This window comes from Allobosea caraganae, assembly GCF_003351345.1.
In the GTDB taxonomy this organism is placed as follows: domain Bacteria; phylum Pseudomonadota; class Alphaproteobacteria; order Rhizobiales; family Beijerinckiaceae; genus Allobosea; species Allobosea caraganae.
In genome coordinates, this window is record NZ_QQTO01000010.1 from 1 (window position 1) to 54,672 (window position 54,672).

Here is a 54,672-nt window from a genome sequence, read left to right on the forward strand (position 1 = left end):
GCGCCGCGGCCGCCGGCCCCGGTTGCCGCCGCAGCGCCGCGCTCCGCGCCCGTCGTGCAGCCCGCCCCGGCGCCCGTCGCCCGTAGCGCCCCGCGCGATCCGATCGCCGATCTGATCAACGGCGACATGCGCCCGCCGGCCGATATCCGCGGTGTCGCCTCGGCAAGGCCGACAGTGCCGCGCCGCAGCGCTGAAAACTGAGAGGCGGCGCGATGGCGCGCCTGACCAGCGATTTCTGGGTCTCCGCCTATTTGCGCCAGGCGGCGCTCGACGGGCTCGTCGCCGTGCTGCGCCGGCGTGGCGCGCACGAGGCCGGCGCGATCTTCGTCAAGCTCGACCGGCTCGACGGCACCGCCGCGCTCTATGGCCCGGCGCCGCAAACGCTGGCCGACGAGAGCGGCGCCCGCCGCTTCCAGCTGATTCTCGATTCCGATCCGGGCAGTGTCGAGGAGCGTGTGGAGCGCGAGCGCCGCTTCGATCCCGACCTCTGGCTGGTCGAGATCGAGAACCGCAAGGCCGATCCGAAGCTCGACCTCGTCGAGCCCTGAATCTCGCTGGAACCACGGCCCTCACCTTGGGGCCTGGTCCGAAATGCCTTGCGCGATTTCAAGGATTTCTCCTCCAGCCCCAACGCGCCGTCATCCCGGGCAAGCGCAGCGCAGTCCCGGGATCCATCATAAGGCGCTGAGCCCTACGATGGATCCCGGAGCTCCGCTTCGCTGCGTCCGGGATGACGGCGTTTAGTTCGGGCAGATCACAGCAGGCTCTATTCAGCCCTGCTCGCGCTTGCCTCGGAGCGTGCGCCTGACCTCGTCGAGCACCGAGCGGCTGTCCGGCTTTGCCGCGCCCGGCCGGACCGGGGTGCCGCTCGGGTCCATCGTGCGCTGGAGCTGGCTGCGGCGCGTGGCGGGCTGCGCGCTCTCGCCCGCGACCTGCATGATCAGCCGATAGGCGACGGCGCGGTTGACCGAGCGCATCAGCGCCACCAGCGCGAAGATGCGCTCGACCGAATGCGCTGTTTCGTCGGCGAGCCGGATCAGCAGGCGCGTCGCATCCTCGATGCTGATGCCGGCCGCGATCATCGCCAGCGCGGTCAGGTCGCGCGAGCGGTCCTGCGCCATGGCCTCGGTGAGTGCCTGGCCGGCGCCGAGATGGTTGGCGATGACGCCGAAGATGCCGTCTGGGTCCTGCCCGGCCGTCAGCAGCCAGCCTTCGAAGGTCTCGCCATCCGGCGATGGTCGCCGCTCGGTCGGGCCGAGCGCCTCGATGGCCGCCAGCGAATCGAGCATGGCGAGGCGGCGCTCCGGCCCCGCCTGGAGGAAAAGCGGGATGAGGTCGGACTCGCTGAGGTCGCGCCGCGCCAGCAGGCCCGGCCCGTAGCCGGCATCCGAGCGGGCACGCGCCAGCAGCAGGTCGAGCGTCGCGCGGGGCAGAGGCGCCGGGTTGGCGATGAGCGCGAGGTCGAGCGCCCGCTCGTTTCGCCCGGCCAGCATCAGGCTGGCGGCGGCGGGAAGGTCGGCCCGCTCGGCGAGCGCGGCCACAGTCGGCCCCTCGCCATGCGCCGCGATCTCCTCCAGTTCCACCGGTGGCAGCGCTGCGCCATGGCGCAGCAGCGCCGCCAGGACCTCGCCACCACGCGCCCTCAGCGCCTGCAGCACGGCATCGGGGGCGTGGCGCCAGCCGGCGAGCTTGCGCGCAAGGATCGTCGCGGTCGTCTCGTCGATGCTGGGGATCAGCGCAGTCGCGAGTTCGCTGAAGGCAGCGATGTCCTCGGCCGGCGGCTGCGGCGTCGACAGCAGGAGGTCCGCCTTCACGCGTAGCGAGACCTGGCTGAGATCGAGCCCGCCATCGCGCGCCAGGCGGGCGAGTTGGGCGAGTTCGGCGGATATGCGGGACGGCATCGCGGCGACTCAAAGATGACGTTGGGGCAGGGAAATTACGGTTTCACCCAAGTTAGGCCCCAGGCGTTTACATGACGTTAACCATGTCGATGCCTGATGCGGGACAGGAAGGCCTTGGCTCTCGATGCGGGTTCGTTCCGAAAGCCAATGGCCTGCCGCGATCGCAACCGAGGTGCCAGCCGAGGAGGGGCATCATGGCCGTCATTCCTTTCGCGCCGCGCCGGCGGCTGGTCGACCGGGCCGCTCCCGACGGAGCGCAGCAGCAAGCCGAGATCCTGTTCTTCACCGGCGTGCGCTACGAGCGCGCTCCGGAAGCGCTGCCCGCGGCAAAGCCCGCGCGCCGCACCGCGCGCATCAGCCCCCGCAGCAAGCCGATCGCCAAGAGCGCCGGGCAGCCGGCGTGAAGCCTGGTTCGCCGTTGCGCCGGGCCGGGCAGATGCCGCGGCTCGCTGGCGCCCTGGCGCTCGCCCTCTCGGCCGCAGCCTGCACCGCCGGCGATTTCGGCCGGCCGCGCCCGGGCGTCTGGAACGACGTCATCGTGCCCAGCGCTGGTCTCTGGTCGGCAACCGCCCGCGGCGAGACGGTGTCGCCCTTCCGCATGACCGATGACGAGGAGCAGTTGCGCGACCGCGCCTGGCGCTTCGTCATGCCGGCGCATGAGCGCAGCTTTTTCGAGCGGCAGGTCTCCGACTTCGCCCATAGCCGCGTCCTGCCCGTCGAGGCGCAGTCGAGTACGGCCTCCGACTATTTTCACGCGCTGACCGGCGGCTCCTATCGCTCGCAGGCCTCGCGCTATAACCGCCTGGCCGAGGATGCCAATGCCGACCGGCTCCTGATCGGCCCGTTCCGCGCCAATGCCGGCCGGGTGGTTGCCGCCGACCGCGTCCGCATGCGCGCCGTGGATGCTTCGCCGCAGGTCCCGCCAGAGCAGCGCGACCCGGCCTTCGCCCGCGTCGTCGAGAACGAGGGCCTGATCCTCTGGGTTTGCGAACGGGTCAATTTCCGCATCGAGAGCTATCGCTATGCGCTCGCCAACCTCGTGGTCGAGATGCCCTCGCGCGAGGCGATCCGGGCCGAGCGCAGCATCATGGCGCTGGAGGCGGAGGCCGGCCCGCTCTGCAAGCTCGACCTGATCGGAGCCTTCCGCGGCGGCGCGAAGCCGGCGCCGGCCGACAAGCCGGTCGTCTACAAGGGCTGAGGCCTCAGTCGGCCAGTCCGCAGGCGACGCCGGTCGCCAGCGCCTCGGCCTCGGTTCGGTCGGAGGGCCGCTCCATCAGCACGCGCGCGACGATCAGTCCCTGTTCGGTGTCGGAGACCACGCGCAGCTCGCGATTGGTCTCGCCTTCGTCGTCCTGGGCGAGCCTGTCATCGTGCTGGGCCTCGGTCATCACCACGAATTCGAGCGTGCCGCGGATCGCGGCCCGCTCGGTGATCGCATAGACCACGCCGCCGCCGCGCCGGTGCAGCGAGAGCCCGAGCGGCAGCGAGCCGGTGCGCGCCACCACCCGCATCGGCCCGGCGCTGAGATCGTAGCTGCACACCGCCGTCACCGTGGCGGGGTCGGCGTCGCGCAGGTCGGGCTGGCCGGCCCCGGTCGGGAGCAACTCGGCCTTGCCGCCGGTTCCGAGCGTCGCATAGGCCGCAGCCGCGTCATGCTCCGAGACCTGCGGGATCAGCAGGACGGTCACGATATGGACGATGCCGGCCAGCACGAGCCCGGCGAGCGTCGCCAGGGCGAAGCGGCGCACCAGCCCGGCCAGGCGCGAGCGCCAGGGCAGTCTGGGCGCGGCGCGGGCGGGGAGGGAGGACGGGTCCATCTGGTCGACTGCGCTCATCGGCAGTCGGCCCGGCCGATGCGGGGCAGGGTCTCCGGCCGCATCTCGTTGGCATGGCTGGAGATCGGCGTGTCGTAGAGCCGGAGCCGGAGCTGGAAGCGCCCGTTTGTCGGCAGCGGCAGCCAGTTCCCGGCCTCGGGCCCGGCGGCGGCGGCGATGCGCAGGTCGCCGCGCTCGTCGCGCACGATCTCCGCATCGGAGAAGCCGCTGCGTTCGAGCGGCAGGCGGAAGGCGCGGCCGTCGAGATCGGTGACGCCAATCGTCCAGCCGCGCGTCGTCGGCGTCGTACCGGTGATCAGGTAGCGGCAGCGCCCATCCAGAAGCTGGCCGCTCGCGTCGCGGTCGGCGATCAGCTCCAGCCCCTCGCCGGCGCCGAGCGGCAGGTGCACGCCACGCACGAGATAGGCGCGCATATAGGGGTCGATGTCCTTGCTGCCGCTGCGCGGCCAGCTCGTCCAGGGGCCGATCTGCGCCATGCCGAAGAGCGGCCGTCCGGCAATGGCGTATTGCGCCGAGGCGAAGCCGAGCCCGGCACCGAGCGCGATGACATAGGCAAGGGTGACGACGCGCATGGCCTGCTCAGCGCAGCCGCGTCGCGGCGGGCGGCGTCTCGTCGCGGATGCCGACCTGCATCGGCGCGCGGGCGCTGCGCATCGGCTCGATCGTCTTGAACATCTGGCCGACCGAGCTGAGCACCTCGAAGGACTGGCGCGGCATGTGCCCGGCGCCCGGGCCGGCAGCCGCTGCCGTCGCCGCCGGCGAGCTCGCCTTGGCGACCGTCGCGGCCTTCGGATCGATGGTCGGCGTCACGCCGGGGATCGGCTTCAGGTCGAGCCCCTGATGGGCGAACTGCATGATCTCCTTCCAGGTCATGGCCGGCAGGGCGCCGCCGGTCATGTTGGCCGTGGAGGTCGAATCGTCGTTGCCGAACCAGACCGCGCCGACGAGGTTGCCGGAGAAGCCGACATACCAGGCGTCCTTGTAGCCGTTGGTCGTGCCGGTCTTGCCGGCCGTGACCACGCCCTCGAGCGCCGCGCGCCGGCCGGTGCCCTCGGTCGGCACCTTGGAGAGCATGAAGTTCATGTCCTGCACCACCTGTGTGCTCAGCACCTGCTTCGGTGCCGGCTCGTCGCGGTCGTGGCGGTAGATGTCCTCGCCGGCCGAGTTGCGGATCTCGACGGCGGCATAGGGCTGGGCCCGCTTGCCGCCATTGGCGAAGACCGCATAGCCCGCCGCCTGGTCCATCACCGTGACCTCGGCAGCGCCGATCGGCAGCGAGACCGTGTCGGTCAGCGGTGTGGTCAGGCCCATGGCGCGGGCGGTCTCGATGATCTTGGCGCGGCCGATCTTGGCGGCGCGCGCCTCGTGTGTCTCGCCGGTGGCGCGGCCGATCGCGATCGACATCTGCACCGGGATCGTGTTGATCGACTTCGCCAGCGCCACCGTCAGCGGTATCGAGCCGGCATAAGAGCGGCCATAATTGTTCGGGCACCAGTTGCCGATGCAGACCGGCCGGTCGACGACGATCGTGTTCGGCTTGTAGAGCCCGGCCGAGAGCGCCGCCGCATAGACATAGGGCTTGAACGAGGAGCCGGGCTGGCGCGGCGCGGTTGCCCGGTTGAACTGGCTCACGCCGTAGTCGCGCCCGCCGACGATGGCGCGCACCGCCCCGTCCGGGTCCATCACGACGGTCGCCGCCTGCTTCACGTGATAGGCCGGGCCGTGCTGGCGCAGGATCGACTCGACCGCCTCGTCGGCACGCTGCTGGATCGCCGGATCGTAGGGCGTCTTCACGGTCAGCACGCGGTCGGGGCCGATCTTGCCATCATCGGCCATGTGCTTGACCTCGTCGAAGGCCCAGTCGAGGTAGTAGTCCGGCGTGGTGTCGCGCTTGCGGTCGACCGGCGTCGCCGGGTTGCGCCGCGCGGAGTCGATCTGGCCCGCGGTCATGAAGCCGGCATCGACCATGGCGTTGAGCACGTCGTTGGCCCGCGCCCGCGCCGCCGGCAGGTTGACGTGCGGGGCGTATTTCGTCGGCGCCTTGAACAGGCCGGCGAGCATCGCGGCCTCAGCGACGGAGACGTCCTTCACCGACTTGCCGAAATAATACTCCGAGGCAGCGGCGACGCCGAAGGTGCCGCCGCCCATATAGGCGCGGTCGAGATAGAGCTTCAGGATCTCGTTCTTGCTCAGCCGGTATTCCAGCCAGAGCGCCAGGAAGGCTTCCTTGATCTTGCGGTCGAGCGAGCGCTCGTTGCTGAGGAAGAGGTTCTTGGCGAGCTGCTGCGTGATCGACGAGCCGCCCTGCACCACGCCGGAGGCGCGCGCATTGACCGTGACGGCCCGCAGGGTGCCGAAGATGTCGATGCCGAAATGATCGTAGAAGCGCCGGTCCTCGGTCGCCAGCACCGCCTTGATCAGGTGGTCCGGCAGTTCTTCCAGCTTGAGGGAATCGTCATGGCGCGCGCCGCGATGGCCGATCTCGGAGCCGTAGCGGTCGAGGAAGGTCACGGCGAAGACCTGGTTCTTCAGCGCTTCCTCGCGGCCCTCGCGGAAGGCCGGGATCGCCAGCATCAGCATGACTAGCGCGCCGACGATGCCGATGTTCAGGCCCTCGCTGGCGAACTCGGCCGCAAGGCGCCTGCCGCCGGTGACGGTGAAGCGGTCGGTGAAGCTGCGGATGCGCTCATAGGTCTCGCCGGCGCGACGTCCCGCGCCCCAGAGGGTGTCGTCGACCCATGAGTCGGCGGCGAGCGCGAAGCGCTTGAGACGGGTCGTCCAGCGTGCCTTCCTGAACTCCATCGCCGACCTGGCTATCCCGCTAAAAGCCGCTGAGGTCTTCCTGCCGCGCCCTGAACGCCTTGGCAACCCAATCCGTTCCAGCATCTCCAGATATGCTTTCTGGCGCGGCGCGGTAAGGGGTAGGTCGCAAAGCTTCCGGGGTATGTGATCTCAGTCACGCAAGGGGCGCGCTTGCCTCCGCTTCCCTCTCCGCGAAGGAGGGCGCATAAGCGCTCTATGGACGACAAGCCGACCCTGCCAGAGCCGTTCTGGCGCACGAAGACGCTCGAGGCGATGACCCGCGACGAATGGGAGTCGCTCTGCGACGGCTGCGGCCGCTGTTGCCTGGTCAAGCTCGAGGACGAGGATACCGGGCGCATCCACGCCACCGATATCGGCTGCCGCCTCTTCGATGCCGGCACCTGCCGCTGCAAGGACTATCCGAACCGTTCGACCATCGTGCCCGACTGCGTCACGCTGACGCCGAGGGACGTGCGCGAATTGCCCTGGCTGCCGCCGACCTGCGCCTACCGGCTGGTCGGGGAGGGGCGAGACCTGCCCTGGTGGCACCCGCTCGTGTCCGGGGACCCGGAGACGGTCGTCGCCGCCGGCATCTCGGTGCGCGATCGCGTCTACGCCAGCGAGGACGACGTCGCGGATGACGACGTGCCCGAGCGCATCGTCAACTGGCCTCTGCGCTGGCCGCGAGCGGCGAGGCATGCTAAGTGACGTGTAAATTGCGGGTCAGGCCTTTTTAAATCGATTTAGGTTGTCTGAAGTCAGTGCGAGAGACATTATTTCGCCTGCATGAGTGAAGTGGCGCATAGTCCCCAGCGTCCCCGGCGGTAACCTTGCTTGTTATTGGGTATCCGCGATTGTAGCCTCTTGGCTCATTGATTGTTCATCTGGCTTTCGGCATGACACGGCGCGCTCCCGCGATGCGGGTCCAATTGGACTTCGCGCACAGGAAACAATCCCGACGCCGTGGCGTTGCTACGCTCGGCTAACGTGAAGAGGCAGTGCTGATGGCTGGCGCGAAGTGGGTCTACACCTTTGGCGATGGTAAGGCCGAGGGCGAGGCGGGCATGAAGAACCTGCTCGGCGGCAAAGGTGCGAACCTGGCCGAGATGAGCAATCTGGGACTGCCGGTCCCACCGGGCTTCACCATCACCACCGAGGTCTGCACCTACTATTACGATAACGGCAAGAGCTTCCCGCCCGATCTCGACGCCGCGGTCAAGGCCGCGCTCGCCGGCATGGCCAAGCTGACCGGCAAGACCTTCGGCGACCCCGCCAACCCGCTGCTGGTCTCGGTCCGCTCCGGGGCGCGGGCCTCGATGCCCGGCATGATGGATACCGTCCTCAACCTCGGCCTGAACGACGTCACCGTCGAGGCCGTGTCCAAGGCCTCGGGCGACGCCCGCTTCGCCTGGGATAGCTATCGCCGCTTCATCACGATGTATTCCAACGTCGTGCTCGACGTCGACCACGGCCATTTCGAGGAGGCGCTCGAGGACTACAAGGAGCGCAAGGGCCTCAATCTCGACACCGACCTCTCGGCCGATGACTGGAAGGTGCTGGTCACCCGCTACAAGGAGATCGTCAAGAAAGAGCTCGGCCACGAGTTCCCGCAGGAGCCGGAGCAGCAGCTCTGGGGCGCGGTCGGCGCCGTGTTCTCCTCCTGGATGAACGCCCGCGCCATCAAGTACCGCGAGCTCAACAACATCCCCGCCGCCTGGGGCACCGCCGTCAACGTCCAGTCGATGGTCTTCGGCAACATGGGCGAGACCTCCGCCACCGGCGTCGCCTTCACCCGCAACCCCTCGACCGGCGAGAACGCGCTCTATGGCGAGTTCCTGATCAACGCCCAGGGCGAGGACGTCGTCGCCGGCATCCGCACGCCGCAGGACATCACCGAGGCCGCCAAGATCGAGGCCGGCTCCGACAAGCCTTCGATGGAGAAGGCGATGCCGGAGGCCTATGCCGAGCTCTGCCGCATCTACGGCATCCTGGAGCGGCATTACCGCGACATGCAGGACATGGAATTCACCATCCAGGAGGGCAAGCTCTGGATGCTGCAGACCCGCTCCGGCAAGCGCACCGCCAAGGCGGCGCTCAGGATTGCGGTCGAGCTGGCGCAGGAAGGGCTGATCACCGAGACGGAAGCCGTCGGCCGCGTCGACCCCGGCGCCCTCGACCAGCTCCTGCACCCGACCATCGATCCCAAGGCCGAGCGCCGCGTCCTCACCGTGGGCCTGCCGGCCTCGCCCGGCGCCGCCGCAGGCGAGATCGTCTTCAACTCGGACGAGGCCGAGGCCGCCAAGAAGGCCGGCCGCAAGGTCATTCTCGTCCGCGTCGAGACCTCGCCCGAGGACATCCACGGCATGCACGCGGCCGAGGGCATCCTGACCACGCGCGGCGGCATGACCTCGCATGCGGCGGTCGTGGCGCGCGGCATGGGCAAGCCCTGCGTCTCCGGCGCCGGCCAGATCCGCGTCGACTACGCCAAGGGCACGCTGTCGGTCGGCCCGACCACGCTGAAGGCAGGCGATTTCATCACCATCGACGGCTCCGCCGGCCAGGTTCTGCTCGGCGAGATCAAGATGCAGAAGCCGGAGCTCTCCGGCGAGTTCGGCACCTTGATGGGCTGGGCCGACAAGGTCCGCCGCCTCAAGGTCCGCGCCAATGCCGAGACGCCGGAGGACGCCCGCACCGCCCGCGAGTTCGGCGCCGAGGGCATCGGCCTCTGCCGCACCGAGCACATGTTCTTCGACGAGGACCGCATCCAGCCGATGCGCGAGATGATCCTAGCCGGCGACGACAAGGGCCGCCGCGCCGCGCTTGCCAAGCTGCTGCCGATGCAGCGCCAGGACTTCGCCGCGCTGTTCACGATCATGCAGGGCCTGCCGGTGACGATCCGCCTGCTCGACCCGCCGCTGCACGAGTTCCTGCCGCATACCGACGCCGAGATCGCCGTCGTGGCGCGCGCGCTCGGCGTCACCGCCGAGCAGCTCCGCCACCGCGCCGCCGAGCTGCACGAGTTCAACCCGATGCTCGGCTTCCGCGGGTGCCGCCTCGCCATCGCCTATCCCGAGATCGCCGAGATGCAGGCCCGCGCCATCTTCGAGGCGGCGGTGATCGCCGCCAAGGAGACCGGCAAGCCGGTGATGCCGGAGGTGATGGTGCCGCTCGTCATGGGGGTGGCCGAGTTCGACCTGGTCAAGGCGCGCATCGACGCCATGGCCAAGGCCGTGACCAGCGAGACCGGTGCCGAGCTGACCTATCAGGTCGGCACCATGATCGAGCTGCCGCGCGCCTGCCTGCGCGCCGAGGAGATCGCCCGCACCGCCGAGTTCTTCTCCTTCGGCACCAACGACCTGACCCAGACCGCGCTCGGCATCAGCCGCGACGATGCCAGCTCCTTCCTCGGCTCCTATACCGGCAAGGGTATCCTGAGCTCCGATCCGTTCGTGACGATCGATCAGGAGGGCGTTGGCGAGCTGGTGAAGATCGCGGTCGAGCGCGGCCGCAAGAGCCGGCCCGACATCAAGCTCGGCATTTGCGGCGAGCACGGCGGCGACCCCGATTCGGTCGGCTTCTGCGACGCGGTCGGGCTCGACTACGTCTCCTGCTCGCCCTTCCGCGTGCCGATCGCGCGGCTGGCGGCGGCGCAGGCGGCGCTCGGCGCGGTCAAGGCTAGGGAAGGCTGAAGCTCAAGCACGTGTCATTCTCGGGTCTGCGCTCCGCTCGGCCCGAGAATGACGGCGTTGCATTGGCTGTTCGATCGAGGCCGGTCTAACCTCGGCGCCATGCAGACTCGCGCCGGCCATCTCTCCCGCCCCTTCGGCAAGCTTTATTATGAGGTCACGGGCTCCGGCCCGCCGATCGTCTTCGCCCATGGGCTGGGCGGCACGCATCTGTCCTGGTGGCAGCAGGTCGCGCATTTTGCGCCGAACCATACCTGCGTGACCTTCGCCCATCGCGGCTTCGTGCCCTCCAGCCCGGTCGAAGGCGCCCCGCACCCGGACGATTTTCCGGGCGACCTCGCGGCGTTGCTCGACGAACTCGCGCTGGAGAAGCCCGTCCTGGTCGGGCAGTCCATGGGCGGTTGGACCTGCATGGATTATGCGCTCGCAAGCCCCGGCAAGGTCGCCCGCCTCGTCATGGCCTGCACCACCGGCACGCTCGACTTCACGCAAGCCGGCGGTGATATTGCGGCAAAGCTCGCAGCCTGGCAGGCGCGCGTCGACGAGACGCTGCCGCGCTGGCGGCAGGCCGGCATTCATCCTGGCGGCGGCGAGGCTTTCGCCAAGCGCTCGCCGGACTTGGCCGAGCTCTACAAATCCTTTGACCGGCTCAATGCCGGGCTCGACAAGGAGACGGTGCGCAGGCGCATCTGGGACGCGCGCAAGCGCCCGCCCTCCGATGTCGCGACGCTCGATTGCCCCGTGCTCTTCCTCTCCGGCGCCGACGACCTCGTCATTCCGCCAGCCGGCGTCGAGGCCGTCGCCGCCTATGCCAGGCAGGGCCGCTTCGTCAGCATTCCCGATGCCGGCCACTCTGCCTATTTCGAGCATGCCGGGCTCTTCAACGCCGAGCTCGAGCGCTTCATCGCGGGTTTGAGCGGCTGATGCCATGGCGGGTCGAGCCCTCACCACGATCGGTTTCGATGCCGACGACACGCTCTGGCAGAATGAGCAGTTCTTCCGGCTGACGGAAGAGCGCTTCGTCGCCCTGCTCGGCGCTCATGGCGAGGCGGCCGAGATCTCCGGGAAGCTGCTGGAGGCCGAAGCGCGCAATCTCGCCTTCTACGGCTTCGGCATCAAGGGCTTCACGCTCTCGATGATCGAGACCGCGATCGAGGTCACGCGCGGCGACGTGCCGGCGGCCGTCATCGCGGAAATCCTGTCGGCTGGCCGCGAGATGCTCGCCCACCCGGTCGAGACGCTGCCGCATGTCACGGACACGCTTGCGGCGCTGGCCGGCGATTATCGCCTCGTGCTGATCACCAAGGGTGATCTCTTCGACCAGGAGCGCAAGCTGGCGCAGTCGGGCCTCGGCGATTTCTTCGATGGCGTCGAGATCGTCAGCGACAAGTCGGCCGCGACCTACGAGCGCGTCTTCGCCCGCCACGGCGACGGCCCAGCCAAGGCGATGATGGTCGGCAACTCGCTGAAATCCGACATCCTGCCGGCGCTGGCCGTCGGAGCCTGGGCGGCATACGTACCGCACGAATTGACCTGGGTGCTGGAGCATGCCGCGGAGCCGGAAGGGGAGGGGCGTTACCACAAGCTGGCCGATCTCGCGGGAGTGCATCCTCTCGTCCGAAAGATAGGACAGGATTGCTGACCAGTCACGCTGGACCTGCATTGCAATTCGTGGTAGCGCTGTCCATGTAAGACGAGATGCGGCCGGGTTCTGGCCAATCCTCGGCGTGGGACGAAGTCCCGGTCGGCGGGCCCCAATCAGATCCACCACACATCGTTATCAAGGCCACGGTGAGGCGTCCGCGCGTCGAGCCGTGTCTTCCATGACAAGACGCGGGATCTGAATAAGGACTACCTTCTATGGAAAAGGGCACCGTCAAGTGGTTCAACGCCACCAAGGGCTACGGCTTCATCACCCCTGAGAACGGCGGGCAGGACATCTTCGTCCACATCAGCGCCGTCGAGCGCGCCGGCCTGCGCGAGCTGCGCGACGGCCAGGTCGTGTCCTACGAACTGATCGCCGATCGCAAGACCGGCAAGTCCTCGGCCGGCAACCTTTCCGTCGCCTGAGACCGATATTCGCCGGGAGGGTTCTCGAACCCTCCCGGTCATACGACATACCTTCCGGCGCGTGGTTAACGGTTCGCCGGCGGGAAGAGACAATGCAAATGCCGGACAAGAGTCGGTGGCACAGCCGGATTCCACATGTGCCCCTCGCGTCACGGCTTCAGAAAGACTGATTTTGACTCAATTTACCGACCTCGGCCTTGCCGAGCCGCTGCTCAAGGCGCTCGCAGCCGAAGGTTACACGACGCCGACGCCGATCCAGGCGCGCGCCATCCCCCATATTCTCGCCGGCAAGGACATGTTCGGCGCGGCCCAGACCGGAACCGGCAAGACGGCGGCCTTCGCGCTGCCGATGCTGCACCGGCTGTTCAACCAGCCGCGGCGCATGCAGCCGCGTTCGGTGCGTGCCCTGATCCTGAGCCCGACGCGTGAGCTCGCGGCCCAGATCGAGGCCAATATCGCGACCTACGCCCAGTTCACCACGATCAAGTCGACGGTGATCTTCGGCGGCGTGCCGGTCGGCAAGCAGATCCGCGCGCTCGGCCAGCATATCGACATCCTCGTCGCGACCCCGGGCCGCCTGCTCGACCTCGTCGACCAGCGCGCCGTCTCGCTGCGGGAGATCGAGTTCCTGGTACTCGACGAAGCCGACCAGATGCTCGATCTCGGCTTCATCCACGCGCTGCGCCGGATCGCCACCCTGATCCCGGCCAAGCGCCAGACGCTGCTGTTCTCGGCCACCATGCCGAAGGCCATCCGCGAGATCGCCTCGGCCTACCTGACCGATCCGATCGAGGTCGCGGTGACCCCCGTCGCCACGACGGCCGAGAAGGTCGATCAGCGCGTGATCTACACGCAGCCCGGCGACAAGCCGGCGCTGCTGGCCAAGACGCTTGGCGTTCCCGAGATGGAGCGCGCCATCGTCTTCACGCGCACCAAGCACGGCGCCGACAAGGTCGTGCGCCAGCTTGAGATCTCCGGCATCAAGTCGGCCGCGATCCACGGCAACAAGAGCCAGGGCCAGCGCGAGCGGGCGCTCGGCGCCTTCCGCGACGGCGAGCTCCGCATCCTGGTCGCCACCGACATCGCCGCCCGCGGCATCGATGTCGACGGCATCAGCCATGTCGTCAATTTCGACCTGCCGAACGTGGCCGAGACCTATGTCCACCGCATCGGCCGCACCGCGCGCGCCGGCGCGACCGGCGTCGCCATCGCCTTCTGCACGCCGGAAGAGCGCGGCGATCTCGCCGCGATCGAGAAGCTGACCAAGATCGCGCTGACCCCGGTCGGCGAAGTGCCCTACTGGGACGGCCGCATTCCGAAGAAGCCGCCGCAGAACCAGGGCCGCGGCGGCCGTAGCCAGAATGGCGGCGGTGGCCGCGACCATGGCCGGCCGCAGGGCCAGCAGCGCCAGGGTGCCAAGCCCGCGAACGGCGCCAAGCCGGCGCAGGGCGGCAGGCCGCCGCAGGCCGCTAAGCCGCAGCAGGCCAACGGCCAGCAGCGTTCGGAGGCTCCGCGTCAGGAGCGTCCGCCGCAGCGTCAGGAGGCTCCGGCCGCGCGAAAAGACGGTGCCAACGGCAAGGAAGGGCTTGGCGGCGTCGCCTTCTTGCAGCAAAGAACAGAGCAACGCCGCAATGGCGGCGCCCGGCGGCGCGCGAACTAGAGCATGATCCGCAAAAGTGGGACGCACTTTTGCGATCGGAGCACGCTCAAATGTGGTTTACGCGTCTGGCCTGAGCATGGTCCGAAGACCGGATACCGGTTTCGGATCCCATCATGCTCGCAATACACGACCGGACCAGCGGATCGCATGATCCGGTCGTTGGCCCCGGGGCGCAGGTGAAGGACTAGGGAATGGCGAAAGAAGAACTGCTCGAATTCGATGGCACGGTTGTCGAAGTGCTGCCGGACGGCAATTATCGCGTGAAGCTCGATAATGACCACGTGATCCTGGCCTACGCGGCCGGCAAGATGAAGAAGAACCGTATCCGCACGATCGCTGGCGACAGGGTCGTCGTCGAGATGTCGCCCTACGATCTCGATCGCGGCCGCATCAACTTCCGCCAGAAGACTGCCGGTCCGGCCCCGGGTGGCCCGCCGCGCAACCAGAACTTCCGTCGGCGCTGAGACACCCCGCGTGCAGTTCAGCCGCAACGACATCCTGTTCGTCGCAGTCGGCGCCATCCTCGGCGCGGCTGTGGGCCTGGCGGTCAAGCTGGGCTGGCTCGCGACCTACGCGTCCTTCCCGCACTATCTCTTCGTCCTGATCGGCATGGGCCTGATCGAAGTCGTCGTCGGCTTCGTGACCGGCCGGCCTCCCGGAACGCTGGTCGGCATGCCCGCCCGCATAGCCGCCTTCGTGGCCGGCGTCGGCGCGCTCATGCTGGTGGCCGGTGCGATTTCCTAAGAGATTACCGTCTCCTTGAGCCCTCGTCCTGAGGTGCAGGCTTTGGCCTGCGTCTCGAAGGATGCTCCCTGTGGGCGCTGTCACCGCGAGCTGGATCATCCTTCGAGACGCCGCTGCGTGGCTCCTCAGGATGAGGGCTGAGATTTCGGGCAGCCACTTAGTCATAACCTGAGCACATGTTTGACCATGCGTCGGTGCGATAGCGCGGACGCTGGCCAGCCCATGGCAGACGTGGTAATATCCTTATGCTCAAAACGAGCATAGCCAGCTAGTAACGAGCTGGCGGCAATCCGGACTTGGACCCGGGTTGCTGACAACAGGAGGATATCATGTCTTTGGGCCAGGAAGATCTTCGGGGCTCCGATTCCGGCAAGAACGCCGCTCGCCCGGCGGCCGCAGCGCGCCGCAAGGACGATCCGCGCTTCCGGCCCCTGCCGATGCCTGACCTGACCTGGACCCCGGAGGTCGAGGCTGCGACCGCGCATCTCTACGAGAAGGTCAAGACTGTCATCCCGGCGGTCGAGTGGCCCTTCTTCGCGCCGACCATCAAGGCGATCAACGAGCTGAAGCAGGTCCGCAACGCGGTCATCCTCGGCCATAACTACATGACGCCGGAGATATTCCATTGCGTCGCCGACATCGTCGGCGACTCCCTGCAACTCGCCAAGGTCGCCGCCAAGACCAAGGCCGAGGTCATCGTGCAGGGCGGCGTGCACTTCATGGCCGAGACCTCGAAGCTGCTCTCGCCGGAGAAGATCGTGCTGATGCCGGACATGAAGGCCGGCTGCTCGCTCGCGGCCTCGATCACCGGCGCGGATATCCGCCTGCTGCGCCAGCGCTATCCCGGCCGCCCGGTCGTCGCCTATGTCAACACCTCGGCCGACGTGAAGGCGGAGGTCGATATCTGCTGCACCTCGTCGAACGCCGTGCAGGTGGTCGAGAGCCTCGGCGTGCCCGAGGTGATCTTCGTGCCCGACCAGTACTTGGCGAAGAACGTCGCGGCCCAGACCAAGGTCAAGATCATCTCCTGGGCCGGTGCCTGCGAGGTGCATGAGCGCTTCACGGCCGAGGAGCTGATCCGCTATCGCGAGGCCGATCCGAGCATCAAGATCATCGCCCATCCCGAGTGCCCGCCCGAGGTCGTCGCCGTCGCCGACTATACCGGCTCGACCAAGGGCATGATCGATTGGGTCAAGAACGAGCTGCCCGGCCGCGTGCTGCTCGTCACCGAGTGCTCGATGGCCGACAATGTCGCGGCCGAGACGAAGGGCGTCGAGTTCGTGCGCCCCTGCAATCTCTGCCCGCACATGAAGCGCATCACCCTGCCCAAGATTTTGGACTCGCTGCTCTACATGCGCGACGAGGTCGTCATCGACCCCGCCATGGCCGAGCGCGCCCGCCGCTCGGTCGAGCGCATGGTCAACCTCACGATGTGAGCGGGACGCCACCTGAGCCCCTCCCCCTTGTGGGGAGGGGTTGGGGTGGGGGGCGAAAAGTCAGGGCGGCTTGATGTCGTTCTTTTCTGCGAAGCGAATACAAGCCGCGTCGCGCCCAGTCGCCCGCCCCCCATCCCCATACCCTTCCCCGCAAGGGGGAAGGGAGGAGTTCTACCTTCCAAAGAGGGCGCACAGCGGATCGCTTCCATGCCCGATACCTACAACACCACCATCCTCATCGTCGGCGGTGGGCTGGCGGGGCTCTTCACGGCCCTGAAGCTCGCGCCCTTGCCCTGCACCGTGCTGAGCCCCAGGCCGCTCGGCGAGGGCGCCTCGTCGAGCTGGGCTCAAGGCGGCATCGCCGCGGCGATGTCCGAGGGCGACACGGCCGAGGCCCATGCCATCGACACGATCGCGGCCGGCGCCGGCACTGTCGATGAGGCGGTGGCGCGCATGGTCGCCAATGAGGCGGCCGAGCGCGTGCACGACCTGCTCAGCTACGGCGTGCCCTTCGACCGCGACCTCGCCGGCAAGCTGGTGCAGTCGCGCGAGGCGGCGCATTCGGCCAAGCGCATCGTCCGCGTCGGCGGCGATGGCGCCGGCGCCGCGATCATGCAGGCGCTGATCGCCACCGTGCGCAACACGCCCTCGATCACCGTGCTGGAAGGCTATGTCGCCGAGGACCTGCTGCTCGCGGACGGCGCCTGCGCCGGCGTGCTGGCGCGCGGCGACTACGGCAGGGCGAGCAAGGCGACGCGCTTCCATGCGGCAGCCACCGTGCTTGCCACGGGCGGCATCGGCCATCTCTACGCCGTGACCACCAACCCGGCCGAGGCGCGCGGCGAGGGGCTCGCCATGGCGGCCCGCGCCGGCGCTGTGATCGCCGATGCCGAGTTCGTGCAGTTTCATCCCACCGCGCTGGCTGTCGGCCTCGACCCCGCCCCGCTCGCCACCGAAGCGATCCGCGGCGAGGGCGGCATCCTGGTCAACCGCGCCGGCGAGCGCTTCATGCTCAAGCTGCACGCGGATGCCGAGCTCGCCCCGCGCGATATCGTGGCGCGCGGCGTCTTCGCCGAGGTCGCGTCCGGCCGTGGCGCCTTCCTCGATGCCCGGGCGGCGATCGGCGCCGAATTCCCGCATCTCTTCCCGGCCGTCACCGCGGCCTGCCGCAAGGCTGGCATCGACCCGGTCACCGACCTGCTGCCGGTCGCGCCGGCCGAGCACTATCACATGGGCGGCATCGCCACGGACATGCAGGGGCGCGCGACGCTTTCAGGCCTCTACGCCGCCGGCGAGGTCGCCAGCACCGGCCTGCACGGCGCCAACCGGCTTGCCTCGAACTCGCTGCTGGAGGCGGTCGTCTTCGGCGCGCGCGTCGCCGAGGAGTTGACGTCGCGGATGCTCGTTGCGCCGTCGCGCGGCGCACCCGTCCGAATGAGCGGGCAGGGCGCCTGCCTGCCGACGCAAGCCGACCTTCAGGCCATTGCCCGCCTGCGCGCCATCATGGCCGACAAGGCCGGCGTGATCCGCGATGGCGCCGGCCTGCTCGCCGCCTCGCGCCAGCTCCAGGCCATCGCCGACGCTGCGGAGAGCTCGACGCTGGTCAACATGGCGAGCGCCGCACTCGTCATCGTCGCATCCGCCCTTGCCCGGCGCGAGAGCCGCGGCGGCCATTGGCGCAGCGATTTCCCGCAAACGAGCATTGCGCTGGCCACCCGTAGCAAGCTCACCCTCTCGCCGCCGGAACTCGTAGGAGCATGATGTGGTCCGAAAACCGGTTCCCACTTTTCGGCATCATGCTCGCCCGCGCCGTAAATGCCTGATCAGGACACCAAGATGAGCCAGCCTGTTCTCAATGCCCTGCTGATCACGGATGCGGTGCGCGCCGCGCTGATCGAGGATCTCGGCCGCGCCGGCGACATCACCACGCTCGCGACCATTCCCGCCGGCAGGCAGGCGCGCCTCGTCATCGCCTCGCGCCAGAACGGCGTGGTCGCCGGCCTGCCCTTCGCCCGCGAGGCCTTTCGGCAGATCGACCCGTCGCTCCGCTTCGAGGCGATGCTGTCTGATGGCGACAGGCTCGTGCCCGGCACCATCGTCGCCCGCGTCGAGGGCGAGGCGCGCTCCATCCTCTCGGCCGAGCGCGTTGCGCTGAACTTCATGGGCCGGCTCTGCGGCATCGCCTCGCTGGCCGCGACCTATGTCGCCAAGGTCGCCGGCACCAAGGCGGTGATCGTCGACACGCGCAAGACCACGCCCGGCCTGCGCGCCTTCGAGAAATACGCGGTGCGCTGCGGCGGCGCCCAGAACCACCGCTTCGGGCTCGACGACGCCATCCTGATCAAGGACAACCACGTCGCCGTCGCCGGCGGCATCCGCCCGGCCCTGCAGGCGGCCAAGCGCGTCGCCGGCAATTTCGTCAAGGTCGAGATCGAGGTCGATACGTTGGCTCAGCTCGAAGAGGTCCTCACCGAGGGCGCCGACATCGTCATGCTCGACAACATGTCTATCGCCGATCTGACCAGGGGCGTCGCCATGGTCGCCGGCCGGATGAAGGTCGAGGCCTCCGGCGGCATCAACCTCGATACCGTGGCAGCGGTTGCGGCGACCGGCGTCGACATGATCTCCGTCGGCGCGCTGACCCATTCGGTCGGCGTGCTCGATCTCGGGCTGGACATCGAGATTACTTGAGGCGGACGCCATCCAAGAAAAAAGCCCCGGCCGAAGCCGGGGCGTGAGTGGTATTTCCGTGGATAAAGGGTCTGCGTAGAAACTCTGCCAGGCGTAAACTCAGTAGCGGGCCGGCTCCCAGAAGCTGGCGCCGGGGCTCACCATGACCTGGCGCTGCACCGTCTCGTAGACGGGCGGGATGGTCTCGCGCACCACCTGGGTCGGCCGCAGCATCACCTGGCGCTGGCGCGGGACATAGACGGCGGCGACGGTCTCGTATTCGACGGTCGGAGGCGAGACCTCGACCGTGCGCTGGCGGTAGCCGTATTGCGCGGGCACCTCGACCCAGCAGCCGACGGTGTTGCCGAACATGTCGCGGCTCACCTCCCAACGCTGCGTCGGCGGCGAGATCATCACCTTCTCGCTGACCGAGCTGTAGGTCGCCGGGCGATGGTGCGGAATGGTCTGGGCCGGCTGCACCAGCACGTTTTCGGTGACGTAGCCGTATTCGGCCGGGACGATGCGGGCCTGCGTCTGCGCCGGCCGGGCGAGATAGGTCTTCGACACCGTGCGGTAGAGCGCAGGCTTCTTGACCAGCTTGTAGCAGGCGGCGCCCGAGCAATCGGCGGCCTGGGCACCCTGCGCGCCGAGCAGCAGCCCAGCCGCAAGGGCCGAGCCTGCCAATCCCGAAACGAAAACCTTACGCAGCATGGTCAGCCCCAGCCTGTCGCGGCATCATCGGCCGCTTCGTCTGAGTCAAAAGGCCATTTGCCATTCGTGAACGCAAGGTAAACGCGCAAACAAGGTAAAATTAACCATGTCGCTCGCGGCGCGGTTGTTCATGCTTGTTGCGATTGGTTGAAAATGATCGCTCGAATGCAACCGATCTCCCGCGAGGGGCGAATACAGGAGGGGTGAGCGTTGATCGCGGTGGCAACCTTGCGAGCAAAGATGTCGTTCGGTGACGACTTCAGGGCGCGCAGGCAACGTGCTATGAAGCGCGTCGGATTGGCACAATAATCCCTGGAGGGCTTGGCTATGTCGGACGCCTACTCCTGCCTGAATCTCGCTTCCATCCGCGCCGCCCGAACCGAGCGACAACCCTATAACTACATGGTCGCCGACCATGTCATCCAGCCCGACGTCGTCGAAGCGTTAAGGGACGACTTCCCCAATATCCGCGAGACCGGCTTCTTCCCCGAGCAGGACGTCACGGCCAAAGGCTCCTTCGCCGCCCTGCTGAACGAGATGAAGAGCCGCGAGGTCTCCGAGATCGTCTCGGGCAAGCTCGATATCGATCTGGTCGAGAAGCCGAAGATGATCACCATCCGCAAGCTCTCGGCTGCCAAGGATGGCCGCATCCACACCGACAGCGAGTCGAAGATCGCGACCCTGCTCGTCTACCTCAACGACAGCTGGCAGGCCTCCAGCGCCGGACGCTTGCGCGTGCTGCGCAACGGCCAGGATTTCGACGACATGGCCGAGGAGATCAGCCCGGTCGTCGGCTCGCTCTTCGCTTTCCGCCGCGCCGACAACTCCTGGCACGGCCACACCTCCTTCGTGGGCGAGCGGCGCGTCGTCCAGATGACCTGGCTGAGGAGCCAGGCCGATGTCGACCGCAAGAAGAGCCGCGGCTCGCTCTCGCACATGTTCAAGAAGGTGTTCCGCTTCGGCTGAGGGGCGGCGCGGCGCGCCGCCATCTGTCAATCCGGGCGGGCATGGCCTAGGACTCCCGAGGTGAGACCCTCGCGCCTCGGGACATGCCATGCCGACGATCGCCAATGACGACCTGACCGTGCAGATCGCGCCGCTCGGCGCCGAACTCCAGGCGATTACCGACAAGGCGGGCCGGAACTGGCTCTGGCATGGCGATCCCGCCTTCTGGGCCGGGCGCTCACCCCTGCTGTTCCCCGTCATCGGCAAGCACCGCAATGGCGAGGTGCTGATCGACGGCAAGCATTATCCGATCCCGCCGCACGGCATCGCCCGCACCAGCACGTTCGAACTCGTCGAGCAGGCGAGGGAGAGTTGCGTGCTGCGGCTGAGCGATACGGCCGGGTCGCGCGCAGCCTATCCGTTCGCCTTCACCTTCGACATGGCCTATCGCCTGGAAGGGATGACCTTGGTGCTGGAGGCCCGCATCGAGAACCGCGGCGACCGGCCGATGCCGTTCTGCTTCGGCCATCACCCGGCCTTCCCCTGGCCGCTGCCGGGCGCGGACGGGCTGCCGCATCAGATCCACCTCGATGGCCCGCGCGCGCCGAAGCATCTCAGGATCGACGGCGACGGCCTGCTGCAGCCGGAGGTGCACGCGTCGGTGTTCAAGGACGGCGTGCTGACGCTCGACCACGCATACTTTGCCGATGACGCGCTGATCTATGCCGAGGGCACCGGCTCGAGCCTCTGGTATGGGGCGAAGGGTCATCCGGGCGTGCGGGTCGATTGTCCCGACATGCCGCATCTCGGCATCTGGACCAAGCCGGGCGCGCCCTACATCTGCATCGAGCCCTGGCACGGATTGCCATCGGCCGCCGCAGTCGAGGAACCGCTCGACCGTCGCCCCGGTGCGATCACGCTCGCGCCGGGGGAGGCGACGACGCTGGCGATGCGGCTTGCGTTTGCCGCCGCTGGCCCGGCCTGACCAGCGGCCCGGCGCTGTCTCTCAGTAGCGCCGATCGAAGCGGCGGCCCTCATATCCGTCGCCGGCGCGCTCGCCACGGCCGCCGGCGCAGACCAGCCGGCCGTTCTGGTTGCCGACATCGCCATAGCCGCAACTGCGGATGTCGAGCCGTGTCGGCGTGAACTGCCCGAAGCGGTTCTGGCAGACCGCCTCCAGAATCGGGCCGCGCTGGCGGACATCGGTGCAGGTCGCGCGGTAGCTGCCGCGAACCTGCGCTTCGGCGGGAAGGCTCGCGCCGAGGGCGGCGAGGGCGAGGGAAGCAGCGAGCAGCGCTTTCATGGTCGGTCTCCAGTTTCAGCTACCGTTCTAGCTGCAAACCAATGAACAGGGGATGAGCGCGACGAGTTCCTTGGCGTTCATGAGCCTTGGCCGCGTCAGGCGCTGGTATCCTGGCGATCACGCGCGTGCTGCGCTGCGCCCTTCTGGTGCGCCACCCATGGCTCCCGGCGGATGGTCCAGAGTTCATAGGCTGGCATCAGCGCGCTGGGCGGGCCGTCCAAGGTGCCGAGCTTGATTTCGATCTGGTCCGAATCGTCGGCCCAGCTGAAAAGCGATGAGCCGCATGTCGGGCAGAAGCGCTCGCCTCCCGCCCGGCTTTGCCAGCAGCCGAGCTCGCCCGACAGGGTTGCGCTGGCCCTGGGCCAGATTCCGAAGAAGGAGAAGGCTGAGCCAGAGTCCTTCCGGCAGGTCTCGCAATGGCAGATGCCGACGCGGATGGGCTCGCCGTCGAGTTCGTAGCGGACCTGTCCGCAGTTGCAGCCACCGGAAAGCTTCATCGCGATCTCGCTCGTTCTGGGTTTTCGCCGCCATGGGCAGCAGACCAACGGCGCTTGGTCCGGGCCGGTTCCAGGGAAGCGTGCTCGGCGGCTCCGGTGCCTTGCAAGGCGACGCCGCTCAACGCCCGCTTTCCACCCAACCCGAGCTTAGCCTTGGGATGATCGGATCGCTCCCGGCAATCCCGAAATTGGCCGCCTGAGCGGTCCCGGACGCGCATCCGGTCGAACTTGCAGTTCCGGCTTGCCTAACGAACCGTTCGGCGAGGCTCTTCCGCGAGAAGCAGCGCGAGCACAATAGCGGGCAGTTCAAGCTGCTCGGATGCGGTTGCTGTACCGTCGGGGCACACGGAACCCCGACACGCTCACCGACCTGGAGCGCGCTGCCCGCTTCCTCTATCTCCAGAAGCTCGCCTTAGGCGGCAAGGTCGCCAGCCAATCCTTCGGCATCGACACGAAGGCGCCGGCGCGCTTCGACATCACCCGGCTCAGCTCGCTGCTGGAAGCCGTGCATGACCGTCTCTCGGGCGTCTGGATCGAGTGCCTGCCCTGGCAGGAGTTCATCCGGCGCTGGGACCGGCCGGGCACGCTGTTCTATCTCGATCCGCCCTATTGGGGGACCGAGCACTTCTATGGGCGAGGCATGTTCGGTCGGGAGGAATTCGAGCAGTTGAGCGGGGCTTTACAGGCGCCTCAAGGCCGCTTCCAGCGACCGCTCCCTGGCAGTGATTCTACGAAAGGTTGCACGTGGGGCAGGCCATGCTAGCTTTCGGTGACGGCGTGACCTAAGGGGACTTCGGATGAGCGTGCCAGATGATGGGAGCGTGAGCTGGCCCAAGATTTCGCCAGACACCGGCTCTTTCTGGTCTGATCAAGGCGCTCAGGATCCGGTCATCTTCAAGTTCCCGGAGCGGGTGTTCATCGACAAGGGCGTCGCCTTCAACGGTGCTTTCGCTGACGTCAACATGGTCGGACAAAGCCCTCTGGCCATGGCGCTCCACTCCTGGGCCCCTCGCGATGCGAGCCTTTATGCCAGCTCCGGCAAGGGTGCGATGGCGATCGTCGGCCATACGCAGACGTCTGATCGAACGGGGTGGCCCGCGTTGCCAACCTACACGCCGGCGGCGATCGGAGTTTCAGGCTTTTCGATCAACGACGTCACAACCGGAACGCTTGGTCAGTCATGGGGCCTCTATGGGGATGCCGTTCGCATGCCCGGTGCAGGCTTCACGGTTGGCGCCGAGATCACCTGCGCGAACCTTGGTGATAACAGCGCGCTGACGCCGTACAATGTGAAAACCGGAGGGGCGAACTCGGGCGTCACCCTGTGGCTTGCGTCAGGCTCTGGGCTGGACGCGGTCGGCTACCCCGGCCCGGTCAATGATGTCGCGGCGGGGCTGGTGTTCCTGTCTTCGTTCGCCGACGACAGCGCACGCATGGGCAGGGGCATCGTTTTCGATAGAAGCTCGATCAGGGGCACCGATGGCGCCACAGGAGCAGGAACCGCGATTGCCTTTGCGAAAGGCCATGCCATCGAATGGTTCAACTCCTCGGGAAGCGCGACCAGCTTCGTCATTGGCCAGGCAACGCAGGCCGCCAATGCGGTGGGAATCCAGCTCGATGACAACGGGCTGAACGTCACCGATCGAACGGGAGGGGTAGGGCTTAGGGTTGCGCCCGGCGCGAACCTTGCCAATCACTTTCTGATTCAACCTTCGGCCGCCGGGTCAGTCCCCTTCATCGCGGTGGAGGGCTCCGACGCTAGCGTGGATTTCCAGATCAAGCCAAAGGGTCCGGCTGGCCTGCTGCAACTGGGTTACTATTCCGGGATCGCCACCAATCCGGCGGGCTTTACCGCGGATCGGTACATTTATATCAGGCAAGCCGATGGGGTAGCTTTGGCGATTCCTTGCCGCTTGGCCGGCTGGTAGCAGGAGAGAGACGTGGTTCTGGACAGTGAAGACCATCGCAGATTGCTGCTCAGCATGATCAATCAAGCCACGGTGCCCGGCTCAGCGGTCGAGATCGTCGCGGACCTGAAGTTGGCCATCACAAATGCGACGATCACCGAGCAGCCAGTACGTCACGACACGTCGAAGTCGCTTGCAGCTGAGTGACGGCAATAATCATATGGCAGCCGCCGGTCGAGAAGCCGGCGCTTAGCTCGGCGCACGCCCTTAACGGCCTCTGAGCACGGTGTCAGATTTTCAATCTGTTGCCATTTGATCGTTCGCTCGCTGCCATATGATCCTTCGCGCTACAACGCTCAGGTCTGGCCCGGCCTGAGCTTGTAGAAGACGTGCCGTCCGATCACGTCCATCTTCTTCAGCTTCTTTGCCCAGTACGGCCGGACGTAATCGGCGTGGTAGTGCGTGGAGGCGCCGACTTCGGCGAGGTAGGTCGTGCCTTCGTAGACCTCGCGGGCGATGCGCACGGCAGCGCGCCACGGCTCCGGCTCGGTGATGCGCAGCGTCTTGCCCTCGCAGGCGAAGGTGAACTGGCAGGCGAGGTAGCGGTTGCGGTTCTGGTAGACCGTGCCGCAGACCGAGTCGGGGTAGAGCCCGCTCTTGACCCGGTTGAGCACGACCTGCGCCACCGCGGCGCGGCCCTCGTCCGATTCCGAGCGCGCCTCGAAATAGACCGCTTCGGCCAGGCAGCGCTGCTCCTTGGCCATGTTGTCGGGCACGATCAGCCCGGTATAGATCTCGCGCGGGCCGGGGTCGGCCTTACCGACGATGCTGGTCGACGAGGTCGAGCCCCTGGCGACGACGCTCGGCTTGGCGACCTGCCCGAGGGCGGGAGTGGGCGGAGGCGGCAGCGTCGCGATGTTGTAGTTCACCGACGGCGTCGAGGAGGATTGCGCCGAGTTGCGCGGCACCGAGGGCGACGAGCCGTCGATGCTCTCCAGGTGCAGCTCGGCCTGGCGCGGCGAGGTGATGATCGGCTTCAGCGAGCTCGGCGAGGACTCCGACAGCGCCGGGTCGGTCAGCCCCTCGTCATAGGGCATCGGCTCGAAGCCGACCGGCGGCTCCGTGATCTCGTGCTCGCGGATCGCATCGAGCGAGAAGCCCGCCGAGATCAGCCCGGTCTGGTTGTCGCCGAAGACGATGTTTTCCAGCTCGCGCGGCGGCGCGCTGGCGGAGATCGACGGGCGCAGGCCCGGCAGCGGGTCGCCCTTGTGGCTGCGGTCGACCTCGGGAAAGGCGCTGGCCGTGCGCTTCATGTCCTCGCGCGGCAGCCGCGGATCGATGACGACGCGCCGCTCGGGATCGTCGAAGGAGAGATGCGCCTGCTGGATGGTCGAGGACAGCGACAGGCCGGGCAGCCGGAAGGCGCTGGCGGCGACGAGGAGCGAGGGACCCTCCTCCAGCTCCGACAGGATCGCCGGCGCCACGCGTGGCACGGTGGAGAGCGGGGCGCTGTCGAGCGCGGCGTTCTGGCCGGCCGAGGCGGTGAACGAGACCAGCAGGCCGAAGGACAGGGCCCAGGGCGCGGCCGTGGCGAGCGCCCACCGGACCTGGACCGATCCGCCGCGCTTTCTCCGCCGATGCAGACGCAACTGACTCAAGATCGTCCTACCCGCCCTGACAACACGGTATCGGCGGCGCAGATTCGCGCGCCTTCCGACGAATCCGTTATCGATGCGGTAGGGTTGAGGGCCGGTTAATGACCTTGCGGAATCTTCGCCGGCCTACGCAGCCCATGCAGGGCCGTGATGCGGGCTTTCACGAAAAGGCGTTGTTCCGGCGCGGCCTCAAACGCTAACGTGCAGCCACACGATCTTCGTATCTTGCCTCATATCTTACCGGAGAATCCCATGAACACGGCCGCCCCGCGCAGCTATGCTCCGGAGATCATCGTCGCCGCCGGCTGCCTGATCGCGCTCATCACTTTCGGACCGCGCGCCAGCGCTGGCCTGTTCCAGATTCCGATGACGGTGCAGTTCGGCTGGGGCCGCGACACGTTCGGCCTGGCGCTCGCCATCCAGAACCTGCTCTGGGGCCTGGGCGCGCCCTTCGCCGGCGCGATCGCCGACCGCTTCGGCACGGTCCGCGTGCTCTGCGTCGGGGCGATCCTCTACGGCCTCGGCCTCGTCACGATGGCCTATGCCACGACGCCGCTGCAGCTCCATCTCGGCGCCGGCGTGCTGATCGGCTTCGGCCTCTCGGCCTGCTCGTTCAACCTCGTGCTCGCCGCCTTCGGCAAGCTCCTGCCCGAGCAATGGCGGCCGATGGCCTTTGGCGCCGGCACCGCGGCTGGCTCCTTCGGCCAGTTCCTGTTCCCGCCGATCGGCAACATCCTGATCGACACGCTGGGCTGGCAGCAGGCGCTCGTCGTCTTCGCCTTCACCCTGCTGCCGGTGCTGCCGCTCTCGGTCATGCTGGCGACGCGCAAGCTCGGCGGCTCCGCCGCGCAGACGGCCGCCGCCGCCAACCTGCCGAACCAGACCATCGTCCAGGCCCTGACCGAGGCCTTCAAGCATCGCAGCTACGTCTTCCTGGTGCTCGGCTTCTTCACCTGCGGCTTCCAGCTCGCCTTCATCACCGTGCACATGCCGGCCTATCTCAAGGATGCTGGCCTGCCGGCCTGGGTCGGCGGCTGGACGCTGGCCGTGATCGGGCTGGCCAACGCGGTGGGCTCGCTGACCTCCGGCTGGCTCTCGACGCGCATGCCCAAGCGCCATCTGCTCGCCTGGATCTATCTCGGCCGCGCCGTGGCGATCGCCGCCTTCATCCTGCTGCCGGCGAGCCCCGTGACGGCGCTGAGCTTCGGAGTGGTCATCGGCCTGTTCTGGCTCTCGACGGTGCCGCCGACGTCGTCGCTGGTCATGCTGATGTTCGGCACCAAGTACATGGCGATGCTCTACGGCTTCGCCTTCTTCTCGCATCAGGTCGGCGGCTTCCTCGGCGTGCTGCTTGGCGGCGTGCTCTACGAGCAGTTCGGCTCCTATATCATTGTGTGGTGGCTCTCGGTCGCGCTCGGCGTCGCCTCGGCGTTGATCAACCTGCCGATCGTCGAGAAGCCGGTAGCGCGCGGGGTTCCGCAACCCGCTTGACCAAAGGCGCACGGGCTTGCCGCTTGCGGGCGGCGGCTCGGTGGGCTCATCTCTTCGCATGTCACCCTCAGCCCTCATCCTGAGGAGCGCCGTAGCGCGTCTCGAAGGATGCTCCAGCGCGCTCTGGAACATCCTTCGAGACGCGAGCTGAAGCTCGCTCCTCAGGATGAGGGCTGAGGGCGGACGATCAGGGAGCTAGCCCATGTCGACCTTCAAAGCCCTCGTCGCGACCAAGGGCGAGACCGGGACCAACCTCGCCTTCGCCGATTTCGCCGAGGCGGATTTGATGGAGGGCGACGTCACCGTCCGGGTCACGCACTCGACGGTGAACTACAAGGACGGGCTCGCCATCACCGGCAAGGCGCCGGTCATCAGGCGCTGGCCGATGATCCCCGGCGTCGATTTCGCCGGTCGGGTCGAAACCTCGGAGCACCCCGATTTCAAGCCCGGCGACCTCGTCGTGCTCAATGGCTGGGGCACAGGCGAGAGCCATCTTGGCGCCTACGCCCAGAAGAGCCGTGTCAAGGGCGACTGGCTGGTGCCGCTGCCCGCCGGCATGAACCCCGCCGAGGCGATGGCGATCGGCACGGCCGGCTACACCGCGATGCTCTGCGTGCTGGCGCTGGAGAAGCATGGGCTGAAACCCGCTGACGGCCCGGTCGTGGTCACCGGCGCGGCCGGCGGCGTCGGTTCGGTCGCGATCGCGCTGCTCGCCAAGGCCGGCTGGCACGTCATCGCCTCGACCGGCCGGGCCGAGGAGGCCGACTATCTCAAGGGCCTTGGCGCTGCCGAGATCATCGACCGCAACGAACTCTCCAGCCCGGGCCGCCCGCTCGGCAAGGAGCGCTGGATCGCCGGCGTCGACGCGGTCGGCTCGCATACGCTCGCCAACCTGCTCTCGATGACCAGGTACGGCGGCGCCGTCACCGCCTGCGGCTTGGCGCAGGGCATGGACCTGCCGGCCTCGGTCGCGCCCTTCATCCTGCGCGGGGTCGCCCTGCTCGGCGTCGATTCGGTGATGTGCCCGAAGCCGCGCCGGCTCGAGGCCTGGGCGCGACTCGCCGCCGATCTCGACCGCGACAAGCTCGCGCTGATCACCACGACGATCCCGCTTGAAAGCGTGATCGAGACCGGCAAGGCGATCGTCGAGGGCAAGGTGCGCGGACGGGTCGTGGTGGAGATCGGTTAATCAGCCTGTCTATTGCTGGACGAGCTTGAACTCGAAACGCTTGCCCAGCACCGAAGCGGCCTTGCGAAGCGTTTCGAGCGTGACGTTGCCGTCATGCGGATTGAGCAGCTTGTCCACCTGCGTTCGGCTGGTCTGCATGAGTTCCGCCATGCGCTTTTTGGAGAGGTGCTGGGCCTTCATCGCCTCGGCGAACTGCCAGGCGATGGCCTCCTTCTCCGCAATCGCCTTGAAGGCGTCGTAGACGCGTTCTTCCCTGAGGAAGTCGTCCAGCGATGAGCCTTTGTGCCATTTGTCGGTCACGGCTTGACCTCCTTCATCCTCGCTCGTGCCAGATCGAGATCAGCCGCCGGCGTCGCTTGTGACTTCTTGATGAAGCCATGGACCACATAGATTTCGCCATCGTCCATGAAGAACAGGACTCGTGCGATGCGCCGGCTCGGCAATGTCGATCGCACTTCCCACAGGCCACCGCCCAAAGATCGGCAAACCGGCATGCCGATTGGCCACTGCGTCTGAACCCGCAGGAGATCGAGGCCGATAACCTGTCGGTCGGCCGCATCCAGCTCTCGAAGCCAGTCGCGCACCGGCTCGTTTCCCGCTTTGGTCCGGTAGAAGAAAACCGGGATTGTCCGCTCTTCTCCTTCGCCGGCCATGGCTGGTCACGCTCGCGTTTATGTACGTGATAAAGTGCAAACATTCAAGCGGGCCTGTGCGCGAGCCCAGCTTTGCCCGCAAGGGTTGTCGATTATTGCCGTAGGGTCAATTCGCTCTGGCGCGTGTGCGAGCGGAGATCGTCAGGAGCCGAAACGCTGCTCTTCGGCGGCAAGGGCCGCAGCCGCCCGCCGCGAGACCGCTTCGCGCTGTTGCTGGAAGTCCGTCCACTCCGCCTGGATGGTTGCGACCAACTCGGCCGGAGCGCTGGCCGGCGAGCCACCGGGGAAGGGCGGTTGCGGATCATACTCCATCTGCAACTGCACCTTGCGGGCGCGCTCCTCGCCGAAGAGCTGCGCCGCCAGGCTCAGGCCGAAGTCGATGCCGGAGGTGACGCCGGCGCCGGTGACGCGGTTGCGATCGCTGACGACACGCTCCGCCACCGGCTCCGCGCCGAACAGCGCGAGTTGCGGCAGCGACAGCCAATGGCAGGTGGCGCGATAGCCGCTCAGCAAGCCGGCCGCGCCGAGAACCAGCGACCCGGTGCAGACCGAGGTGACATAGCGCGCCGACGCCGCCTGCCGGCGCAGGAAGGCGAGCGTCTCGGCATCCTCCATCAGCGCGACCTGGCCGGGGCCGCCGGGCACGAACAGGATGTCGGCCGCAGCGCAGGTCTCGAAGCTGGCGGTCGGCAGGATCTGGAGCCCGCTTGCATCCCTGACGGGTTCCATCGTCTTCCAGACCAGATGCAGCTCAAGCTCGCGAAACCGGGCCAGGACCTCGAACGGGCCGGTCAGGTCGAGCTGGGTCAGGCGGGGATAGAGCAGCATCACGACATGCATGGCCAAGGCCCTCAAGTCTCGCGCTTCGAAATCTCGCGCAACCTCTCTGAACCGCTTGGCCTGCGCTGGCAACGTGCCGCCTTGCAGAGGAATTTTCCGTCGTCACGTTGACAATTCCGGCGCTGCAGGATTGACGGGCAGGGGGCGGCGTTGCGCTGAAAAACAGGTAACGCAGCGTTATTTTCTATGGAGGCGTCAAGATGGACTTCAATATTTCTCGCTTCAGGCATGCGAAGGAAAAATTCTACGGTTCCATAATGCTCGTCATCGGCACGTTGATCTGGGCTGTTGTTCTGTTGATTCCGGTCGTCTACCTGCTGCAAGGGAAGGCTATCCCGGCGCTGATCTTTGCGCTTTATTTCGCTGCGTTCTGGCTCTTCTCCTTTATCGCGCGCGCCCTGACCCGAGCCTATATGCTTGGCCATTTCGTCATGGTGGGGCCGGCGCAGTTTCCGCAGCTGCACCGCATGGTCGTCGAGGGCACCCAGACCGTCGGGCTGAAGGAGGTTCCCGCCACCTTCGTCTACAATTCCAGCGGCGTGATGAATGCCATGGCCCTGCGCCTCGTCGGCCGCAGCCGCTATATCTGGCTGACCTCGGCGCTGATCGATTGCGACGATGAGGATCAGGTTCGCTTCGTCGTCGGCCACGAACTCGGCCACCACGTTGCCGGCCATCTCGACGAGCCCTGGTCGTACCTGCGCCTGCCGGCCCATTTCATCCCCTTCCTGGCCCCGGCCTATTCGCGGGCCCGCGAATTGACCTGCGACCGCGTCGGCGTCTTCGTCGCGCGCAACCTCCAGGCCTCGCGCACGGCGTTGCAGATGCTGGCCTGCGGCAGCGCCAAGCTGAACCGGCAGATGAACCCCGATGCCTTCCAGGCGCAGGAGCGCATGGTGCCGGGCATCGCCGGCTTCGTCCTCAACGCCATCTCCGGCTATCCGCGCCTGACGCGACGGGTCGAGGCGGTCACGCAGTTCTATGCGGGTGCGAACACCCGGGCCGAACCGGCCCCGGCGCGTGCCCAGGCGGTGCAGCCGGCCTGAGGGCGTAGCCTCACCCGGCCCCTTCCAGCAGCCCGCGCTTCTTCGCCAGCTCGTGGCCGCAGAAATCCATGAAGGCGCGCACCCTCGGGGCGTGCCGGATGTCCGGGTGGGTCAGGATCCAGAGCCCGGTCGAGAAATCCGGGTTCGGCGGCGTCAGCCGGACCAGGCAGGGGCGCTGGTCGGCGATGAAGCAGGGCAGGGGGCCGATGCCGAGCCCCTGCTCGACCGCTTCGGTCAGGCCGAGCACGGCCGAGCTCTTCAGCGCGATCCGCTCCGGCGGCACGCGGTCTCGGACATAGCGCGCCGCCTTCACATAGCCGAGCTGGTCGCCGAGCGTGACCCAGTTGCGCTCGAGCAGCGCGGCCGGGTCTGCGGCTTCGGCCGGCGTCAGGCCCTCGTCCTTGCGGGCGTAGATCGCCCAGGTCAGGGTCGCGAGCCGGCGGCCGACCAGCGTCTCTCCCGGCGAATCGCTGGCGCGGATGGCGACGTCGGCATCGCGCTTCGACAGGTTCAGCGTCTGGTTGCCGATCGCGACGTCGAGCCTTATCGCCGGATGCGCCTGCCGGAACGCGGCGAAGATCGGCAGCAGCATGTTGAGATAGAGCGTGTCGGTGGTCGTCACCCGCAGTTCGCCTGAGGGCGCGACGTCGCGCCCGGCGAGGCGCCGATCGAAGGCGGTGACGTCCTCGTCCATGCGCGCTGCGAGCGCGGTCATCTCCTCGCCGGCGACGGTCGCGACATAGCCGGTCTTGCGGCGCTCGAAGAGCGGCAGGCCGAGCTGCTCCTCGATCTGCCCGAGGCGGCGGAACACCGTGGAATGGTTGACGCCGAGCGCCTGCGACGCGCCGGTCAGCCCGGCATGGTCGGCAATCGCCTTGACCAGCCTGAAATCGTCCCAGGCGAGATTGGCCTTCATTTGCGCCCGCTCCTCATGCGGAGAAGCATCGCGATATCTTGCGCGATTGCAAGACGCGTTTGCAAACTCAGCGCGGTGCCGCCGCCCGCCGCAGCCTGTCGTTGATCGCCTCGCCAAGCCCGCTTTCGGGGATCGGGGCGATGGCGATGGCAGCAGGCCCCTGCGCATCGAGCTGGCGCATGTAGCCGAACAGGTTGGCGGCTGCTTCCGCGAGATCGCCCATCGGGCTCAGGTTGAGCGCGATGCCGGGCGCAATGAAGCCGGCGCGCTCCGGCCCGAAGCCGAGCCAGGCCTCGCCCGCGCGTGGCGCCTCAGCCTCAAGCCGCACCTGCGCCGCCGGGGCATAGTGCGAGGCGAGCAGGCCGGGCGAGACCGGCGCGGCTCCGGCTTCGCCCGCCAGCACCAGCGAGCGTCCGATCACGCCCTCGATCGCGGCGCGCGGCACGCCACCGGGTCGCAGCAGCTTCGGCGCGCCGTCGAGGCAGGCGACGATGGTCGATTCGACGCCGATCACAGTCGGGCCGGCATCGAGTACCGCGTCGATCCTGCCATCGAGATCGGCCAGCACATGCGCCGCGCTGGTGGCGCTGACCCGGCCGGAGCGGTTGGCCGAGGGCGCCGCGATCGGCCGCCCGGCCGCCTCCAGCACGGCATGCGCCAGAGGATGCGCCGGCACGCGCAAGGCGACAGAATCGAGTCCGGCCCGCGCCAGCTCGCTGACCGTGCAGCCGGAAGAGATCGGCACGACCAGCGTCAGCGGCCCCGGCCAGAAGGCCTTGGCGAGCGCCAGCGCGTTGGCGTCGAACATCCCCTCGCGCCGGGCCGCTTCGATGCTCGGCAAATGCGCGATCAGCGGGTTGAAGCTCGGCCGTTCCTTGGCGGCATAGATGCCGGCGACCGCCTTGCCCGAGGTCGCATCTGCGGCGAGCCCGTAGACCGTCTCGGTCGGCAGCGCGACGAGCCCGCCCTCGCGCAGCAAGCGCGCGGTTTCAGTGATGCCCTCCGCATCGGCGGCGAGGCGGCGCGTGACACGCGGTGCGGGGGAGGTTGACGTCGAATGGTTCATATATAAACTAACTGGCTTCGCTCGACGGATGTCGAGATGCTTGCGCGTGGCGAAGGGGATAGTTCGCCGCTAACATCGCCGTCAACGCAACAGCGGCGGATAGAGACCTTCGACGGGCCTGTTCGTCCGATAGCGAAGGCGTTCAGGGAGAAGACCATGAGCTATCGCGCCCCGGTCGAGGATATCGTCGCCACCTTGCGCCATGTCGCCGGGCTGGACCGGCTGATCGCGGACGGGCTCGCGCCCGATCTCGAAGGCGGCATGACCGAGGCAATTCTCGACGAGGCCGCCAAGTTCGCGGCCGAGCGGCTCGCGCCGCTGAACGTGGTCGGCGACAAATATGGCTCGACCCTGAAGGACGGCGTCGTCACCACCCCGCCGGGCTGGAAGGAGGCCTATCGCGCCTGGGCCGAAGCCGGCTGGAACGCGCTGCCGGCGCCGGAGGCCTATGGCGGCCAGGGCCTGCCGCTGCTGCTGCAATCGGCCTGCACGGAGATGTGGAACTCGGCCGCCTTCGCCTTCGCGCTCGGCCCGCTGTTGACCGTCGGCGCCATCGAGGCGCTCCATGCCCATGGCTCGGAGGAGCTCAAAGAGACCTATCTCGCCAAGCTCGTCTCCGGCGAGTGGATGGGCACGATGAACCTGACCGAGCCGCAGGCCGGCTCCGACCTCAACGCGCTGCGCTCCAAGGCCGAGCGCGCTGGGGACGGCACCTACCGCATCACCGGCCAGAAGATCTTCATCACCTATGGCGAGCACGACATGACCGAGAACATCGTGCATCTCGTCCTCGCCCGGCTGCCAGATGCGCCCGCAGGGACGCGCGGCATCTCGCTCTTCCTCGTGCCGAAATACCTCGTCAACAAGGACGGCTCGCTCGGCGCCCATAACGACCTGCGCTGCTCCGGCATCGAGCACAAGCTCGGCATCCACGCCTCGCCGACCTGCTCGATGGCCTATGGCGACGAGGGCGGCGCGATCGGCTGGCTGATCGGCGAGGAGAATCGCGGCCTCGCCTGCATGTTCACGATGATGAACAACGCCCGGCTCAACGTCGCCTTGCAGGGCGTCGCCATTGCCGAGCGCGCCTACCAGCAGGCGCTCGCCTTCGCGCAGGAGCGCCGGCAGGGCACGGCACTCGACGCACCGAAGGGCTCAGCCATGAGCCCGATCATCGTCCACCCCGATATCCGCCGCATGCTGATGGACATGCGCGCCAAGACGCAAAGCGCCCGCGCCATCTCGTACCTGCTGGCCGAGGCGCTCGACCGCTCGCATCGCGAAACCGACGAGCCCAAGCGCAAGGCGGCTGCCGAGCGCGCCGCGATCCTGACCCCGGTCGCCAAGGCCTATGCCACCGATATCGGCATCGACGTCGCCTCGACCGGCATCCAGGTCCACGGCGGCATGGGCTATGTCGAGGAGACGGGCGCAGCGCAGCACCTGCGCGACGCCCGCATCGCCACGATCTACGAGGGCACCAACGGCATCCAGGCCATCGACCTCGTGCTGCGCAAGCTGCCGCTCTCCGGCGGCGAGGCGGTCAAGGCGCTGATCGCCGAGATGCGCGGCGTCGCCGCCGAGGTCGCGGCGGCGAATACGCCGGGCTTCGGGCATACCGCTGCTCGTTTGACGGCAGCCATCGACGCGCTCGAGCGCGCGACCCAATGGATGCTGGCGACGATGGGCGCGAAACCGGCCGAGGTGCTGGCCGGCGCGACGCCCTACCTCAAGCTTTTCGCGCTCGCGCAGGGTGGCACAGGGCTGGCCAAGAAGGCGCTCGCCCTGCGCTCCGAGGAGAGCGGCGCGGCGGCGCTAGCCACCGCCCGCTTCTACGCCGAGCACAACGTCACCGAGGCGCCGGCGCTGGAACTGGCGGTGACCGAGGGCGCCGGCGCGGTCGAGGATGCCGACGCGGTCTTCGCGGCGTGAGTGACTTAGACTGCCTTCCGCACCCGCAGATGCAGGAACAGCGGCGTGACGCGCAGATCCGCCAGATCGGGCACCGCCTCGGCTGTCGCCTCATCGACCGTCGGCTCGTGCATGTGCTCGATGGAAAATCCGGTCGCGATGATCAGGTTGATCCAATCGCTCAGCGTGCGGTGGAAGCGCGGCACGCGAAACGGCTCGACCTTGGCCTTCTCATCCGCGGGCGCGGCGCCGAAGCGCCAGGTCTCGATGTCGCCCTGCACCGCACCGAAATAGCCGCCGACCTCGACGGCGCGCACGGTGCCATCCGACTCGCGCAGCACCTTGCGATAGGGCGGCGAGAAGCAGGGATGCAGGATCGAGAATTGCAGGAAGCCGCCGGGCTTGAGCACGCGCAGGGCTTCGGCCAGGACGCGGTGCTGCTCCGGCATGTCCATCAGCGACATGAAGGCCGTCGCGAAGTCGAAGCTGGCATCCGCGAAGGGCAGGGCCATGCCGTCGCCGGCCATGTAGGCGATGCCGAGCGGCTGGACAGCCTCGGCCTCCTGCGCGTGGCGGATGAAGGTCGGCGCGATGTCGATGCCGGTCATCGCCGCGCCGAGTTCGGCGAGCTTGCGCGTATTGAAGCCCTCGCCGCAGCCGATGTCGAGGCCGTTCAGTCCGGCGACTTCAGGCAGGTTCACCAGGAAAGCCGGCGTGTTGATCCCGTCGCGGTAGCGGTCGTAGCCGGCGCGCGCATGGCGCGTCCAGGTCTCCGCATTGGCCTCCCAGCAGGCCGCAACCTCGCTCGCATCCATGGCTCGCCTCGCTCGTTTTCGGGGGAGGGCTCGTCTAGAGCACGTTCCGCAAAAGTGGAATGCACTTTTGCGATGAGAACTTGCTCAAGAACAATTTCGAAAGCCCGCCCGCCAGCGGAAAAGCAGGGCTTGTCGCAATGAATCATGACAGCCCGATCAAGCCGTTGGCGGGCAAGGTCTGCCTCGTCGCCGGCGCCTCGCGCGGGCTCGGGCGCGGCATCGCCAGGGCGCTCGGCGAGGCGGGTGCTACGGTGATCGTCACCGGCCGCTCCAGCGAGGCCGGCCCGCGCACCGACCAGCGCAGCGAGACCTTCGAGGACACCGCCCGCGAGGTCGAGCTCGCTGGGGGCAAGGGCCATCCCTATCGCTGCGACCATACCCAGGAGCGCGAGGTCGATGCGCTGGTCTCCTGGTCCTTGCGCCGCTTCGGCCGGCTCGATTGCGTCGTCGATGCCGTCTGGGGCGGCAATGAAGGCTATGATGGCGAGCGCTATCCCGATGGCTCCAGCTTCGGTACGCCGTTCTGGCGGCGGCCCGTGGCGCGGCTCGGGGAGAGCTTCGAGAGCGGCGTCTACGCGCAACTGCTGCTGGCGCGGGCCGTTGCGCCCGCCATGGTGCAGATGCGCCAGGGGCTGATCGTCACGGTCAGCTTCGACACGTCAGCCTATCTCGGCGACGTCTTCTACGATCTCGCCAAGGCGGCGATGAACCGCCTGACGCTCGCGATGGCCACGGAGCTGAAGCCTTTCGGCGTCACCGCGCTCGGCCTCTCGCCCGGACATGTCCTGACCGAGCGCGTCCGCGACGCCGGCATGGCGGACGAGACCACCGAGACGCCGCTCTATGCCGGCCGTGCCGTCGCCGCGCTCGCGGCTGACGCGGATGTCATCCGCCATGGCGGGCAGGTGCTGCGCGTCGCCGATCTGGCGCGCGCCTACGCGTTCACCGACCGGGACGGCACGCAGCCGGCCCGGTTCACCATTCCAAGCTGAAGGGAGGACAAAACATGTCGCTCAAGAACAAGACGCTCTTCATCACCGGCGGCTCGCGCGGCATCGGGCTCGCCATCGCCATCAAGGCGGCGCGCGACGGCGCCAATGTCACCATCGCCGCCAAGACGGCCGAGCCGCATCCCAAGCTGCCTGGCACGATCTATACCGCCGCCGCCGAGATCGAGGCGGCCGGCGGCAAATGCCTGCCGCTGATGGTCGATGTCCGTGACGAGCAGAGCGTGGCGGAAGCCATCGCCAAGACGGCTGAGACCTTCGGCGGCATCGACATCGTCATCAACAATGCCAGCGCGATCCAGCTCACCAACACCCAGATGACCGACATGAAGCGCTTCGATCTGATGCACCAGATCAACACGCGCGGCACCTTCATGGTCTCGAAATACGCCATCCCCCATCTGGAGAAGGCCGGGAATCCGCATATCCTGATGCTCTCGCCGCCGCTCGACATGAAGACGCAGTGGTTCGCGCCGCATCTGGCCTATTCCATTGCCAAATACGGCATGAGCCTGTGCGTGCTCGGCTTGGCCGGCGAGCTGGCCTCGAAGGGCATCGCCGTCAACGCGCTCTGGCCGCGCACCACGATCGCGACCGCGGCGGTGCAGAACCTGCTCGGCGGCGACAAGATGGTGCAGGCGAGCCGCACGCCCGAGATCCTGGCCGATGCCGCCTACATGATCTTCCAGAAGCCCTCGCGGCAGTTCTCCGGCAACTTCCTGATCGATGACAGCTTCATGGCCGGCGAGGGCGTCACCGACTTCTCCGGCTACCGCGTCGACCCCTCGGTGGGGCTGATGCCGGACTTCTTCGTGCCGGCCGACAGCAAGCCGCCCCAAGGCGTCAAGGGCGGGGTCTGAGAAGCCGCCATCTCCCTCAGCCCTCATCCTGAGGAGCGGGCCAGCCCGCGTCTCGGCAGCCCGCGTCTCGAAGGATATTCCAGAGAGCACTGGAGCATCCTTCGAGACGCCGCTTCGCGGCTCCTCAGGATGAGGGCTAAGGGAAATCGGACGGTCTCCGGATCGTTCGGGACGACCTCGTCATCGGTTTGACATCGCAGCAGGATTGGAGTTCTTGCAGCGCAGCAAAAACGGCATGCTCGCCGCCGCTGAAAGTCGTCTGCCATGCTCCTGATCCACGGCATCTGCCCGGAAAACGGCGACCGCCTGATTCATCGCACCTTGACCAAGGACGAGCCGATTCCCAACGGCTCGCTCTGGATCGACCTGCTCAATCCGTCGACGCTGGAGGACAAGAAGGTCGAGACGCATCTCGGCGTCTCGATCCCGACGCGCGAGGAAATGCACGACATCGAGCCGTCCGAGATCATCTATACCGAGAACGGCGCGCATTACATGACCGCGCGCGTCATCTGCCAGTCCGACACCAACGTGCCGAAGCTGGCCGACATCACCTTCATCCTGACCGAGAAGGCGCTGGTCACCGTGCGCTATGACGAGCCCGGCGCCTTCGGCATCTTCCTCAACCGCGTCACCAAGCCGGGCGGCTGCGGCATGGAGCCCGCCGCGGTGATGGAGGGGCTGTTCGAGGCGATCGTCGATCGCGCCGCCGAGGTGCTGCGCGGCGTCGGCGACCGGATCGACCTGCGCTCGCGCAAGATCTTCGACGCCGATTCCTCGCAGGTCGAGCGCGGCGGCGCCTATCAGGGCGTCATCCAGAAGATCGGCCAATACGAGCACATCATCTCCAACGTGCGCGAGAGCATGATGTCGGTGGAGCGCGTGCTGCTCTTCCTCTCGGCGAACTACCAGCGCCCGAAGAAGGCGACCACCGGCTTCGCCCCGGAATGGCGCACCTCGATCCGCGACGTCCAGGCCATCGAGGAGCACGCCACCTTCCTGTCCAGCAAGCTGCAGTTCATGCTCGACGCCACGCTCGGCCTGGTCAGCATCGAGCAGAACAAGATCATCAAGCTGTTCTCGGTTGTCGCGGTGGTGCTGATGCCGCCGACGCTGGTCGCCTCGATCTACGGCATGAACTTCAAGACCATGCCGGAACTGGACTGGGCGATCGGCTATCCGATGGCGCTCGCCATGATGGTCGTGTTCGCCATCCTGCCCTACCTGTTCTTCCGCTGGAAGAAGTGGCTCTGAGGTCTCGTTCGGCGGCTTCCAGCCGCCGATTGCATTTGGCGGGCGTGCATCGGAACATGGCGTTCCAATAAGGGGGACTTGCCATGAAGCGCCTTTTCGCCGCGGGCCTGCTCGCGCTCGTGTCGATCACGTCGGCTTGGGCGGATGCGACGATCCCGACCAAGGACATCCCCGGCGCCAAGGACAGCCCGCTGCTGAAGCGCTATGACGGCTCCTTCATCGTCAGCTACGAGCGCGTCGCCTTCACCGATTTCAAGGTGCCGCTGTCTGCGCTCGAGCCGGTCGACAAGCGCGATTCCTCCAACAACATCCTTCACCTCCCCAAGCAGGAGAAGGAGGTCGAGGGCTCGCGAACCCGCCTCGTCTACCTGTTGCCGGCAGAGCGCTCGCCGCTCGAAGTCCTGCGCAACTACCAGGACGAGGTCGAGGCCATCAGCGGCTCGGTGCTGTTCTCCTGCAAGGGCGAGGGCTGCGGCGGCGATGCCCAACGCTCCAGCAGCGGCGGTGGCGGCGAATCCAGTCTGCTGATGTATTTCGTGCGCGAGGGCGACCTGAAGGAGCCGAGCTTCTCCAACGGCGCCTGCGCCCTGACCACCGGCATCACCGACCAGCGCTTCTTCTCGGCGAAACTGCCGCATCCCGACGGCGAGGCTTATGTCACCGTGCAGACCTATCAGGTCAGCGACGAGCTCTACTGCAAGGCCTTCAACGGCCGCACCGTCGCCGTCGTGCATATCGTCGAGCCGCGCCCGCGCGACCGCAAGATGACCACGGTCAAGGCCGAGGAGATGGCGCGCAGCATCGACGCCACCGGCCGTATCGCGCTCTACGGCATCTTCTTCGACACCGACAAGGCTGAGCTGAAGACCGGCTCCGAGCCGGCCCTGACCGAGATCGCCGCGCTGCTCAAGACCGATCCGAAGCTCGCCGTGCTGATCGTCGGCCATACCGACAACCAGGGCAGCTTCGACTACAATGTCGAGCTCTCGCGCAAGCGCGCCGACGCCGTGGTGAAGGCGCTGGTGGCGACCCATAAGATCGATGCGAAACGCCTGCGCGCGGCGGGTGCGGGCATGATCGCGCCTGCGGCTGCAAACGATGCCGACAGTGGCCGGGCCAAGAACCGCCGGGTCGAGGTGGTCAAGCTGAACTGAAGCAGCGTGCTGGCTTAGTCGCGTGCCAACCGCGCCAGGAACGCCTGGCCGCGCGGCGACAGCTGATAGCCGATCTCCCGGCTCTCGGTCAGGCCGAGCGCCTTGAGCTTGCGGACGGCCTGTTTGAACGCTGCCGTCTCGCGTCCGAGTGCCGCCGCCAACTCCGGCGCGCGCCGGCCGGGACGGGCGGCGATCAGCTCCAGCGTCGCACTGGTCCAGGGCTCCCGCGCATCGAGCCGCTTCAGCCGTTGCAGAAGCTCGGCCACGTCGTCATCGCTCAGCAATGCGTTCTCACGCAGCGCGATGCGCGGATCGGCGCCGGAGAGCCGCAGGCGGATGCGGTAGAGCTGGCCTTCGCGGCCGGCGAGTTCGGCAAGCAAAGCCGCGCGCGAGCCATACCCGGCGGCTTGGGCGGCCGCATCGCCGATCTCACCATCCGCGATGGCATCGACGGCCTCGATCGCCAGGAGGCCGATAGCCGTGACGAGCGTGCCGCCGCTCCTGACGCTCGGCCTGCGCCAGCGCCGGAAGACGAGCGCAATCTGTCCCGCCGCGATGCCTTCGCGCTCGCGCCGGCTCAGCAGCATGGGCTCAGGCCATCACCTTAGCCATCACGTCCTTCATGCCGCCGCTGTCGCGCGTCAGCCATTCCGGCACGGGCAGGTTCTTCGAGCGCAGGAACTCGGGGTTGAACAGCTTCGACTGATAGCGCGTGCCGTAATCGGCGAGGATGGTTACGATCGTGTGGCCCGGCCCCATCTCCTTGGCCAACCGGATCGCGCCGGCGACGTTGATGCCGGAGGAGCCGCCGAGGCAGAGCCCCTCATGCTCCAGCAGGTCGAAGACGAGAGGTACCGCCTCCTCGTCCGGGATCTGGAAGGAGAGGTCGATCGGTGCGCCTTCGAGATTCGCCGTGATGCGGCCCTGGCCGATGCCTTCGGTGATCGAGGAGCCTTCGGCCTTGAGCTCGCCGGTCGTGTAGAAGGAGTGCAGCGCCGCGCCCATCGGGTCCGCGAGCGCGATCCTGACCTTCGGGTTGAAGCCCTTCAGCGCGATGGCGACGCCGGCGAGCGTGCCGCCGGAGCCGACGGCGCAGGTGAAGCCGTCGACCTTGCCTTCGGTCTGGTGCCAGATCTCCGGCCCGGTCGTCTCGATATGGCCCTGGCGGTTGGCGGTGTTGTCGAACTGGTTGGCCCAGATCGCGCCGTTCGGCTCGCTCTTGGCCAGCTCTTCGGCGAGCCGGCCCGAGACCTTCACATAGTTGTTCGGGTTGACGTAGCCGACCGCGGGTACCTCGACCAGGGTCGCGCCGCAGAGCCGCAGCATGTCCTTCTTTTCTTGGCTCTGCGTTTCCGGGATGACGATGACGCAGCGATAGCCGAGCGCATTGCCAACCAGCGCCAGCCCGATGCCGGTATTGCCCGCCGTGCCCTCGACGATGACGCCGCCCGGTTTGAGCAGGCCCTTCTGCTCGGCGTCGCGGATGATGGCGAGCGCGGCGCGGTCCTTGACCGACTGGCCCGGGTTCATGAACTCCGCCTTGCCGAGGATGGTGCAGCCGGTCGCGTCCGAGGCGTGCTTCAGCTTGATCAAGGGCGTATTGCCGATGGCCTCGATGACGCTGGGGCGGATACTCATGTCGAAATTTCCCTGTTTCGTCCCAACCTGATAGGCGAAAGCTCCGAAGAGGTCACCAGCAAGGCACGCATGCCCCTCGCGAAGAATATTCCGGCCAATGATATGCTCGCCATGAACGAGACCCTGACCATCACCCGGCTCGGCCAGCGTGGCGACGGCATCGCCGAGACACCGGCGGGGCAGGTCTTCGTGCCCTATGCGCTGCCGGGCGAGACCGTGCGCGCGGTCCGCGATGGCGAGCGGGCGCAACTGGTCGAGATCCTCGCGCCGGCGGAGTCGCGCGTGGCGGCGATCTGCCCGCTCTTCACCCGCTGCGGCGGCTGCGCGGCGCAGCACATGGCTGATGCCTTCTACCGGGACTGGAAGCGCCAGCAGGTCGTGACCGCGCTGGCGCGCGCCGGCATCGAGGCTCCCGTCGCCGAGATCGTCGATGCGCATGGCGCTGGGCGCCGCCGCGTCACCTTCCATGCCCGCTTCGAGGGCGGCGGCATGCTGGTCGGCTTCATGGCGGCGCGCAGCCATGGCCTCATCGCCGTCGAGACCTGCCCGGTCCTGGCGCCCGGTCTGGAGCGGGCGCCCGCCGTCGCACAGATGCTGGCCAACCGCATGGCCTCCTCCAACAAGCCGCTCGACCTGCAGATCACCGCATCGGACGCGGGGCTCGACGTCGATATCCGCGGCCATGGCCCGGCCGGCGACAAGCTGCGCCTCGCCCTGACGCAAACCGCCGAGCGGCTCGATCTTGCGCGCCTCGCCATGCATGGCGAGATCATCGTCGAGCGCCGCCCGCCCTTGCAGCTCATGGGCAAGGCCCATGTCGCCCCGGCGCCCGGCGGCTTCCTGCAGGCGACGGCGGAAGGCGAGGAGCGCATCGCCGCGCTGGTCTCGGCCGCGATCCCCAAGGCCAAGCGCGTCGCCGATCTCTTCGCCGGCTGCGGCCCGTTCAGCTTCCGGCTGGCCGAGCGCATGCAGGTCCATGCCGTCGAGGGCGAGAAGGCGGCGATCCTGTCGCTGCTCAGGGCGGCCGGTGCGACGCAGGGGCTCAAGCCCATCAGCGCCGAGCAGCGCGACCTCTTCCGCCGGCCGCTGCTGGAGCATGAGCTGAACGGCTTCGACGCCGTCATCCTCGACCCGCCCCGCGCCGGCGCGGAGGCGCAGGTGAAGCGCATCGCCGCCTCGAAGCTCGCGACGGTCGTCTACGTCTCCTGCGACGTTGGCTCCTTCGCGCGCGACGCGGCGCTTCTGATCGCTGGCGGATATGCGCTGGAGGGCGTCACGCCTGTCGATCAGTTCCGCTATTCCGCCCATATCGAACTGGTCGGCGTTTTCAGGCGCGGCAAGACCAGGAAGTGATTGCCGGAGGCATAATGAGCGCCGATATCCTCGACCGTATCGCGGCCATCATCGGCGCGAAGAACATCGTCACCAATGCCGACGACATGGTGCCCTACCTGAAGGAATGGCGCGATCTCTTCCGCGGCAAGGCGCGCGCCGTGATCCGCCCGGGCTCGACCGCGGAGGTCGCCGAACTGGTCAAGCTCGCGGCCGAGACTGGCACGCCTCTGGTGCCGCAGGGCGGCAATACCGGCCTGGTCGGCGGCCAGATCCCGATAGCGGAGGGGCGCGAGCTCATCCTGTCGCTGCAGCGGCTCGACAAGATCCGCATGGTCGATGTCGAGGGCGACACGCTGATCGTCGAGGCCGGCGTCACGCTCCAGCGCGCGCAGGAGGCGGCGGAGGCCGCCGGCCGGCTCTTCCCGCTCTCGCTCGCCTCGGAGGGCACCTGCACGATCGGCGGCAATCTCGCGACCAATGCCGGCGGCACCGCCGTGATCGCCTATGGCAATGCCCGCGAGCTCTGCCTCGGGCTCGAAGTTGTGCTGCCCGATGGCCGGATCTGGAATGGCCTGCGCCAGCTGCGCAAGGATAATACCGGCTACGACCTCAAGAACCTCTTCATCGGCGCCGAGGGCACGCTCGGCATCATCACCGCCGCCGTGCTGAAGCTCTTCCCCCTGCCGGCGGCGCGCGCCACCGCCTTCCTCGCCCTGCCCGGGCCGGAGGAGGCGCTGGCCCTGCTCAACGCGGCCAAGGCGAGCGCTGGCGGCACGCTCACCACCTTCGAGCTGATGCCGCGCGTCGGCCTCGAATTCGTGCTGCGGCACGCGCCGGGCACGCGCGACCCGCTCTCCGAGCCTTCGCCCTGGTACGTGCTGATGGAGGTCTCGGCGCAGTCTGCCTCCGGGCTCGACGAGGCGCTCGAAGCCTTCCTTGGCGACGCGCTGGAGAAGGAGCTGATCACCGACGCGGCGCTTGCCGGCTCATTGGAGCAGCGCAACGCGTTCTGGAAGCTGCGCGAGATGCTCTCCGAGGTGCAGCGCTTCGAGGGCGGCTCGATCAAGCACGACATCTCGGTGCCGGTGCACGCGACGCCGGAGTTCCTGGCGCGGGCCATCGCCAAGGTCGAGGAGATGATCCCCGGCTGCCGCCCGGTGCCCTTCGGCCATCTCGGCGACGGCAACATCCATTTCAACGTCAGCCAGCCCATCGGCGCCGACAAGGAGGCCTTCATCGCGCGCTGGGACGAGGTCAACCACGAGGTCCACGCCATCGTCGCCGACATGCACGGCTCGATCTCGGCCGAGCACGGCATCGGCCGCCTCAAGCGCTATCTGCTGCCCGGCGTGAAGGACCCGGTCGAACTCGACCTGATGCGCACGCTCAAGGCGACGCTCGACCCGAAGGGCATCTTCAACCCCGGCGCGGTGCTGTAGGGCAGCTTCCCCCAGCCCCCCATCCTTCGAGACGCGCTTCGCACTCCTCAGGATGAGGGCTGAGCTTCTTTCAGCGGCTTCGGTGGGAGTTCCAACAGTTCGGGTTGATTTCCAACTTATTTGTTGGAATTTCCAATTGTGCTACAGTTCCAACAGTTGGATGCGAATCCTTTTCCAACTGTTGGAACTCGATAATGCAGCCGCTCAACAACGACCAGCGCCGCGAGACGGTGAACACGCGCCAGCGCTATGAGGCGTTCCGCGCGGCGAAGGCTCGGATCGACGGCTATCGCGGTTCGATGGTGTGGTCGCCGACCAAGGGTACCGATTATCTGCTGCGCAGCGCCTATGACGAGCCGGGACGGCGGCGCCAGAAATCGCTCGGGCCACGCTCGGCCGAGACGGAGCGGGTCAAGCAGGAGTTCGACATCGGCCGTGAGGAGGCGAAGCAGCGCTTTGAGGCAGCCAAGGCTGTGCTCGAGCGCCAGGGCGCCGTCAACCGGGCGCTCGGGCTCGGCCGCGTGCCGCTGACGGGAGCGCGGATCATCCGCCAGCTCGACGATGTCGGCCTGCTCGGCAAGGGCCTGCGTGTCGTCGGCACCCACGCGATCTACGCCTATGAGGCGGTGGCTGGCCTTTTCGCCGACCCCGAGGTGACGACGACCGAGGATATCGACCTGCTCTACGATGCCCGCCGCGAGCTGGGCTTCATCGCGCAGGGTGAGATCGCGGAAGCAGGGCTGATCGGCCTGCTCAAGCGCGTCGACCGCAGCTTCGAGCGCACGCGCCAGGATTTCCGCGCCGTCAACCAGGACGGCTATCTGGTCGACCTGATCAGGCCGGATGCCAAGCCGCCCTGGAAGGAGGTGCGCGAGAGCCTGGCCGATGCGCCGGGTGACCTCGCCGCCGTTGCGATCGAGGGGCTGGAATGGCTCGAGAACGCGGCGTCCTTCGAGGCGGTGGCGATCGACGAGAGAGGCATGCCGCTGCGTCTCATTGCTGTCGATCCGCGCGTCTTCGCCGCCCATAAGCTCTGGGTCGCGCAGCAGCCGAGCCGCGACCCGGTCAAGCGCGCGCGGGACAGGGCGCAGGCTCAGGCCGTCGCTCGCCTCGTCTCGACGGAACTGCCGCACCTGCGCTTCGACGGACCGGAGCTGAGGATGCTGCCGAAAGCCGTATTCGAGGCGGCGCGGCCGCTCTTCGAGGCGGCGTTGCGGCCTGGTTGATTTATTGTCTGCACAGCCGCCTCACGGCGTCGCGACATAGCCGTCGCGGCGCGGATCGGCCGCGCCGGTCAGGCGCCCGGTAGCGGGGTCGACCGCCACGGCCTGCATGCCGCCGACCCGCATGGTCCAGCCGACATCGAATGGCTTGATGTCATGGCCGAGCTGCCTGAGCTGCGCGATCGTCTCCGGCGCGATCCGGTCTTCGACCTCGATCGCGGTTCCGTCCCAGAGCCGGGCGCGCGGCGCCTCGATCGCCTCCTGCAGCGGCAGGCCGAAATCGAGATGCTGCACCAGGGCCTGCGCCTGCGTTTGCATGATGCCGTAACTGCCGGGCGTCCCGAGCGCGAGCACCGGCTTGCCGTCGCGGGTCGAGAGGCTCGGCGACATGCACATCGGCAGCGCGGAGCCGGGCTGCGAGCGGTTCGGGCTACTGGGCTGGACGTCGGCCCAGTACAGGAAGTTGTTGAGGCACAAGCCCGTGCCGGGCACGACGACGGCGCTGCCGAACGGGCTGCCGATGCTCTGCGTCACGCAGATCAGGTTGCCCTCGCGGTCGGCGATCGAGAACGAGGTCGTGTGCGCCGGGTCTTCGCCCGCAGCTGCTTCCGCCATCCATTGCTCGGTCGGCGCCTCGATCGGCCGGCTGTCGCGCAGGCGGGCCCGGAGCTTCCCGACTGATGCATCGCAGAGGAGCTCAGTGAGCGCCTCCGGGTTCGGATTGTTATGCGCGATGCGGAGGCCGGCTGCGAGCCGGATGGCGCGGTAGACGATGTCGAGATGCTCGGCGCCGTTGCGCTCCAGCCCGGCGAGGTCGAAGCCCTCGAGGATGCGCAGGGTCAGCAGGAACTGGAAGCCCTCGCAGGGCGGCGGCGGCACATGGACGAGCCGGCCGCGATAGCTCACGGCAAGCGGCTCGCGCCAGCGCGGCGCGACCCTGGCGAGGTCGGCCATGGTGAGCGTGCCGCCCAGCGCCTTGAGATGCGCCGTCACCGTCTCGCCGAGCGCGCCGCGATAGAGATGGTCCGGCCCCTTGGCGGCGATCTCCCTCAGCGTCCCCGCAAGCTCGGGCTGGCGCAGGATGTGCCCGAGCTCGAAGGGCTCGCTGCTATCGCGCAGGTAGTTCTTCGCCCAGTGCTCGTAGAGCTCCGGCCGCTCGCGCAGCAGCGGCTCCTGCTCGTTGAACTCGGTGACGCCGAATTCGGCGACCGGGAAGCCGTCTTCGGCGAGCGCGATGGCGGGCGCGAAGATCTGGTCCAGCGATGCCTTGCCATAGGCGCGGTTGAGCTCGCACCAGCCGGCGAGGTTGCCGGGCGGAGCGACGGCGAGCGCACCGCGCTCGAGGTCGGAGCGCTGGCTGAAGCGCTCCAGCGGAAAGCTCTCGGGGACGTCAGGCACGAAGTCGAGCACGCGCACGCGCTTCTCAGCCGCGACCCACATCGTCGCGGAGCCCATGCCGGCGAGGCTCGACATGAACGGCTCGACCACGTTCAGCGCCGCGGCCGTCGCTCCGGCCGCATCGAAGGCGTTGCCGCCATTCGCAAGCACCCGCGCCCCGGCCTGCGCCGCCAGCGGATGCGCCGCGGCGACCATGCCGTGGAGGGAACTGATCGTCGGGCGGGGGCCATGCATCGGCTTATCCTTCGGCGGGTCAGAGCATGATGCCGAAAAGGGAGCACCGGTTTTCGGCTGACATCATGCTCAGCACTTTGATGAGAGCTGAGGCAGAGTAGGCGCAGCGCCATCGCTTCCGCTAGAACAGGCTGCCCTGCGTATCGTCGCTGCCGCCCCGCCGGGAACGCATGGCTGGCGCCGCGGCGGTCTTGCTCCGGGCTGCGGCCGCGGCATCGAACGGCTCCTGCACCTCCGGCCCGTCATTGGCGACCTTGTTCACTGCCGGGCTGACCGCGAGCATCTCCAGCAGGTCGTCCGGCGGCGGCTTCAGCAGCGAGCCGATGGCGTTGGGCGTCGCGGCCGGGTCGAGCCAGGCGTCGTATTGCGCGGGGTCGAGAATCACCGGGCAGCGATGGTGCACCGCCGACATCAGGCCGTTGGCCGGGCCGGTGACCATCGCGACCGTGTCGATCTCCGAGCCGTCCTGCGAATGCCAGGTCTCCCACAACGCCGCGAAGGCGAAGAGGCCGCGGTCGGGCCGGCGGAAGAGATAGGGCTGCACGTCCTTGCCGGAGCGCTGCCATTCGTAGAAGCCGTCGACCGGCATCAGGCAGCGCCTTCGCGTCAGCGCGGCGCGGAAGGAGGGTTTTTCGGCGGCGCTCTCGCTGCGGATATTGATGACGAGCGGGAAGTCCCTGGGATCCTTGACCCAGCCGGGGATGAAGCCCCAGCGCATCAGCATGAACTGCCTGGCGCCCTCGTGCAGCCGCACCACCGGCACCGGCTGCGTCGGTGCGATGTTGTAGCGCGGCGGAAAGTTCGGCTGCTCGGGATATTCGAGCAACTCGCGCATGGCTTGCGGCGGCAGGGTGATGGCGTATCGACCACACATGATGTGCAGGGTGTGCCAAATGCCACTGGACAAGAGCAAGACTTTATTGTGGTTTGCGCGGCATAGTCGCCGCCGTTCCAGAGGCCTCCCGATGACCGTGCCCCGCGATGACAGCGCCGCCATGGCGGCGGATGAGCGCTTGGCTGCCGAGAGGCCGCACCTCTCCACCGACTATCTCAACCGCTACGGCGAAGCGCTGATGCTGATCGAGATGGCGCAGATGGATCCCGACATCGTCGACGAACTGCGCGACTGGCGGCCGGTGGGCTATCGCGAGCATTTCCGGGCCTCGCAATTGCGCGGCGCCCCCACTGCGCTCGCTGCCTACGATGCGCTCGCGCCCGGCCAGAGGCGCGCCTTCGAGGATGTCTGCCAGACGATGAACCGGCTGATCAAGACGGTGATCGCGCTGCTCGACGATGACGACTATAGCGGCGACATCCCGGCGGTGATCGACGTCGCGAGCGGCTCGCTACGCAGCCTGATCAGCCGTGCCACGCAGTTCATCAACGCTAACGGCCGCATCGACATCACCGAATTTGCGCCACGCGCGCTGCAGGAGGACATCGACACGATGTTCCTGCACTAAAACGCCGTCACTGCGAGCGTAGCCCGCCGATCAGGAACTCGCGATTGCCGTCGCCGCCCTCGATCGGGGAGGGAATCGGGCCGCTCACGCTGAAGCCGAGCCCGGCCAGGGTCTCGACGATCTCCGCGCAGACGCGCTCATGCACCGCCTCGTCCCGCACCACGCCCTTCTTGAGCGCGGCGCGCCCCGCTTCGAATTGCGGCTTGATCAGCGCGGCGATGACCGCTTCCGGCGCCAGCAGCCGGGCTGCGGCCGGCAGGACGAGCTTCAGCGAAATGAAGCTGACATCGATCGCCGCCAGCGCCGGCGCCTCCGCGAGAGCTAGCGTCCGGATGTCTTGCGCCTCCAGGCTGGTGACTCGGCGGTTCGCGCGCAGGCTGGCATGGAGCTGGTCGCGGCCGACATCGACGGCGTAGACATGAGCCGCGCCGCGCTTCAGCAGCACGTCGGTGAAGCCGCCGGTCGAGGCGCCGATGTCGATGCAGGTCCTGCCGGCGGGATCGAAGCCGAACGCGTCGAGCGCCGCGGCGAGCTTGAGCCCGCCGCGCGAGACGTAAGGGTGCGGCGCCTCGGCAATGATTTTCGCATTGCCGGCGAGCATCTCCGAGGCCTTGCGGACAACTGCGCCATTGGCGCTGACGAGCCCCGCCGCGATGGCGGCCTGCGCCCGCGCCCGGCTCTCGAACAGGCCGCGTTCGACGAGGAGCTGGTCTGCCCGGCTCTTCATTGGGGAAGGGCGGTCAGGCCCGCTTGGCGGCGGTGGTGGAACCCAGTGCGCCCTCGACCGTGCGCACGATGCCGGCCGCATCCAGCCCGGCGGCGGCGTACATCGCGTCCAGCTTGTCATGGTCCTGGTAGAGGTCGGGCAGGGTCAGCGTGCGGATCTTGAGGCCGCTGTCGAGCAGGCCGGTGCGCGCCAGCAGGTGCAGCACATGGCTGCCGAAGCCGCCGACCGAGCCTTCCTCGACGGTGACGAGAACCTCGTGCTCGCGGGCGAGGCGCAGGATCAGCTCCTCGTCGAGCGGCTTGGCGAAGCGCGCATCGGCGACCGTGGTCGAAAGCCCGCGCTGGCCGAGCAGCTCGGCGGCGGCGAGGCATTCGGCGAGGCGCGTGCCGAGCGAGAGCAGCGCCACCTGGGTGCCCTCGCGCACGATCCGGCCCTTGCCGATCTCCAGCGGGATGCCGTGCTGGGGTATCTCGACGCCGACGCCCTCGCCGCGTGGATAGCGGAAGGCGATCGGCCCGTCGTCGTAGGCGGCCGCGGTCGCGACCATGTGGGTCAGCTCGGCCTCGTCGGCCGCCGCCATCACCACCATGTCGGGCAGGCAGGTGAGATAGGCGATGTCATAGGCGCCGGCATGGGTCGCGCCATCGGCACCGACGAGCCCGGCGCGGTCCAGCGCGAAGCGCACCGGCAGCTTCTGCAGGGCGACGTCGTGCACGACCTGATCATAGGCGCGCTGCAGGAAGGTCGAGTAGATCGCGCAGAACGGCTTGAAGCCTTCAGTGGCGAGGCCGGCTGCGAAAGTCACCGCATGCTGCTCGGCGATGCCGACGTCGAAGGTCCGGCCCGGGAATTCCTTGCCGAAGGCGTCGAGCCCGGTGCCCGACGGCATCGCGGCGGTGATCGCGACGATCTTCTCGTCCTCGCGCGCCGCCTTGATCAGGGCGTTGGCGAAGACGTTGGTGTAGCTCGGCGCGTTCGCCGGCGCCTTGGCCTGCTGGCCGGTGACCGGGTCGAACTTGACGACGCCATGGTACTTGTCGGCGCTGGCCTCGGCCGGGCCGTAGCCCTTGCCCTTCTGCGTCACGACATGGACGAGGATCGGCCCCGATTCGGCGTCGCGGACATTGCGCAGCACCGGCAGCAGATGGTCGAGGTTATGCCCGTCGATCGGCCCGACATAGTAGAAGCCGAGCTCCTCGAACAGCGTGCCGCCGGTCCAGAAGCCGCGCGCGAACTCCTCGGTGCGCTTGGCCTTCTCGTGGAAGAAGCGCGGCAGCCTTTCGGCGAGGTATTTCGCGACCTCGCGCAGCGAGCGGTAGGTCCGGCCCGAGACCAGCCTGGCAAGATAGGCCGACATCGCCCCAACCGGCGGGGCGATCGACATGTCGTTGTCGTTGAGGATGACGATCAGCCGCGAGCCGAGCGCGCCGGCATTGTTCATCGCCTCATAGGCCATGCCGGCCGACATCGCGCCGTCGCCGATCACGGCGATGACGTTGTTCGGCCTCTCGGCGAGGTCGCGGCCGACGGCCATGCCGAGCCCGGCCGAGATCGAGGTCGAGGAATGGGCGGCGCCGAACGGGTCGTACTCGCTCTCGGCCCGCTTGGTGAAGCCGGAGAGCCCGCCGGGCTGGCGCAAGGTGCGGATGCGCTCGCGCCGTCCGGTCAGGATCTTGTGGGGATAGGCCTGGTGGCCGACATCCCAGATCAGCCGGTCGCCCGGGGTGTCGAAGACATGGTGCAGAGCCACGGTCAATTCGACCACGCCGAGCCCCGCGCCGAGATGGCCGCCGGTGACGGAGACGGCGTCGATCGTTTCAGTGCGCAACTCGTCGGCGAGTTGGCGCAGCTGTGCGTCGTCGAGCCGGCGCAGGTCGGCCGGGGTCGAGACCAGGTCGAGGAGGGGGGTGGCGGGACGGGGCACGATCTCGGCGATGCGTTTCTTCAAGCTGATCAACCTCGAATAAAGCCTGCGCAGCGCGCTGGCAAACCATAGCGATGTCGCATGGTTAGGAGGCAGGAATCGGGTGGGGCCGTGCAGGAACTCATGAGACGGTCCGGGCAAGCTCCAGATCACGGATCGGAATCATGCCCTCACCCCAGCTTTTCGCCCTGCTCCTCACCGGAATCGTCGCGCAATTCGCCGATAAGCTCGCGCTCGACACGATCACGCTCGCCGCAACCCAGGCGGGTGCGACGCCGCGCCTCGTCGGCCTTCTGGTCGCGGCGCAATCGGCCGCCTGGCTCCTGGTCTCGCTGCCGGCCGGCGTGCTGGCCGACCGGATCGCGCCGCGCCGGCTGATTCTCGTCGGCGGTGTGCTGATGGCCACGGGCTCGCTGACCGGCGCGACTTTGCTCGGCGCCGGCCATATCGGCTGGGCGCTGGCGCTCTCGGCCTTCATCGCGGCGGCCGGGCCGGTCGTGGTCGCGCTCTCGATCTTCGTGCTGCTGCCGCGCATCGTGCCGATTACCGAACTGCCCCGCGCCAATGGCAGGCTCGAGCTCGGCCGCGCCTGCCTGAGCCTGGCCTCGCCGCTGATCGCCGGCTGGGCCGTGGCGCATGGCGTGGGTTCGCTCGGGCTCGGCATCTGCGCCGGCGCCGGCCTGTTCCTGCTGATCGCGGCCCAGCGCCTGCCGGCGGACCGCCCGGCCGCGCCGCCGCGCCAGAAACTGCACCGCGCCATTGCCGAGGGCGGCGCCTTCGTCCTGCGTCACCCCTACCTCCGCCCGATCGCGCTTTGCGCCATCGGCTGGAACCTCGCCTTCTTCGCCTTCATGGCGCTGTTTGCGCCCTATGCCGCGCGCATCCTGCTGCTGAACCCGGAGACGATCGGCCTGGCCTCCTCGGTCTATGGCGCCGGCCTCGTGCTCGGCGCGCTCAGCGGCCCGACGCTGATCGCGCGCCTGCCGACCGGAATGCTGCTCGTCTTCGGCCCGGCCGTCTCGCTGCTTGGCGCAGGGATGCTGGCGCTCGCCCCGCCTGAGCTCGGTGCCCCGGCTCTGGCCATCGCCTTCTTCCTGTTCGGCTTCGGCCCGATCCTCTGGTTCATCGTCCAGACCAGTCTGCGCCAGGCGGTGACGCCGCAGCCCCTGCTCGGCCGCGTCAGTGCGACCCTGACCACGGCGATGTACGGCATGCGCCCGCTCGGCGCGCTGGCCGGCGGCCTCGCCGGCGAATGGCTGGGCTTGCAGGCCGCGATGCTGCTGCCGGTCGCGCTCTTCGCGCTCTCGACGCTGGCGATCCTGGCCTCGCCGATGCCGGGGCTAAAGGCAATGCCGGAGGGGGAGCTCAGCCTTCAGGCGGTATAGGCACGCAGGAGGAAGAGCTGTTTGGTCTCAATGCCGCCCACACCCCGATGATTCGAGATCAGCGCAGGTGCCTCAATCGGCGTTTGCGATGGCCCGCGCGGTACCAGGCCGCGCCACGGCCCAAAAGACCAAGCCGACCGAAGCGCCTAACAGTCCTGCCAACGCGGACGCAACCAGAGTGGACCCGCTTGCAAGGCCAAAACTTGGCAGCCCGAGCGATGGAAGAACTAACAAGATGACGATTGCGGTTGCGACGAAGCCGGAACCGACAAAATAGCCGACGCTGAGGCGCTGCCATCGTGCCAAAAGCTTATAGACAGGCAGTCCGATGATCAATTGAAGGAAGTAGAACGCCAAGCAGAACGCAAAGAAAATTACAAACTCTTTGTAGTCTGGTCTGTTCTTGACGACAAACCAAGTGGCGACAAAGGCGGCCAGTAGAGGGGCGGCAAGAAAGGCAAGCAGCCGGCGCATATGTTCAACCTTCAGGCAGCGGAATGAACTCGCTCTCGTCGCCGGGCACGGTGTCGAAGCGGCCGCTCTTCCATTCGTCCTTGGCCTGGTCGATGCGCTCCTTCGAGGAGGAGACGAAGTTCCACCAGATGTGGCGCGGCCCGTCCATCGGCTCGCCGCCGACCAGCATCAGCCGGGTCTGGTCGAGCGCGAGGATCGAGATGCGGTCGCCCGGCTTGAAGATCAGCAACTGCCCGGCGCCGAACTCGTCGCCGGCAATGTCGACCTTGCCCGTGACGATATAGACCGCGCGCTCGTCATAGTCGGGGTCGAGCGGCAGGATCGAGCCGGGCGAGAGCACGGCTTCGGCATAGAGCGTGTCCCACGGGAACTTCACCGGCGAGGTCTCGCCATAGGCCGAACCCATGATCAGGCTGATGCGCTTGCCCTCGCCGACGATGCGCGGCAGCTCCGGCGCGGCGTGGTGGATGAATTCCGGCGCGATCTCCTCGTGGCTCTTCGGCAAGGCGAGCCAGGTCTGGATGCCGTAGAGCTTCGGCGCCTTGAGCCGCTCCTCGGGCGCGGTGCGCTCGGAATGGACGATGCCGCGCCCGGCCGTCATCAGGTTGACCGCGCCGGGGCGGATCGGCAGCGCCGTGCCGAGCGAGTCGCGGTGCATGATCTCGCCGTCGAAGAGGTAGGTTACGGTCGAGAGCCCGATATGCGGGTGCGGGCGCACGTCGATGCCCTCGCCGAGCAGGAACTCGGCCGGCCCCATCTGGTCGAAGAAGATGAAGGGGCCGACCATCTTGCGCCCGATCGAGGGCAGCGCCCGCCTGACCGAGAAGCCGCCGAGGTCGCGTGCCCGCGAGACGATGACCTGCTCGAGCGCCTGGCAGGAAAGGGCGTCGCCCGGGATCGGGTCGTGGTCGGGCAGCTGGGACATGACGGCACTCCTTGCGCTGTGGCCTGAGCCTTACCGGAAGCGCGTGGCTGGGCAAGCGCGGGTTTGCCGGGCGGGCCTGCCCCGGTGAGAGGATATGTCGCTCGACAGGCAGGCTCGATGAAATTATCTATAAAATATGACCACGAACAAAGCCGACACGCTCGCGATCCGGATCAGCCGCGTTTTGGCCGAGCGGATCATTTCCGGCGCGCTCGAGCCGGGCGCGCGGCTGCGGCAGGACCATGTCGCGGCGGAGTTCGGCGCGAGTCATGTCCCGGTGCGCGAGGCCTTCCAGCGCCTGGAGGCGCAGGGTCTGGCGATCAGCGAGCCGCGCCGGGGCGTGCGCGTCGCCGCCTTTGATCTGCGCGAGGTCCGCGAGGTCGCGGAGATGCGCGCGGCGCTGGAGGCCCTGGCACTGCGTCACGCCGCGCCGCACCTGACCAGGGCGATTCTCGACCAGGCCGAGGAGGCCACGCGTGCCGG

The 54,672-nt window shown here is 67.7% G+C and carries 56 protein-coding genes and 1 pseudogene (1 of these 57 only partly in view); 34 read left to right on the forward strand and 23 right to left on the reverse strand.

Going from position 1 to position 54,672, the window contains the following annotated elements; genetic code table 11:
* Window positions 1–201: pseudogene (locus tag DWF00_RS29660) on the forward strand (hypothetical protein); the annotation flags it as partial.
* 11 nt (window positions 202–212) lie between these two features.
* Window positions 213–548: a DUF1491 family protein gene (locus tag DWF00_RS04445; RefSeq protein ID WP_114831878.1), complete on the forward strand. Its 336-nt coding sequence runs from the start codon at window positions 213–215 to the stop codon at window positions 546–548.
* A gap of 222 nt (window positions 549–770) precedes the next feature.
* Here the strand turns inward: DWF00_RS04445 and DWF00_RS04450 are convergent, their stop codons facing one another.
* Window positions 771–1,901: a DUF2336 domain-containing protein gene (locus tag DWF00_RS04450; RefSeq protein WP_114831879.1), complete on the reverse strand. Its 1,131-nt coding sequence runs from the start codon at window positions 1,899–1,901 to the stop codon at window positions 771–773.
* Between the two features lie 194 nt (window positions 1,902–2,095).
* Here DWF00_RS04450 and DWF00_RS04455 point away from each other — a divergent pair, with 194 nt between their 5' ends.
* Together DWF00_RS04455 and DWF00_RS04460 are read left to right on the forward strand one after the other, a co-directional pair.
* Window positions 2,096–2,305, forward strand: a complete 210-nt coding sequence (locus tag DWF00_RS04455) for a hypothetical protein (RefSeq protein ID WP_114831880.1) — start codon at window positions 2,096–2,098, stop codon at window positions 2,303–2,305.
* Between the two features lie 32 nt (window positions 2,306–2,337).
* The gene (locus tag DWF00_RS04460) at window positions 2,338–3,099 is read left to right on the forward strand and encodes a hypothetical protein (RefSeq protein WP_114831881.1); all 762 of its coding nucleotides are present in this window, start codon (window positions 2,338–2,340) and stop codon (window positions 3,097–3,099) included.
* A 4-nt stretch (window positions 3,100–3,103) separates the two neighbouring features.
* Here DWF00_RS04460 and DWF00_RS04465 read toward each other — a convergent pair whose 3' ends face one another.
* Genes DWF00_RS04465 through DWF00_RS04475 form a run of 3 tightly spaced genes read right to left on the reverse strand, consistent with a single transcriptional unit; the run spans window position 3,104 to window position 6,538 of the window.
* A complete protein-coding gene (locus DWF00_RS04465) occupies window positions 3,104–3,736 on the reverse strand; it encodes a DUF1254 domain-containing protein (protein WP_114831882.1) in 633 nt (210 codons plus the stop codon).
* Window positions 3,733–4,308, reverse strand: a complete 576-nt coding sequence (locus tag DWF00_RS04470) for a DUF1214 domain-containing protein (protein ID WP_114831883.1) — start codon at window positions 4,306–4,308, stop codon at window positions 3,733–3,735. Before DWF00_RS04470 ends, DWF00_RS04465 begins: the two co-directional genes overlap by 4 nt.
* A gap of 7 nt (window positions 4,309–4,315) precedes the next feature.
* On the reverse strand, window positions 4,316–6,538 hold the full coding sequence (locus tag DWF00_RS04475) for a transglycosylase domain-containing protein (protein ID WP_114831884.1): 2,223 nt from the start codon (window positions 6,536–6,538) through the stop codon (window positions 4,316–4,318).
* A gap of 216 nt (window positions 6,539–6,754) precedes the next feature.
* Between DWF00_RS04475 and DWF00_RS04480 the strand changes: the two genes are divergently transcribed.
* The 11 genes from DWF00_RS04480 (at window position 6,755) to nadC (ending at window position 18,825) form a co-directional block, all read left to right on the forward strand.
* The gene (locus DWF00_RS04480; protein ID WP_114831885.1) at window positions 6,755–7,246 is read left to right on the forward strand and encodes a YcgN family cysteine cluster protein; all 492 of its coding nucleotides are present in this window, start codon (window positions 6,755–6,757) and stop codon (window positions 7,244–7,246) included.
* Window positions 7,247–7,542: 296 nt separating this feature from the next.
* Window positions 7,543–10,227, forward strand: coding sequence for a pyruvate, phosphate dikinase (gene ppdK / locus DWF00_RS04485; RefSeq protein WP_114831961.1), 2,685 nt, complete (start codon window positions 7,543–7,545; stop codon window positions 10,225–10,227).
* A 99-nt stretch (window positions 10,228–10,326) separates the two neighbouring features.
* Complete coding sequence (locus DWF00_RS04490; protein WP_181832837.1) at window positions 10,327–11,148, forward strand: alpha/beta fold hydrolase; 822 nt, start codon at window positions 10,327–10,329, stop codon at window positions 11,146–11,148.
* 4 nt (window positions 11,149–11,152) lie between these two features.
* Entirely contained in the window at window positions 11,153–11,866 is a 714-nt protein-coding gene (locus DWF00_RS04495) for an HAD family hydrolase (protein ID WP_114831887.1), read from the forward strand.
* A gap of 218 nt (window positions 11,867–12,084) precedes the next feature.
* Window positions 12,085–12,294 carry a cold-shock protein gene (locus tag DWF00_RS04500; RefSeq protein ID WP_114831888.1) on the forward strand — a complete coding sequence of 70 codons (210 nt, stop codon included), beginning with the start codon at window positions 12,085–12,087 and terminating at the stop codon, window positions 12,292–12,294.
* A gap of 172 nt (window positions 12,295–12,466) precedes the next feature.
* A complete protein-coding gene (locus tag DWF00_RS04505; RefSeq protein ID WP_114831889.1) occupies window positions 12,467–13,954 on the forward strand; it encodes a DEAD/DEAH box helicase in 1,488 nt (495 codons plus the stop codon).
* Between the two features lie 191 nt (window positions 13,955–14,145).
* Entirely contained in the window at window positions 14,146–14,418 is a 273-nt protein-coding gene (gene infA, locus DWF00_RS04510; RefSeq protein WP_054207590.1) for a translation initiation factor IF-1, read from the forward strand.
* A gap of 10 nt (window positions 14,419–14,428) precedes the next feature.
* Window positions 14,429–14,698 carry a hypothetical protein gene (locus tag DWF00_RS04515; RefSeq protein WP_114831890.1) on the forward strand — a complete coding sequence of 90 codons (270 nt, stop codon included), beginning with the start codon at window positions 14,429–14,431 and terminating at the stop codon, window positions 14,696–14,698.
* A gap of 329 nt (window positions 14,699–15,027) precedes the next feature.
* Window positions 15,028–16,134: a quinolinate synthase NadA gene (gene nadA / locus DWF00_RS04520; protein ID WP_114831891.1), complete on the forward strand. Its 1,107-nt coding sequence runs from the start codon at window positions 15,028–15,030 to the stop codon at window positions 16,132–16,134.
* Between the two features lie 207 nt (window positions 16,135–16,341).
* On the forward strand, window positions 16,342–17,895 hold the full coding sequence (locus DWF00_RS04525; protein ID WP_114831892.1) for an L-aspartate oxidase: 1,554 nt from the start codon (window positions 16,342–16,344) through the stop codon (window positions 17,893–17,895).
* A 75-nt stretch (window positions 17,896–17,970) separates the two neighbouring features.
* On the forward strand, window positions 17,971–18,825 hold the full coding sequence (nadC, locus tag DWF00_RS04530) for a carboxylating nicotinate-nucleotide diphosphorylase (protein WP_114831962.1): 855 nt from the start codon (window positions 17,971–17,973) through the stop codon (window positions 18,823–18,825).
* A 99-nt stretch (window positions 18,826–18,924) separates the two neighbouring features.
* Here nadC and DWF00_RS04535 read toward each other — a convergent pair whose 3' ends face one another.
* Window positions 18,925–19,515 carry a hypothetical protein gene (locus DWF00_RS04535; RefSeq protein WP_114831893.1) on the reverse strand — a complete coding sequence of 197 codons (591 nt, stop codon included), beginning with the start codon at window positions 19,513–19,515 and terminating at the stop codon, window positions 18,925–18,927.
* A 327-nt stretch (window positions 19,516–19,842) separates the two neighbouring features.
* Here DWF00_RS04535 and DWF00_RS04540 point away from each other — a divergent pair, with 327 nt between their 5' ends.
* Together DWF00_RS04540 and DWF00_RS04545 are read left to right on the forward strand one after the other, a co-directional pair.
* A complete protein-coding gene (locus tag DWF00_RS04540; RefSeq protein ID WP_114831894.1) occupies window positions 19,843–20,481 on the forward strand; it encodes a 2OG-Fe(II) oxygenase family protein in 639 nt (212 codons plus the stop codon).
* Window positions 20,482–20,569: 88 nt separating this feature from the next.
* Entirely contained in the window at window positions 20,570–21,445 is an 876-nt protein-coding gene (locus DWF00_RS04545) for an aldose 1-epimerase family protein (protein ID WP_114831895.1), read from the forward strand.
* Between the two features lie 21 nt (window positions 21,446–21,466).
* On the opposite strand, the gene DWF00_RS04550 is transcribed toward DWF00_RS04545, so the two are convergent.
* Both DWF00_RS04550 and DWF00_RS04555 read right to left on the reverse strand, forming a co-directional pair.
* Window positions 21,467–21,763: a hypothetical protein gene (locus DWF00_RS04550; protein ID WP_114831896.1), complete on the reverse strand. Its 297-nt coding sequence runs from the start codon at window positions 21,761–21,763 to the stop codon at window positions 21,467–21,469.
* Window positions 21,764–21,858: 95 nt separating this feature from the next.
* Window positions 21,859–22,260, reverse strand: a complete 402-nt coding sequence (locus tag DWF00_RS04555) for a GFA family protein (protein WP_114831897.1) — start codon at window positions 22,258–22,260, stop codon at window positions 21,859–21,861.
* Window positions 22,261–22,579: 319 nt separating this feature from the next.
* On the opposite strand from DWF00_RS04555, the gene DWF00_RS04560 reads away from it, so the two are divergent.
* The 3 genes from DWF00_RS04560 to DWF00_RS29320 are packed head-to-tail and all read left to right on the forward strand — an operon-like array spanning window position 22,580 to window position 24,374.
* Window positions 22,580–23,023, forward strand: coding sequence for a DNA adenine methylase (locus DWF00_RS04560; protein ID WP_114831898.1), 444 nt, complete (start codon window positions 22,580–22,582; stop codon window positions 23,021–23,023).
* 34 nt (window positions 23,024–23,057) lie between these two features.
* Window positions 23,058–24,188: a hypothetical protein gene (locus DWF00_RS04565; protein ID WP_114853002.1), complete on the forward strand. Its 1,131-nt coding sequence runs from the start codon at window positions 23,058–23,060 to the stop codon at window positions 24,186–24,188.
* Window positions 24,189–24,200: 12 nt separating this feature from the next.
* Complete coding sequence (locus DWF00_RS29320; RefSeq protein ID WP_181832838.1) at window positions 24,201–24,374, forward strand: hypothetical protein; 174 nt, start codon at window positions 24,201–24,203, stop codon at window positions 24,372–24,374.
* 149 nt (window positions 24,375–24,523) lie between these two features.
* Here the strand turns inward: DWF00_RS29320 and DWF00_RS04570 are convergent, their stop codons facing one another.
* Window positions 24,524–25,825 carry a cell wall hydrolase gene (locus DWF00_RS04570; RefSeq protein WP_245973749.1) on the reverse strand — a complete coding sequence of 434 codons (1,302 nt, stop codon included), beginning with the start codon at window positions 25,823–25,825 and terminating at the stop codon, window positions 24,524–24,526.
* Between the two features lie 249 nt (window positions 25,826–26,074).
* Here DWF00_RS04570 and DWF00_RS04575 point away from each other — a divergent pair, with 249 nt between their 5' ends.
* Together DWF00_RS04575 and acuI are read left to right on the forward strand one after the other, a co-directional pair.
* Entirely contained in the window at window positions 26,075–27,313 is a 1,239-nt protein-coding gene (locus DWF00_RS04575) for an MFS transporter (protein ID WP_114831900.1), read from the forward strand.
* Window positions 27,314–27,515: 202 nt separating this feature from the next.
* Complete coding sequence (acuI, locus tag DWF00_RS04580) at window positions 27,516–28,502, forward strand: acrylyl-CoA reductase (NADPH) (RefSeq protein ID WP_114831901.1); 987 nt, start codon at window positions 27,516–27,518, stop codon at window positions 28,500–28,502.
* Window positions 28,503–28,511: 9 nt separating this feature from the next.
* Here acuI and DWF00_RS04585 read toward each other — a convergent pair whose 3' ends face one another.
* The 4 genes from DWF00_RS04585 to DWF00_RS29665 all read right to left on the reverse strand — a co-directional run bounded on the left by DWF00_RS04585 (window position 28,512) and on the right by DWF00_RS29665 (window position 30,420).
* A complete protein-coding gene (locus tag DWF00_RS04585; RefSeq protein ID WP_114831902.1) occupies window positions 28,512–28,802 on the reverse strand; it encodes a helix-turn-helix domain-containing protein in 291 nt (96 codons plus the stop codon).
* Window positions 28,799–29,155, reverse strand: coding sequence for a type II toxin-antitoxin system RelE/ParE family toxin (locus DWF00_RS04590; protein ID WP_114831903.1), 357 nt, complete (start codon window positions 29,153–29,155; stop codon window positions 28,799–28,801). The genes DWF00_RS04585 and DWF00_RS04590 overlap by 4 nt, the downstream gene beginning before the upstream one ends.
* Window positions 29,156–29,296: 141 nt before the next feature.
* Window positions 29,297–29,995 (reverse strand): DJ-1/PfpI family protein, encoded by a 699-nt coding sequence (locus DWF00_RS04595; RefSeq protein WP_114831904.1) that lies wholly within the window; start codon window positions 29,993–29,995, stop codon window positions 29,297–29,299.
* Window positions 29,996–30,006: 11 nt separating this feature from the next.
* A complete protein-coding gene (locus DWF00_RS29665) occupies window positions 30,007–30,420 on the reverse strand; it encodes a hypothetical protein (protein WP_210207938.1) in 414 nt (137 codons plus the stop codon).
* Between DWF00_RS29665 and DWF00_RS04600 the strand changes: the two genes are divergently transcribed.
* Entirely contained in the window at window positions 30,409–31,041 is a 633-nt protein-coding gene (locus DWF00_RS04600; RefSeq protein ID WP_210207939.1) for a M48 family metallopeptidase, read from the forward strand. The two genes, DWF00_RS29665 and DWF00_RS04600, sit on opposite strands and share 12 nt — an antisense overlap.
* 10 nt (window positions 31,042–31,051) lie before the next feature.
* Here DWF00_RS04600 and DWF00_RS04605 read toward each other — a convergent pair whose 3' ends face one another.
* Window positions 31,052–31,957, reverse strand: a complete 906-nt coding sequence (locus DWF00_RS04605; protein ID WP_114831906.1) for a LysR family transcriptional regulator — start codon at window positions 31,955–31,957, stop codon at window positions 31,052–31,054.
* Window positions 31,958–32,024: 67 nt separating this feature from the next.
* Window positions 32,025–33,023 carry an L-threonylcarbamoyladenylate synthase gene (locus DWF00_RS04610; RefSeq protein WP_114831907.1) on the reverse strand — a complete coding sequence of 333 codons (999 nt, stop codon included), beginning with the start codon at window positions 33,021–33,023 and terminating at the stop codon, window positions 32,025–32,027.
* 156 nt (window positions 33,024–33,179) lie between these two features.
* On the opposite strand from DWF00_RS04610, the gene DWF00_RS04615 reads away from it, so the two are divergent.
* Window positions 33,180–34,955, forward strand: coding sequence for an acyl-CoA dehydrogenase (locus tag DWF00_RS04615; protein ID WP_114831908.1), 1,776 nt, complete (start codon window positions 33,180–33,182; stop codon window positions 34,953–34,955).
* Window positions 34,956–34,960: 5 nt separating this feature from the next.
* Here the strand turns inward: DWF00_RS04615 and DWF00_RS04620 are convergent, their stop codons facing one another.
* On the reverse strand, window positions 34,961–35,749 hold the full coding sequence (locus tag DWF00_RS04620; RefSeq protein ID WP_114831909.1) for a class I SAM-dependent methyltransferase: 789 nt from the start codon (window positions 35,747–35,749) through the stop codon (window positions 34,961–34,963).
* A gap of 137 nt (window positions 35,750–35,886) precedes the next feature.
* Between DWF00_RS04620 and DWF00_RS04625 the strand changes: the two genes are divergently transcribed.
* The 4 genes from DWF00_RS04625 (at window position 35,887) to DWF00_RS04640 (ending at window position 40,024) form a co-directional block, all read left to right on the forward strand.
* Window positions 35,887–36,741 (forward strand): SDR family NAD(P)-dependent oxidoreductase, encoded by an 855-nt coding sequence (locus DWF00_RS04625; protein ID WP_181832839.1) that lies wholly within the window; start codon window positions 35,887–35,889, stop codon window positions 36,739–36,741.
* Between the two features lie 14 nt (window positions 36,742–36,755).
* Complete coding sequence (locus DWF00_RS04630) at window positions 36,756–37,616, forward strand: SDR family oxidoreductase (protein ID WP_114831910.1); 861 nt, start codon at window positions 36,756–36,758, stop codon at window positions 37,614–37,616.
* A 264-nt stretch (window positions 37,617–37,880) separates the two neighbouring features.
* A complete protein-coding gene (locus DWF00_RS04635) occupies window positions 37,881–38,870 on the forward strand; it encodes a magnesium transporter CorA family protein (protein ID WP_114831911.1) in 990 nt (329 codons plus the stop codon).
* 83 nt (window positions 38,871–38,953) lie between these two features.
* The gene (locus DWF00_RS04640; protein ID WP_114831912.1) at window positions 38,954–40,024 is read left to right on the forward strand and encodes an OmpA family protein; all 1,071 of its coding nucleotides are present in this window, start codon (window positions 38,954–38,956) and stop codon (window positions 40,022–40,024) included.
* 14 nt (window positions 40,025–40,038) lie between these two features.
* Here the strand turns inward: DWF00_RS04640 and DWF00_RS04645 are convergent, their stop codons facing one another.
* Both DWF00_RS04645 and DWF00_RS04650 read right to left on the reverse strand, forming a co-directional pair.
* Window positions 40,039–40,611, reverse strand: coding sequence for a hypothetical protein (locus DWF00_RS04645; protein ID WP_114831913.1), 573 nt, complete (start codon window positions 40,609–40,611; stop codon window positions 40,039–40,041).
* Window positions 40,612–40,615: 4 nt separating this feature from the next.
* Window positions 40,616–41,662: a cysteine synthase A gene (locus DWF00_RS04650; protein ID WP_114831914.1), complete on the reverse strand. Its 1,047-nt coding sequence runs from the start codon at window positions 41,660–41,662 to the stop codon at window positions 40,616–40,618.
* Window positions 41,663–41,773: 111 nt separating this feature from the next.
* Between DWF00_RS04650 and DWF00_RS04655 the strand changes: the two genes are divergently transcribed.
* The 3 genes from DWF00_RS04655 to DWF00_RS04665 all read left to right on the forward strand — a co-directional run bounded on the left by DWF00_RS04655 (window position 41,774) and on the right by DWF00_RS04665 (window position 45,662).
* A complete protein-coding gene (locus tag DWF00_RS04655; protein WP_114831965.1) occupies window positions 41,774–43,015 on the forward strand; it encodes a class I SAM-dependent RNA methyltransferase in 1,242 nt (413 codons plus the stop codon).
* A gap of 14 nt (window positions 43,016–43,029) precedes the next feature.
* Window positions 43,030–44,436, forward strand: a complete 1,407-nt coding sequence (locus DWF00_RS04660; protein ID WP_114831915.1) for an FAD-binding oxidoreductase — start codon at window positions 43,030–43,032, stop codon at window positions 44,434–44,436.
* 194 nt (window positions 44,437–44,630) lie between these two features.
* A complete protein-coding gene (locus tag DWF00_RS04665) occupies window positions 44,631–45,662 on the forward strand; it encodes a GSU2403 family nucleotidyltransferase fold protein (RefSeq protein WP_114831916.1) in 1,032 nt (343 codons plus the stop codon).
* 21 nt (window positions 45,663–45,683) lie between these two features.
* On the opposite strand, the gene DWF00_RS04670 is transcribed toward DWF00_RS04665, so the two are convergent.
* Both DWF00_RS04670 and DWF00_RS04675 read right to left on the reverse strand, forming a co-directional pair.
* Window positions 45,684–47,291 (reverse strand): gamma-glutamyltransferase family protein, encoded by a 1,608-nt coding sequence (locus DWF00_RS04670; protein WP_114831917.1) that lies wholly within the window; start codon window positions 47,289–47,291, stop codon window positions 45,684–45,686.
* 121 nt (window positions 47,292–47,412) lie between these two features.
* Window positions 47,413–48,204: an SOS response-associated peptidase gene (locus tag DWF00_RS04675; protein WP_342769080.1), complete on the reverse strand. Its 792-nt coding sequence runs from the start codon at window positions 48,202–48,204 to the stop codon at window positions 47,413–47,415.
* Between the two features lie 52 nt (window positions 48,205–48,256).
* On the opposite strand from DWF00_RS04675, the gene DWF00_RS04680 reads away from it, so the two are divergent.
* On the forward strand, window positions 48,257–48,754 hold the full coding sequence (locus DWF00_RS04680; protein ID WP_114831919.1) for a hypothetical protein: 498 nt from the start codon (window positions 48,257–48,259) through the stop codon (window positions 48,752–48,754).
* 7 nt (window positions 48,755–48,761) lie between these two features.
* Here DWF00_RS04680 and DWF00_RS04685 read toward each other — a convergent pair whose 3' ends face one another.
* Window positions 48,762–49,481, reverse strand: coding sequence for a TlyA family RNA methyltransferase (locus tag DWF00_RS04685; RefSeq protein WP_114831920.1), 720 nt, complete (start codon window positions 49,479–49,481; stop codon window positions 48,762–48,764).
* 13 nt (window positions 49,482–49,494) lie between these two features.
* Window positions 49,495–51,405, reverse strand: coding sequence for a 1-deoxy-D-xylulose-5-phosphate synthase (gene dxs, locus DWF00_RS04690; protein WP_114831966.1), 1,911 nt, complete (start codon window positions 51,403–51,405; stop codon window positions 49,495–49,497).
* 164 nt (window positions 51,406–51,569) lie between these two features.
* On the opposite strand from dxs, the gene DWF00_RS04695 reads away from it, so the two are divergent.
* Window positions 51,570–52,790 carry an MFS transporter gene (locus tag DWF00_RS04695; protein WP_114831921.1) on the forward strand — a complete coding sequence of 407 codons (1,221 nt, stop codon included), beginning with the start codon at window positions 51,570–51,572 and terminating at the stop codon, window positions 52,788–52,790.
* 72 nt (window positions 52,791–52,862) lie between these two features.
* Here the strand turns inward: DWF00_RS04695 and DWF00_RS04700 are convergent, their stop codons facing one another.
* Both DWF00_RS04700 and DWF00_RS04705 read right to left on the reverse strand, forming a co-directional pair.
* Window positions 52,863–53,264: a hypothetical protein gene (locus tag DWF00_RS04700; protein WP_114831922.1), complete on the reverse strand. Its 402-nt coding sequence runs from the start codon at window positions 53,262–53,264 to the stop codon at window positions 52,863–52,865.
* A 4-nt stretch (window positions 53,265–53,268) separates the two neighbouring features.
* A complete protein-coding gene (locus DWF00_RS04705) occupies window positions 53,269–54,189 on the reverse strand; it encodes a pirin family protein (RefSeq protein ID WP_114831923.1) in 921 nt (306 codons plus the stop codon).
* A 136-nt stretch (window positions 54,190–54,325) separates the two neighbouring features.
* Here DWF00_RS04705 and DWF00_RS04710 point away from each other — a divergent pair, with 136 nt between their 5' ends.
* Window positions 54,326–54,672, forward strand: partial view of a GntR family transcriptional regulator gene (locus tag DWF00_RS04710; protein WP_114831924.1) — the 5' portion only. The gene runs 322 nt beyond the window's last position; 347 of the gene's 669 nt are visible here — the first part of the coding sequence; the start codon lies at window positions 54,326–54,328; its stop codon lies beyond the right edge, outside the window.

Bases quoted from the DNA above. Each gene is read 5' to 3' on its own strand.
- DWF00_RS04445 (WP_114831878.1), top strand. From the start codon at position 213: ATGGCGCGCCTGACCAGCGATTTCTGGGTCTCCGCCTATTTGCGCCAG.
- DWF00_RS04450 (WP_114831879.1), bottom strand. From the start codon at position 1,901: ATGCCGTCCCGCATATCCGCCGAACTCGCCCAACTCGCCCGCCTGGCG.
- DWF00_RS04455 (WP_114831880.1), top strand. From the start codon at position 2,096: ATGGCCGTCATTCCTTTCGCGCCGCGCCGGCGGCTGGTCGACCGGGCC.
- DWF00_RS04460 (WP_114831881.1), top strand. From the start codon at position 2,338: ATGCCGCGGCTCGCTGGCGCCCTGGCGCTCGCCCTCTCGGCCGCAGCC.
- DWF00_RS04465 (WP_114831882.1), bottom strand. From the start codon at position 3,736: ATGAGCGCAGTCGACCAGATGGACCCGTCCTCCCTCCCCGCCCGCGCC.
- DWF00_RS04470 (WP_114831883.1), bottom strand. From the start codon at position 4,308: ATGCGCGTCGTCACCCTTGCCTATGTCATCGCGCTCGGTGCCGGGCTC.
- DWF00_RS04475 (WP_114831884.1), bottom strand. From the start codon at position 6,538: ATGGAGTTCAGGAAGGCACGCTGGACGACCCGTCTCAAGCGCTTCGCG.
- DWF00_RS04480 (WP_114831885.1), top strand. From the start codon at position 6,755: ATGGACGACAAGCCGACCCTGCCAGAGCCGTTCTGGCGCACGAAGACG.
- ppdK (WP_114831961.1), top strand. From the start codon at position 7,543: ATGGCTGGCGCGAAGTGGGTCTACACCTTTGGCGATGGTAAGGCCGAG.
- DWF00_RS04490 (WP_181832837.1), top strand. From the start codon at position 10,327: ATGCAGACTCGCGCCGGCCATCTCTCCCGCCCCTTCGGCAAGCTTTAT.
- DWF00_RS04495 (WP_114831887.1), top strand. From the start codon at position 11,153: ATGGCGGGTCGAGCCCTCACCACGATCGGTTTCGATGCCGACGACACG.
- DWF00_RS04500 (WP_114831888.1), top strand. From the start codon at position 12,085: ATGGAAAAGGGCACCGTCAAGTGGTTCAACGCCACCAAGGGCTACGGC.
- infA (WP_054207590.1), top strand. From the start codon at position 14,146: ATGGCGAAAGAAGAACTGCTCGAATTCGATGGCACGGTTGTCGAAGTG.
- nadA (WP_114831891.1), top strand. From the start codon at position 15,028: ATGTCTTTGGGCCAGGAAGATCTTCGGGGCTCCGATTCCGGCAAGAAC.
- DWF00_RS04525 (WP_114831892.1), top strand. From the start codon at position 16,342: ATGCCCGATACCTACAACACCACCATCCTCATCGTCGGCGGTGGGCTG.
- nadC (WP_114831962.1), top strand. From the start codon at position 17,971: ATGAGCCAGCCTGTTCTCAATGCCCTGCTGATCACGGATGCGGTGCGC.
- DWF00_RS04535 (WP_114831893.1), bottom strand. From the start codon at position 19,515: ATGCTGCGTAAGGTTTTCGTTTCGGGATTGGCAGGCTCGGCCCTTGCG.
- DWF00_RS04540 (WP_114831894.1), top strand. From the start codon at position 19,843: ATGTCGGACGCCTACTCCTGCCTGAATCTCGCTTCCATCCGCGCCGCC.
- DWF00_RS04545 (WP_114831895.1), top strand. From the start codon at position 20,570: ATGCCGACGATCGCCAATGACGACCTGACCGTGCAGATCGCGCCGCTC.
- DWF00_RS04550 (WP_114831896.1), bottom strand. From the start codon at position 21,763: ATGAAAGCGCTGCTCGCTGCTTCCCTCGCCCTCGCCGCCCTCGGCGCG.
- DWF00_RS04555 (WP_114831897.1), bottom strand. From the start codon at position 22,260: ATGAAGCTTTCCGGTGGCTGCAACTGCGGACAGGTCCGCTACGAACTC.
- DWF00_RS04560 (WP_114831898.1), top strand. From the start codon at position 22,580: ATGCGGTTGCTGTACCGTCGGGGCACACGGAACCCCGACACGCTCACC.
- DWF00_RS04565 (WP_114853002.1), top strand. From the start codon at position 23,058: ATGAGCGTGCCAGATGATGGGAGCGTGAGCTGGCCCAAGATTTCGCCA.
- DWF00_RS04575 (WP_114831900.1), top strand. From the start codon at position 26,075: ATGAACACGGCCGCCCCGCGCAGCTATGCTCCGGAGATCATCGTCGCC.
- acuI (WP_114831901.1), top strand. From the start codon at position 27,516: ATGTCGACCTTCAAAGCCCTCGTCGCGACCAAGGGCGAGACCGGGACC.
- DWF00_RS04590 (WP_114831903.1), bottom strand. From the start codon at position 29,155: ATGGCCGGCGAAGGAGAAGAGCGGACAATCCCGGTTTTCTTCTACCGG.
- DWF00_RS04595 (WP_114831904.1), bottom strand. From the start codon at position 29,995: ATGCATGTCGTGATGCTGCTCTATCCCCGCCTGACCCAGCTCGACCTG.
- DWF00_RS04600 (WP_210207939.1), top strand. From the start codon at position 30,409: ATGCTTGGCCATTTCGTCATGGTGGGGCCGGCGCAGTTTCCGCAGCTG.
- DWF00_RS29665 (WP_210207938.1), bottom strand. From the start codon at position 30,420: ATGGCCAAGCATATAGGCTCGGGTCAGGGCGCGCGCGATAAAGGAGAA.
- DWF00_RS04605 (WP_114831906.1), bottom strand. From the start codon at position 31,957: ATGAAGGCCAATCTCGCCTGGGACGATTTCAGGCTGGTCAAGGCGATT.
- DWF00_RS04610 (WP_114831907.1), bottom strand. From the start codon at position 33,023: ATGAACCATTCGACGTCAACCTCCCCCGCACCGCGTGTCACGCGCCGC.
- DWF00_RS04615 (WP_114831908.1), top strand. From the start codon at position 33,180: ATGAGCTATCGCGCCCCGGTCGAGGATATCGTCGCCACCTTGCGCCAT.
- DWF00_RS04620 (WP_114831909.1), bottom strand. From the start codon at position 35,749: ATGGATGCGAGCGAGGTTGCGGCCTGCTGGGAGGCCAATGCGGAGACC.
- DWF00_RS04625 (WP_181832839.1), top strand. From the start codon at position 35,887: ATGAATCATGACAGCCCGATCAAGCCGTTGGCGGGCAAGGTCTGCCTC.
- DWF00_RS04630 (WP_114831910.1), top strand. From the start codon at position 36,756: ATGTCGCTCAAGAACAAGACGCTCTTCATCACCGGCGGCTCGCGCGGC.
- DWF00_RS04635 (WP_114831911.1), top strand. From the start codon at position 37,881: ATGCTCCTGATCCACGGCATCTGCCCGGAAAACGGCGACCGCCTGATT.
- DWF00_RS04640 (WP_114831912.1), top strand. From the start codon at position 38,954: ATGAAGCGCCTTTTCGCCGCGGGCCTGCTCGCGCTCGTGTCGATCACG.
- DWF00_RS04645 (WP_114831913.1), bottom strand. From the start codon at position 40,611: ATGCTGCTGAGCCGGCGCGAGCGCGAAGGCATCGCGGCGGGACAGATT.
- DWF00_RS04650 (WP_114831914.1), bottom strand. From the start codon at position 41,662: ATGAGTATCCGCCCCAGCGTCATCGAGGCCATCGGCAATACGCCCTTG.
- DWF00_RS04655 (WP_114831965.1), top strand. From the start codon at position 41,774: ATGAACGAGACCCTGACCATCACCCGGCTCGGCCAGCGTGGCGACGGC.
- DWF00_RS04660 (WP_114831915.1), top strand. From the start codon at position 43,030: ATGAGCGCCGATATCCTCGACCGTATCGCGGCCATCATCGGCGCGAAG.
- DWF00_RS04665 (WP_114831916.1), top strand. From the start codon at position 44,631: ATGCAGCCGCTCAACAACGACCAGCGCCGCGAGACGGTGAACACGCGC.
- DWF00_RS04670 (WP_114831917.1), bottom strand. From the start codon at position 47,291: ATGCATGGCCCCCGCCCGACGATCAGTTCCCTCCACGGCATGGTCGCC.
- DWF00_RS04680 (WP_114831919.1), top strand. From the start codon at position 48,257: ATGACCGTGCCCCGCGATGACAGCGCCGCCATGGCGGCGGATGAGCGC.
- DWF00_RS04685 (WP_114831920.1), bottom strand. From the start codon at position 49,481: ATGAAGAGCCGGGCAGACCAGCTCCTCGTCGAACGCGGCCTGTTCGAG.
- DWF00_RS04695 (WP_114831921.1), top strand. From the start codon at position 51,570: ATGCCCTCACCCCAGCTTTTCGCCCTGCTCCTCACCGGAATCGTCGCG.
- DWF00_RS04700 (WP_114831922.1), bottom strand. From the start codon at position 53,264: ATGCGCCGGCTGCTTGCCTTTCTTGCCGCCCCTCTACTGGCCGCCTTT.
- DWF00_RS04705 (WP_114831923.1), bottom strand. From the start codon at position 54,189: ATGTCCCAGCTGCCCGACCACGACCCGATCCCGGGCGACGCCCTTTCC.